A 57671-nucleotide genomic window follows, 5' to 3' on the forward strand; every position below is an offset into this window, starting at 1 on the left:
CGCACCCCCGCCGACGGCACGGTCGCGGTCGCCGCCGCACGGTCCCCGGGCGGGGTCGTCCTGTCGGTCACGGACGGCTGCGGCGGCATCCCCGAGGAGGACCTCCCGCGCGTCTTCGACACCGGCTGGCGCGGCACCAACGCCCGCACACCCCCGGGGGGAGCCGGCCTGGGCCTGGCCATCGTCCGCGGCATCGTCGAGGCCCACCAGGGCCGGGCCGCCGTACGCAACATCCCGGGCGGCTGCCGCTTCGAGGTGACCCTGCCGGCACGGGAGGCGTGAGCCCCACCAGCCCCCATCAGCCCCATTAGCCCCCGTCAGGAGGGAGCCCCGCCCGCCGCCTCCCCGCCCCGTGAGGCGCTCCCGACCGCGGCCGTACCGCCGTGGCACCCTGGCCCCATGTGCGGTCGCTACGTCTCCACCCGCGGTCCGGAGGACCTGGTCCGGCACTTCCGGGTCACCGAGTGGCGCCCGGCGGAGGCGCTGGCGCCGAGCTGGAACGTCGCCCCGACCGATGAGGTGTGGGCAGTTCTCGAACGCGCCCCGCGCGAGGACCGCACCGCGGCCGCCGTGCGCAGGGAGCTGCGGCCGCTGCGCTGGGGACTGGTCCCGTCCTGGGCGAAGGACGTGAAGGCCGGCGCCCGGATGATCAACGCCCGGGTGGAGACCGTGCACGAGAAGCCGGCCTTCCGCCGCGCCTTCGTCCGGCACCGCTGCCTGCTGCCCGCCGACGGCTTCTACGAATGGCAGCAGATCAAGTCCGCCGACACCGGCAGGACCCGCAAGCAGCCGTACTACATCAGCCCCGAGGACGGCGCGCTGATGGCGCTGGCCGGCCTGTACGCGTACTGGCGCGACCCGCACGTGGCGCGCGACGACGACCCCGCCGCCTGGCTGACCACGTGCACCATCATCACCACCGAGGCCACCGACGAGGCCGGCCGCGTCCACCCCCGGATGCCGCTGGCCCTCACCCCGGAGCATTACGACGCCTGGCTCGACCCCCGCCATCAGGACCCCGGCGAGCTGCGGGTGCTGCTGAGCCCCCCGGCGGACGGCAGGCTCGGCGCGCGGCCCGTCTCCCCGGCCGTCAACAACGTCCGCAACAACGGCCCCGAACTACTGGCGGAGACGCCGCCGTGACGGGCCGGACCGCCCCGGCCCACCCGCACCGCGCCGTGCGCCGGTCGGGCACCCGTTCCCTCTGATGCCCCCGATGACCGCCCACCCGGGCGAACTGCACCCATGGCCCCGCCCGACCAGCCCTTACGGTGCTCAAGAGGGCCCAAGAGGGCTCGAGACGCCTCAAGGGTGCTCACCAGCGCTCGGCAGGCGGTGTCGAAGGCGGCGCAGTCCGGCGGTCCGGGTGTGACGGCCCGGACGGGACGGCCGGTCCGGAAGGGGAGGCGCGGTGGCTGGTGCGGGCGCTCCGGCGGGCGGGCCGCGCCGCGGGCGCCGGGCAGCGGGCCGGGTGCCCGGCAGCCGCCCGGCGCCCCCCGTACGCCTCCCGCCGCGCGCCCGCACCGCTCCCTTGGTCCCGAAGGCCGAGAGCACCGTGCCGTGGCTGCGGGTCGCCGCCGCCTACGCCTGGCGCCTCATCCTCCTCGGCATCGTCCTCTACGGCGTCTTCACCGTTCTCGGCCGCTTCCAGCTCATCGCCGTGGCCCTGTTCCTGGGCCTGGTCATCACCTCGATCCTGCGTCCCCTGACCGACCTGCTGAACCGCTTTCTGCCCCGAGCACTGTGCGTGGCCGTCGCCCTGGTCGGCAGCCTGCTGCTCCTGCTCGCCCTGCTGGCGTTCGTGGGCAACGCGGTGGCGGGGGAGTCGGCGAAGCTCGCGGGCGAGTTCGGGGGCGGCATCCACAGGATCGAGCAGTGGCTCCAGCGCCCGCCGTTCCGGCTCAGCCAGGGCAAACTGGCCGACCTGCAGAAGCAGGTCCTGGCCTACCTGTCCGCCCACCGCGCCGGGCTTCTCAGCAGCGCGCTCAGCGGCTTCGGCAGACTCGTCGAACTGGTCACCGGGGGCGCCCTCGCGGTCTTCTCCTCCGTCTTCTTCATCCACTCCGGCGAGAACCTCTGGCGGTGGGCGCGCGACCAGCTGCTGCCCAGTGAGGCCCGGCCGGCGTGGGACCGGGCCGGGCAGGCCGCCTGGCGGACGTTCGCCGGATACACGCGCGGCATCATCATCGTGGCGGCCACCAACGCCGTACTCGTCGGTGTCGTCCTGCTGGTGCTGCGCGTACCGCTCGCGCTGCCGCTGACGCTGCTGGAGTTCTTCGCCTCGTTCGTGCCGCTGATCGGCTCACCGGTCGCGCTCGGCGTGGCCACGGTGGTCGCCCTCGCGGGGCGCGGCCCGCTCACCGCGGTGGCCGTGCTCGTCCTCATCGTCGTCATCGGCCAGCTCGAAGGACATGTGCTGCACCCCGTGGTGATGAGCTGGGCGGTGCGCCTGCACCCGCTCGTCGTCGCCGTCTCCGTCATCGCGGGCGGCATCGTCGCGGGCGTGATCGGCGCCGTGGTCGCCGTCCCGTTCGTCTCCGTCTCCTGGGCGGTGCTGCGCGCACTACGGCGCGCCCCGCCCTGACGTCCCGCCTGTGGGCGGTTTCCGGCGCCGGCGCTTTTCGGCCGTGGCAGAAGGGGCACGCGTTCGTCGTACGCCCCCCGAGCGGAGGAACGGTGCCGTCATGGCCGAGTACGAACGTTCACGCACGATGCCTGCTCAGCCCGAGCAGGTCTTCGACCAGGCCGCCGACGTCGGCCGGTTCGAGGCCTGGCTGCCCGGCGAACTGCACGTGCACGTGGAGGAGCCCCCCGCCGTCACGGTGCACGAGGACCACGAGGACCGGGACACCGCCGCCCAGTTGCGCGCCGAACGCGACCAGATGCGGATCGAGTGGGGCACCCGCGAGCAGGGCGGCTACGCGGGCTGGCTCCAGGTCGCGGGCATCGGCAGCGGCGCCAGCGAGGTGACCGTCCACCTGTCGTTCTTCGACGACCGCCACGATCCGGGCGAGCGCGCCGCCTGCGACGCCCTCGACAGCAGCCTGCGCCGCCTGGAGGAGCAGGTACGGCTCCGCACCGAGCACACCGGCGGCTGACCGCCCGACCGGGCCGCGCCCCACGGCTGTCTTCCCGGCTGTCTTCCCGCGGGATTGACGTACCGTCGCCCACCGCCCACCGCCCACCGCCCACCGCCCACCGCCCACCGCCCACCGCCCACCGTCGGCGGCTCGCCCCGCGCGCGGGGATCACGCCCTGTAGCGGCTTCCAGTGGCAGCCGCTGGACGCCGGTTCGCGAGTCGGCATCCCGAGAGGCCGCGTGGACGGACGGCGGTGACGCGAAGACAGGCCGGGGCGCGTCGTCCGGTCCCGGCCGGGTACCCCACCGGCTGCCGGGGGTGCGGCCGCGCAGCGGGTGCGCGGAAGCCCGACCTGTCGTACGGCGTGTCGTGCGGACGGCCGCGGGCACTGGGAGACCATGGGCGGGCGTTGACACCCCCGCGAGGTCGGTCTGTGGACGGAGAGGCCAGGTGGAGCAGCAGGTCACGGGGCGGCGAGCGGGCCAGGAGCCCGATGCGGACGCCCGTAGTTCCGGCCCGACCCGTCACGGTCCGGCCGGTCATGACCGTGCGGTGAGCGATGCCCGCCGGCGGATCCCCCGCACCGACGTCGTCCTGCGCGACGCGCGCTTGGTGGACGCGGCGGCGCGGCTCGGACCGGGCCCGGTGAAGGACGCGGTCCGGCAGGCCCAGGAGCGGGCACGCCAGGGCGACATCGCTCCCGAGCAGGTGGCGGACACCGCCGTGGCGCTGCTGCCGCGGGCGGTCGGCGGGCTGCGTCCGGTGATCAACGCGACCGGGGTCCTGCTGCACACCAACCTCGGCCGCGCCTCCCTGTCCGCGGCGGCCCGGCAGGCGGTGCAGGACGCCGCCGGGCCCACGGACGTCGAACTCGATCTGGGCACCGGCGTCCGCGCCCGCCGGGGCCGTACGGCCCTGGACGCGCTGCGCGGCCGGGTGCCGTCCGCCGCCGCGGCCCACGTCGTCAACAACGGCGCCGCCGCGCTCGTCCTCACCGCCACCGCGCTCGCCGCGGGCAGGGAAATCGTCATCAGCCGCGGCGAGATGGTGGAGATCGGGGACGGCTTCCGGCTGCCGGACCTGCTGGTCTCCACCGGGGCCCGGCTCCGCGAGGTCGGCACCACGAACCGTACGACCGTCCAGGACTACGCCGACGCGATCGGCCCCGACACGGCGTTCGTCCTGAAGGTCCACCCCTCCAACTTCCGCATCACGGGGTTCACTCGGGCTGCCGGAGTCCGCGATCTGTCGGCGCTGGGCGTGCCGGTGGTGGCCGACATCGGCTCCGGACTGCTCGCCCCCCACCCGTTGCTGCCCGACGAGCCCGACGCCGAGACCCAGTTGGCGTCCGGCGCGGCCCTGGTCACGGCGAGCGGCGACAAACTGCTCGGCGGCCCCCAGTGCGGGCTGCTCCTCGGCGACGCGGAACTCCTGCGCACCCTCACCCGGCACCCCCTGGCCCGCGCCCTGCGGGTGGACAAGCTCACCCTGGCCGCGCTGGAGGCGACCCTGACGGGCCCCCGGACCCCGACGGCCGCATTCCTGACCGCCGACGCCGCAGGGCTCATGCGGCGGGCCGAACACCTCGCCACCGAACTGGCCGCCGCCGGGGTCGAGGACGTCCGGGCCGTCGCCGGGACCGCCACCGTCGGCGGCGGCGGGGCACCGGGCGTGACGCTGCCGAGCGCCGCGCTGTCCCTGCCGGAGCCGTACGCCGCCGTCCTGCGCACCGGGGAGGTACCTGTGGTGGGGCGCCTGGAGGCCGGGCGGTGCCTGCTGGACCTGCGCGCGGTGCCGCCGCGGGACGACGTACGCCTCGCCGAGGCGGTGCGGTCGGCGGCGGAGAGGTAGGGGCCATGCGAGTGCTGGCCACCGCGGGGCACGTCGACCACGGCAAGTCCGCCCTGGTACGGGCCCTGACCGGGATGGAACCCGACCGCTACGAGGAGGAGCGGCGCCGCGGACTCACCCTCGACCTCGGCTTCGTGTGGACGCCGCCGGACGCCGAGGGCGAACGCCTCGCCTTCGTCGACGTACCCGGCCACGAGCGGTTCGTGGCCACCATGCTGGCCGGAGTCGGCCCGGTGCCCGCCGTGCTGTTCGTGGTCGCCGCCGACCAGGGCTGGCAGCCTCAGTCCGAGGAACACCTCGCGATCCTCGACGCGCTCGGTGTACGGCACGCGGTGCTCGCCGTGACCCGCAGCGACCTGGCCGACCCCGAGCCGGTGCGCGCCGAGGCCGTCAAGCGGCTGGCCCGGACCTCGCTCGGGACCGTGCCGTCCGTCGCGGTGAGCGCGGTGACCGGCGCCGGACTGGACGAACTGCGCGCCGAACTGGCCCGGATGGCCCGCGCGCTGCCCGTGCCTTCCGCCGACGCGGACGTACGGCTGTGGCTGGACCGCGCCTTCACCGTGCGCGGCCACGGCACCGTCGTGACCGGCACGCTCGGCGCGGGCACCCTGCGCGTCGGCGACCGGCTGGTGAGCGGGGCCGGCGCGCACGCGCTGAGGGTGCGCGGGCTCCAGTGCCTGCAACAGGACCGGAGTGACGTCAGCGGGGTGGCGCGGGTCGCGGTCAACGTGCACGGCCCCCTCGCCGGGCGACTGCGGCGGGGGAAGGTGCTGCTGGCGCCGGACCGCTGGCTGTTCACCGACCGGATCGACGTCCGCGTCACCGGCGAGCCGGTCGGCGAGCTGCCCCGGAGCGTCGCCTTGCACATCGGCACGGCGGCCGTCGCGGTGACCGTCCGCCCCCTCGGCGAGGACACCGCCCGGCTGACCCTGCGCCCCGCACTGCCCCTGCGCGTCGGGGACCGGGCCGTCCTGCGCGAACCCGGCGGCGGGCGGCGACCCTGCGGTGTGACCGTGCTCGACGTGTGCCCGCCGGACCTGACCCGGCGGGGCGCCGGACGGGCCAGGGCCGCCGTACTGGATGCGATGACGGACCGCCCCGACGCAGCGGCGGAGCTGCGGCGACGCGGACTCGTCCGCCGCTCCCGGCTGCTGGCCATGGGCATCCCTCCGCCCACGGGGCCGGTCACCGGGGACTGGCTGGCGGACGGGGCCCACTGGGCCCGGCTGCGCGAGCGGCTGGCAGCCGAGGTCGCGGAGCACGCACGCCTGCACCCCATGGAGCCGGGGCTGCCGACCGAGGCGGCCCGGCACCTGCTGGACCTGCCCGACCGGTCGCTCGTGGACGCCCTCGCCGCGGCACCGGGCGAGCCCCGCCTGCTGCGACGCGAAGGCCGCCTGTACCGGCCCGACAGCGCCGGTCCCACCCTGCCGCCCCCGGTCCGGGCGGCCGTCGACTCGGTGCGGCGCGACCTGGAGACGGCACCGTTCCGTGCCCCTGAGGCCGATCGCCTCACCGCACTGGGACTCGACCGCAAGGCCGTGGCCGCGGCGGTCTCCGCCGGCGCGCTGCTGAGGGTCGGCGACGGGATCGTGCTGCTGCCGGGAGCCGACGCCGAGGCCGCCGCGGTGCTCCGCCGCCTGCCGCAGCCCTTCACGCTCAGCGAGGCCCGCAAGGCCCTCGACACCACCCGCAGAGTCGCCGTGCCCCTCCTGGAGTTCCTCGACGCCCAAGGACACACGGAACGAGTGGACAACCAGCACAGACGCTGCCGTCCGGGTATGGAGAACAAATAGATGTCTTTCGGTGTCGCTGGATGACGCTTGGACTCGTCCACTTGCACTCGGTTGGCCCCCGCCAAGCGGGCGGCCGGCCTGATGCCGTGATTGGTTCATGCGGTGCTCCGTTCGGGTGCATGGCGGTTACGCGCGGCGCGTCAGGGCGTTAGGCCGGTATGAGCAGGAGTCGCAGATTGCGGGAGCTGTCAGGGCCGGCAGCGTTCGATCAGCTGCGAGCGCAGTTGGCTCGGGCTGCTGCTGGGGTGGTGAAGGGGGAGAGGCCGCCGCGGCGGAAGTCGTTCGAGGAGGGGCCGCGTCCGGCATCAGCGGAGCCGGACGACGGCGAGGAGGAGCCGGGCAGCGGCAACTCACGTTAGGCGGGCGGGGCGGGCTCGTCGGGCGCCGACTCGGGGTGGCCCGTCTCGCCGGTCGGTTCGCCGCAGCCCTCGCAGTGGACGGGGTCCATGCCGGGCTGCGGCTCCCACGAGTGCGCGTCGTGCGGCTGGCGGAGGTGGGCGCGTCCTTGCGTTCCCGCTTCCGGTGCTCGCCAGCAGCGAAGGGTGGGGGAGTGCAAGCAGACGCGTTAGGCCCGCGATTGGCCGGGCATTTTGTTCGTGCAGGTAGAAGACGGAGGCGGACGGGAATCGAACCCGCCTGCCCGAGATCCTCGGACACCTCGGTTTTGAAGACCGGGAGGGCCACCAGGCACCCACACGCCTCCACCGGCCGCCACGCTACCGGAAGGCCGGCGGGGACGGCGCGGGCGCGGCGCGTGTCCGGGACCGCCGTACGGCGGTGACCGGCGCGCCGGCCCGAGCACCGGGACCAGGAGCCCCCAGACCACCGAGACCAGGAGACCCGGCGTGACCGCCACCCATGAAACCCCCGTACGGCTCACCCAGTTCGCTCACGGCGGCGGCTGCGCCTGCAAGATCCCGCCGGGCGAGCTGGAGGACGTGCTCGGCGGACTGCCGGTGGTGCTGCCGGCCGCTGGGGACACCCCGCTGCTGGTCGGCCTGGCCACCGGCGACGACGCGGCCGTCGTGACGCTGCCCGATCGGGGCGGCGCCGCGCAGGCGGTGGTGTCCACCGCCGACTTCTTCACCCCCGTCGTCGACGACCCCTGCGACTGGGGGCGCATCGCCGCGGCCAACGCCCTGTCGGACGTCTACGCGATGGGCGGCCGCCCCGTCCTGGCGGTCAACCTGCTGGCCTGGCCCCGTGACGTGCTGCCCTTCGAGCTGGCCCGCGAGGTGCTGCGCGGCGGGCTGGAGGTCGCCGCCGAGGCCGGCTGCCACGTCGGCGGCGGGCACAGCGTCGACGACCCCGAACCCAAGTACGGCATGGCCGTCACCGGCCTGGCCGACCCCGCCCGGCTGCTGCGCAACGACGCCGGCCGGCCCGGACTGCCCCTGACCCTGACCAAACCGCTCGGCCTGGGCGTGCTGAACAACCGTCACAAGGCCACCGGCCAGCGGTTCCAGCAGGCCGTGGCCACCATGGTGGCCCTCAACCGGGACGCCTGCGCCGCCGCGCTGGCCGCCGGGGCCTCCTGCGCCACCGACGTGACGGGCTTCGGCCTCCTGGGCCACCTGCACAAACTCGCCCGCGCCTCGGACGTGACCGCGGTGATCGACACGGCGGCCGTGCCCTACCTGGACGGCGCCCGCGAGGCCGTACGCGACGGCTACGTCAGCGGCGGCACCCGGCGCAACCTGGCCTGGGTGGAGCCGTTCACCGACTTCGGCGGCACCGACGCCGACACCCGTCTGCTGCTGGCCGACGCCCAGACCTCCGGCGGCCTCCTCATCGCGGGGGAGATCCCCGGTTATCCGGTGATCGGCGAACTGGTCCCGCGCGGGGCCCACTCCATCGTGCTGAGGTGAGCCCCGCGCAGGCCACCCGTCAGGGCTCGGTTCCGGTGTGCTCGTCGATGCCGGCCCGCGCCTGGTAGGAGCGGACCAGTTCCACGGCGGCCGGACCCCTGGGGCGGCGGCCCGGGCGGATGTCGACGCCGAACGCCTTGGCCTCCTGGATGTGGACGTTGGGGTCGAGGGAGAGGTGGAGCAGTTCGTTGGCCGCGTCGCCGGTGCTGTAGCCGTTCGGGCCCCAGTGGTAGGGCAGGCCCACCTGATGCAGGGTGCGGCCGTGCACGGTCAGCGGCGGCACCCGGTCGGTGACCAGCACTCGTGCCTCGATGACGGCCCGGGCACTGACGATCGTCGCCCAGCCGGTGTGCACCAGACCGCGCTCGGCGGCCAGTTCCGGCGACACCTCGCAGAAGAACTCCGGTTGCAGCTCCGCCAGATACGGCAGCCAGCGCGACATGCCGCCCGCCGTGTGGTGCTCGGTGAGCCGATAGGTGGTGGCCACGAACGGGAACACCTCCGAACCCGGCTCGCCGGCACTGGGCCCGTAGCGGTTGTCCGGGCGCGACCGCGTCACGAACCGCACCGGATTGCGCTGCTGCCCGTACAGCAGGTTCGGGAACGGCGACTCCTGCGGCTCGTAGTGGGTGGGCAGCGGGCCGTCGGTGAGCCCGGCCGGCGCGTACAGCCACGCCTTGCCGTCGGACTGCATCACGAACGGGTCGCCGCCCGACAGCGCCCGACCGCCGGTGGCGTCCGGCGGCGCCTGGTAGGACGGGGCCTTGTCCTTGGCGAAGTCGGCGATGTCGTGGCCGGTCCACTGCCCCTCGTCCTCGTCCCACCACACCAGCGCCTTGCGCTCGCTCCACGGCCTGCCGTCGGGGTCGGCCGAGGCCCGGTTGTACAGGACCCGGCGGTTGGCGGGCCAGGCCCAGCCCCACTGGTTGGCGACCCAGTCCTGCTCCCGGCCCGGCTTGCGGCGGGCGGCCTGGTTGACGCCGTCGGCGTACACACCGCAGTAGATCCAGCAGCCGCACGTGGTGGATCCGTCCGGTGCGAGCTGCTCGTAGGAGGCCAGCGGGTCGCCCTTGGCGTCGCGGCCGTTGATCTCGGCGAGGACGCTCTCCGCGTCCGGCTCGGCCTGCGCGCCCCTGGTGGGGTAGTCCCAGGTCAGGTCGAGGACCGGCCGGTCCACGGGGTCGGTGGACTCCGCGAGCTTCTGCCGGACCAGTCGGCCGAGGTGGAAGGTGAACCACAGGTCGCTGCGGGCCTCGCCGGGCGGTTCGACGGCCTGGTGGTGCCACTGCAGCAGCCGCTGCGTGTTGGTGAAGCTGCCGCCCTTCTCGGTGTGCGCGGCGGCCGGCAGGAAGAACACCTCGGTGCCGATGTCCTCCGTGCGCAGCTCCCCGGTCTCGATCTCCGGGCCGTCCTTCCACCAGGTGGCCGACTCGATGAGCGAGAAGTCGCGCACGACCAGCCAGTCCAGGTTGGCCATGCCCAGGCGCTGCATCTTCGCGTTGGCGGAGCCCACCGCGGGGTTCTCGCCCAGCAGGAAGTAGCCCTTGCAGACGCCTTCCATCTGGGCCGTCACCGTCTCGTAGGTGGAGTGGGAGCCCGTCAGCCGCGGCAGGTAGTCGAAGCAGAAGTCGTTCTCGGGCGTCGCCGCGTCACCCCAGTACGCCTTGAGCAGGCTCACCAGGTACGCGCGCATGTTGCCCCAGTAGCCCTTGGTGGCCGCCTCGCCCCGGACGAAGGAGTCCAGATCGTCGTCGTGGTGCGCGTGCGGCATCGGGATGTAGCCGGGCAGCAGGTCGAACAGGGTGGGGATGTCCGTCGACCCCTGGATGGAGGCGTGCCCGCGCAGCGCCATGATGCCGCCGCCCGGCCGACCGATGTTGCCGAGCAGGGTCTGGAGCACGGCGGCGGCGCGGATGTACTGCACCCCCACGGTGTGCTGGGTCCAGCCCACCGCGTAGGCGAACGCGGTGGTCCGCTCGCGCCCGGAGTTCTCGGTCACGAGCTCGCACACCTCGCGGAACAGGTCCTGCGGCACCCCGCAGATCCGCTCGACCATCTCCGGGGTGTAGCGGGCGTAGTGCCGCTTGAGCACCTGGAACACGCACCGCGGGTGGGTCATCGTCTCGTCGCGTTCGGGCCGGCCCTCGCCGATGTCGGGGCCGCCCGCCCCGTGGGCCTCGCCGCGCGCCGACTCGCTCACCAGGCTGCGGCGGCCGGCGCGCCTCTCGTAGTCCTGGTCGCGCTGGCCGGAGGCCGCCTGCATCTCCATGCCCTCGTACTGCCAGCTGGTGTTGTCGTACCTGCGGCCGTCGGGGTCGAGGCCGGAGAACACGCCGTCGAGGTCCTCGGCGTCCTGGAAGTCCTCCCGCAGCACCACCGGCCCGTTGGTGTAGGCCACGACGTACTCGCGGAAGTACTTGTCGTTGCTCAGGACGTAGTTGATGATCCCGCCGAGGAAGGCGATGTCCGAGCCCGCGCGCAGCGGCACGTGCACGTCGGCCAGCGCGCTGGTCCGGGTGAACCGCGGGTCGACGTGGACCAGCTTGGCGCCACGGGCCTTGGCCTCCATCACCCACTGGAACCCGACCGGATGGCACTCGGCCATGTTCGAGCCCTGGATGACGATGCAGTCGGAGTTCTGGAGGTCCTGCTGGAAGGTGGTCGCGCCGCCGCGGCCGAACGAGGTTCCCAGACCGGGAACGGTGGAGGAGTGTCAAATACGCGCCTGGTTCTCGATCTGGATCGCGCCCAGCGCCGTGAAGAGCTTCTTGATCAGATAGTTCTCCTCGTTGTCCAGCGTCGCCCCGCCCAGGCTCGCGATGCCCATCGTGCGCCGGGTGCGGATGCCGTCGACCTCCCACTCCCAGCCGGCGCGGCGGGCCTCGATCACCCGGTCGGCGATCATGTCCATCGCCGTGTCGAGGTCGAGCCGCTCCCACCGGGTGCCGTACGGGCGCCGGTACAGCACGTGGTGCTCACGCGCGCCACCGGTGGTCAGCTGAAGACTGGCCGCGCCCTTGGGACACAGCCGGCCGCGGGAGATGGGGGAGTCCGGGTCGCCCTCGATCTGCGTGACCCGCTCGTCCTGGACGTAGACGTTCTGGCCGCAGCCCACCGCGCAGTACGGGCAGATCGACTTCACCACCCGGTCCGCGGAGGCGACCCGGGGGGTGAGCCGCGCGCTCGGCCCGCTCTTGGCGGCGGCCCCGCGGCCCAGGGGATCGGTGCCCTTGAGCTGGCGGTAGACCGGCCAGGAGTCGATCCATGTGCGTACACCCATGAGATGGAGCCCTTTCGGTACTGCTGCTCGGTGTCCTCCGGTCGTCCGCGCGGTCCTGTCCGCCGCACGTTCGCCGCGGGCGCCTCAGCCGGCGCGGCACGGTGTCGCGAGTGCTCCTGCGACACATCCTCGCGCAGCTCGGCGGGGACGGCATCCCCGATCCCACCGACGGCGGGGCATTGGCCTGGTCTCCTTCCGTCCAGTCATCCGGCACGTGGCCCGTCCAGTCATCCGGCTCGGGCCCGCAGTCGCTCCCTCTGCGGTACGACGGTGTACCGGGGGTCCTCCGCGGAGGCCACCCCGGCGTGGAACACGCCGAACCTGAGCGCGGCGGAGCCGGCCAGCAGGGCCACCCCGGCCGCCACGGCCGGACCCCGGCCGCGCAGCCGCCCCGCGACCGCCGCCAGCGCCGCGCCGCCCGCCGTGAGCGACTCCGCCGCCCGCAGCAGCCGGCTCGCCGTGCCCTGCTCGAACGGCTCGGCCGCCAGGCCCATCCGGCTCTTCATCAGCCGGAACCCGACCATCTCCAGCGCGGCGCCGAGCAGCGCCATGCGGCGGGCCGGTCCCGCCTGCGTGGCCGGCACACAGGCCAGCGCCAGCCCGGCGGCCGCACTGGCGCCGGAACCGGCGAACACGAAGGGCATCTCCCGGTAGCCCTCGTGCCACGAGGGCACCGCCGTGTCCGCGATCAGTACGGCGGTGTAGGTGGCGACCGCCGGGCCGAGGACGGCGGCGCCCGCGGTAGCGGCGGCGCCCACGGCGCGGTAGCGGCCCGCGACGTCGGTGGCCGCCGCGGCCACCGTCAGCGGCGCGTACCCGGCCAGCAGCCAGGAACCCATGCTCATGGGCGAGGTGGGCTTGAAGACGCGCAGCATGTTGACGAAACGGGCGGGCCGGCCGAGGTCGTGCACGAGCGCGACCAGCGACCCGGAGATCGCGCCCGCCGCGCCCAGCTTCGCCGTCCGGGCCAGCGCGGGCCGCCCCGTGGCCTGCGCCCCGGCCGCCAGCAGCGACGATGCCCCGGCGAGGCCGCCGAGGTAGAGGTAGCCGGCGATGTCGACGGACTTCCAGGTCGGCCTCTTCAGGACCGGCCGGCCGTAGTAGGAGGAGAACTGGGCCTCGGGCACCATCGACTGCTCGCCGCGTCCGCGGCGACGCCGGTGCCGTCCGCGCCCGGCTGCGGCGCCGATCGGGGCGTCCCGGCCGGGCCGCGCCCCCTCGACGCCGTCACGAGGGGCGTCCGGTCCGGTCATCGGGGCCTCCTGACGAAAGTGGCGACGGCCAGCGCGGTGAGCGACACGGCGGCGGCCGCCGCGTGCTTCCACATCGCGGGCAGATCCCGGGTGGTGACCACCGGGTCGGGCGGCAGGCCGTACACCTCGGGCTCGTCGAGCAGCAGGAAGAACGCGCCGTCACCGCCGACCCCGTCGTTCGGGCTCTCGCCGTACAGCCGGGCGTCGGTGACGCCGGCCGCGTGGAGCCGCGCCACCCGGGCGGCCGCCCGTTCGCGCAGTTCGTCCAGCGGGCCGAACTGGATGGAGTCGGTGGGGCACGACTTGGCGCAGGCCGGTTCCATGCCGACGCCGAGCCGGTCGTAGCACAGGGTGCACTTCCAGACCCGGCCGTCCTCCTTGCGCTGGTCGATGACCCCGTACGGGCAGGCGGGCACGCAGTAGCCGCAGCCGTTGCACACGTCCTGCTGGACCACGACGGTGCCGAACTCGGTGCGGAACAGCGCCCCGGTGGGACACACGTCGAGGCAGGCCGCGTGGGTGCAGTGCTTGCACACGTCGGAGGACATCAGCCAGCGCAGTTCGGTCCGCCCGTCGGGCGACACGGGGGAGATCGAGCCGGCAGGCTCGCCCGCGGGGGACGGCTCCGGCGGGAGGACCGCGGCCCCCGGACCCGGGGAGGGTGGGGAGCCGAGCTGCCGGGCGGCCTCGAACGCGTCGAAACCGTGGTCCACCCCCGGCTCCTGACCGCCCAGCGGCCTGCGCTGCTCGATGAAGGCCACGTGCCGCCAGGTGTCGGCGCCGAGCCCCTGGGTGTTGTCGTACGACATGCCGGTCAGCTCGAGGCCGTCCTCCGGCACCGAGTTCCACTCCTTGCACGCCACCTCGCAGGCCTTGCAGCCGATGCACACGGAGGTGTCGGTGAAGAAGCCCATCCGGGGCGGGGCGTCGGCGTATCCGGCTGCCTGGGCCACGTTCGGCTGCGGCCCGTACCACTGGTTCTCCCAGCGGGCGGTTCCGCCCGAACCGGTCGCCGCCGTACCGGCTTCGGTCATGTCCGGACCTCCTCGCTCGCCCTTCCGCCGCGTCCCGACCGCACCGTTCACAGCCGTTCTCAAGCCTGGCACGGGTGCCCGGAGGGCGCGCGCCCGAAACCGCGCTGTCGAGGGCACGGGACGTGCCGGAGGGTCCGGAAGCGGAACGCCCGCGTGTCAGCCGGTCAGGTGACGCTGGATCCAGTCGGCCGTGGCCCTGCGGAAGGCACGGCGGTTGTCCGCGCGCCGGAAGTCGTGACCCTCGTCGCGCAGGACGAGGAGTTCCGCCTCCACCCCGCGCTCCCGGGCCGCCCGCACGAACTGCTCGGACTCGCCCGGCGGCACGTTGGTGTCGTGCTCGCCGTGCACGGCCAGCACCGGCACGCGCAGCGCGTCGACGCGGCTCATCGGCGACAGCGCGTGCAGCAGCTCACGGTCGTGTTCCGGATGCCCGTACTTGTGCGCGGCCGACTGCGCCAGCCACGGCTCGGTGCCCGCGAAGAACGTCGTGAGGTCCGACATCCCGCACACCGGGACGCCGGTGCGGAACAGCTCCGGATGCCACACGAGGGACGCCATCGCCAGATAGCCGCCGTAGGAGTGGCCCATCACGGCCAGCCGGAGAGGGTCGGCCAGGCCCTCCAGGAGGACGTGCGCCGCGCAGTCGGCGACGTCGTCGATCGCGGCGAACCTGCCCCGGCCCAAGTCCGCGTCGACGAAGGAACGGCCGTAACCGGAGGAGCCGCGCACATCGGGGGCGAAGACGTCAAGGCCCCGGCCCAGCAGCTCGTGGTAGAGCGGGTCGAACACCGGGCGCTCCTGCTCCTCCGGGCCGCCGTGCAGATGCAGGACGCAGGGGGCGGGTTCCCTCGGCGAGCGGCCCGGCGCACGGTAGTACCAGCCGCCGAGGCCCAGTCCGTCCCGGGCGACGGGGCGCACCGACACCGGCCGTACCGGACGGTGGACTCCGGGGGCGACGACGTCCTCGTCGCGCGAAGACCACGGGGTGCGCAGCGCGGCGCCCTGGGGGAGCCACCACACACCGGGCCGGCGCAGCGATCCCGACAGCGCCACGACGGGCGCGTCCGGGTCCGCGGTGACGGCCACCCGGGTGACGACCTCGTGCGGGAGCCGCACGGCGCGGGACGGACCGAGGGCCGTCGCGGGCACCGGGACCAGCGGGGCCACCTCCAGCTCGCTGACCCCGCGCACGTTCCAGGACAGCACGGCGCCGCGGCCGTCGCGGTCCACGGCCAGCAACTCCAGCCCGCTTCCGTCGCGTTGGGCGGCCACCGTCAGCCTGAGCCGCCGCCCCCGCCGGTCGAGTGCGACCGCGTACAGAGCGGCGTGCTCACGGTCGTGGTCGCTGCGCAGCCACAGCGTACGGCCGTCCGGCGCGAACGTGCCGATCCACGGGTCGCCGTCGGCGACCGGCACGGCGCAGGTCACGCGCAGATCCCGGGTGCGCACCACCAGGGCCTCCCGGCGTGCCCGCGGTCCCCGGCGCACCAGCGCCAGCCGCCCGTCCCGGCTGATGTCGCACACGCGCAGGGTGGCGGCCTCCCGTTCGCTCGCCAGCAGTACGGGGGCGGCCGAGCCGTCGGGGTCGACCAGGTACGCCGACAGGGTCCTGGGCGTGGGTTCCGCCGAGGCCGTACCGGGGTCCGCGGCGGCGGGGACGCCGGTGACGTGGGTCGTCGGCGGCGTAGGGCGGGACGGTGTGCCCAGGAGGGTGGCGCGGCCGTCCCGCACGGTCCAGCCTTCCGGGTGGACCATCGCGGCGGTGTCGGAGGCGAGCGAGACCGGGGAGGCGGCGCCCGCGCCGGGACCGAGCACCCCGCTCAGTCCGGCGCGTCCGGCGCCGGCCTCCGCGCCGGCCGGGGGAAGGTACGCGGGGGCCTCGGCGACCGTCACGGCGAGCGCCGAACCGTCGTGCGTCCAGCAGCCGAGGTACGCCGAACTCCCCGGCTCGCCGCCCGCCAGGACCCGCCGTCCCGTGCCGTCGGGGCGTACGCACAGCACGCGCGTGTGCTCGCTGCCGCCCGGTGCGGTGGTGTACGCGATCCACCGTCCGTCGGGCGACCAGGCGACCTCGGTGACCGGATCAAGCTCGGTGTCCAGCAGATGTACGTCGTCGCCGTCGACCGGCCCCGCCCACAACTGGGGCACCCCACCCCGGTCGCAGATGAACGCGACATACCGCCCCCCGGGGTCGGCCGAGGGGTACCAGCATCCGTGCGAGACGAGCACCCTCGGCACGGCGTCGAGCGGCAGGGCGGTGTCCGGCACCAGTACGACCTCGGGAGCGGCCTGCGCCGCGCCGCTCCCCACCCGGCCGGGAACCGCGCGCTCAAGGCCCGTGCCGGACGGCCTTGCCGGCGACTGCTCGGCCACGCCGCCCTCCGACGGGTGCGGCCGGTCCGTGACGCCCCCCACCGGGTACGGCCGGCTCCCCGCCTGCCCTGCCGAGGGGGTACGGACGGGATCCGCGTCGTGCTCCGCCGCGTTTCCCTCCCCAGCGGTGCGAGGCCGGTCCATTCCGTGCTCCGCCGGTTTCGTACGCGGCTGGTTCGCCGCGCCCGCTGCCCGGACCGTCCGCCCTCCGTCCGCCGCGGCCACGGCCTGGCGGCTCCACGCGGGGTCGGCTGCCTCCCCCGCCCGATCGCTCCACGGGAAGCCCGCCTCGCTCGCGGCGTCCCGTTCTTCCCGCGAGGGTTCCAGGCCGGTTTCGCTCCGATTCCGGGCGGTCGGTGGAGGGCCGCCCGCCGCGTTCCCGGCTCGGTGTTCGTGCTCGGGGTCGGGCGTGTGGTCCGTCTGGCGGGGCTCGTCGCGGTCTGTGGTGATCCCGGCCCGGTCGGCCGGCGGGGGACCCGCCCCGCTTCCGGCCCGATCACCTCGCTCGGGGTCTGCCCCGCTTCCGGCCCGGTCGGCCGGCGGGGGACCCGCCTCGCTTCCGGTCGGGTCTTCCCGCTCGGGGTCTGCCCCGCTTCCGGCCCGATCACCCCGTTCGGGGCTCGCCCGGCCCTCAGCCGGGTCGGTTCCGGAGCGGTCCGGCCCGGTTCGTTCGGGGGGCGGACACTCCCGCGCGTCACTCGGCGGGGCAGCCCGCGTACCCCCCGCGTCCCCGGCCGGGAGCGGTGGTGAGGGTGGGCCGGTCAGCGGATTCCGTGGGTCTGCAGCCATATCTCCAGCAATGCAACCTGCCACAGCGCGTTCGCCCCGCGCTTGGTGCGATGGACGTCGGGCGCGGCGAGCAACTCGTCGACGTAACTCTGGCGGAACAGCCCGCGGGCCCGCGCCTCGGGGGCGTAGAGGGCCTCGCGGACGCGTAGCAGCACCGGTGCGGCCATGTGCTTGATCGCCGGGACGGGGAAGTAGCCCTTGGGCCGGTCGACGACCTCCCGCGGCAGGACCTTGCGGCCCGCCGCCTTCAGGATGCCCTTCCCGCCGTCCGCGAGCTTGAGTCCGGGCGGGCAGGCGGCGGCCAACTCGACCAGTTCGTGGTCGAGGAACGGCACGCGGGCCTCAAGCCCCCAGTCCATGGTCATGTTGTCGACCCGCTTGACCGGGTCGTCGACCATCATCACGTGGGTGTCCAGGCGCAGATCCGCGTCCAGCGCGGTCTCGGCGCCCGGCACGGCCATGTGCTCCCGCACGAAGTCGCCGCAGACGTCGTGGCCGGGCAGCACCGAGGGGTCCAGCATGCGCGCGAGATCGGTGTGCGGCCGGTCGAAGTACGTCTCGGCGTACGCGTCGGCCGCGCGGTGCCGGGGCACGCGCGCCATCGCCGGATACCAGTGGTAGCCGGCGAAGACCTCGTCGGCGCCCTGACCGCTCTGCACGACCTTGACCTCCTTGGCCACCTGCTCGGACAGCAGGTGGAAGGCGACCACGTCGTGGCTGGTCATGGGCTCGCTCATGGCCAGGACGGCACCCTCCAGGGCCCGCGAGACCCGGTCGGAGGGGACCATCAGCTGATGGTGGTCGGTGCCGAAGCCCCGTGCCACCAGGTCGGAGTAGTGGAACTCGTCGCCCTCCTCGCCTCCTTCGGACTCGAAGCCGACGCTGAACGTGGCCAGGTCGCACTGCCCCTCGTCGGCCAGCAGCGCCACGATGAGGCTGGAGTCCAGACCGCCCGACAGCAGCACGCCCACCGGTACGTCGGCGACCATCCTGCGCCGCACGGCCGTGCGCAGCGCCTCCAGGACCGCTTCCGTCCAGTCCTCCGCGGTCAGACCGGCGTACTCGGGGCGGCGCGTGTAGGCAGGCTGCCAGTAGCGGTGGTCGTGGTACGTGCCGTCCGGCTCGACGATCCGGACGGTGGCGGGCGGCAGCTTGCGCACGCCGCTCAGGACGGTGCGGGGCGCGGGCACGGTCGCGTGCCAGCTGAGGTACTGGTGCAGCGCGACGGGGTCGATGGAGGTGTCCACCCCGCCGGCCGCCAGCAGCGCGGGCAGCGAGGAGGCGAACCGGAGCCGTCCGGGCGACTCCGCGAAGTACAGCGGCTTGATGCCCAGCCGGTCGCGGGCCAGGACCACCCGCCCGCTGTCCTGCTCGACGATCACGAAGGCGAACATGCCGAGGAAGTGGTCGACGCAGGAGGTGCCCCACTCCAGGTACGCCTTGAGGACCACCTCGGTGTCGGACTCCGAGAAGAACTGATGGCCCCGCGAGGCCAGTTCGCGACGCAGCTCGCGGTAGTTGTAGACGCACCCGTTGAACACGCCGACGACCCGTGCCCGGGGGTCGGCCATCGGCTGCGCGCCGCTGTCCGTCAGGTCGATGATCTTCAGCCGCCGGTGCCCCAGGGCTACGGGCCCCTGTGACCACAGCCCGCGGCCGTCGGGCCCGCGGGGCGCGAGCCGGTCGGTCATGCGTTCCACCGCGGCCAGATCCGGCTGCCGGCCGTCGAACCGGATCTCGCCGCTGAGCCCGCACATCAGACGGTCCTCCCTTCCGCGGCCTCCATCTCGGCGGCCGCGGAGCGTCTGCTGCCGGGGACGGACGCGTGCGGGACCCGGACGGAGGCCGCGACGGCCGGGCGGTCGGCGGTGGCTGTGGGGACGGGGACGGGGGACATGGCGACCACTCTCCTGGGACGGTCGTCGGGCACCGCCGATGGCGGCGGCACGCGGGTCGGGCCGGGACGGGGACGGGGACGGGGACGGCCCCTTAGGTTCCGGCACCTCCGGCGATCGGGCTCGGACGGGGGGCGCGGACGGGGTGGGCCGGCGCGACCGGGCGCGGGCCTGCGGCGCCGCGCGTCTCGGCGACCAACAGGTCGATGCTGGCGAGCAGGTCCTCGTCCCCGGCCACCCGCCGCAGCCGGTGCGCGGCACTGCCGCCGGCCAGAGTCCGGGTGAGCAGTTCGTGCACGGCCTCCCAGTCGCCGGACGCCTCCAGCGCGGGGCGGAGCCGGGCCGCCATACCGCTCACCACCTCGGGGGCGGGGGCCGCGCGCCGGGTGACCGGGTCGACCAGCGCTCCCTCCAGGCCCGAGCGGGCGGCTCGCCAGGTGGCGGCCCGCAGCCACTCGTGGTGGCCGTCGCACCGGCCGCCGTCCCCGCGGGCCAGCCGGTCGCACGCGTCCCGGACCAGCGCCCGGAAGAGCCCCGCGACCAGCACGACCGTCTCCACGCGCGGACAGGCGTCGCAGATCCGCAGCTCCAGCGTGCGCTGGTGCGCGGAGGGCCGTACGTCGTGGTAGATCATGCCGGCGTCGCCGATGACACCCGAGCGGATCAGCTCCTCCAGCGCCGCGTCGTACGCGGCGGCGTCGGCGTAGCAGCCGGGTGGCCCGGCGGTGGGCCAGCGCTGCCACAGCATCGTCCGCCAACTCGCGTAGCCGGTGTCCGCGCCGAGCCAGAACGGCGAACTGGCCGACAGCGCGAGCAGTGGCGGCAGCCACGGCGCGACCAGGCACATGGCGCGTACGGCGGTGTCCCGGTCCGGTATGTCGACGTGCACCTGCGCGCTGCAGATGAGCTGTTCGTCGGCGACCCTGCGGTACTCGTCGGCCATGTGCCGGAAGCGGCGCCCGGCGGTGACGTTGCCGGAACTCACGCGGGCCAGTGGCACGGTGCCGGCGGCCACGGTGACGAGGCCGAGCGAGGAGGCCGCCGTGTCCAGCAGCCGCCGTGAACGGGCCAGGTCCGCGAGGAGGGCGTCGAGGGTGTCGTGCACCGCGCTGTTGGCCTCGACCACGGACTGCTGGAGCTCGGTGGTGAATCCGGACCTGCGTAGCCGGTCCAGTACGGCGCGGGCGCGTGGCACCAGCCGGCCGCTCTCGACGTCCAGCACGTGGAACTCTTCCTCTGCCCCGATGCGCAGCGTCACGTCACGTTCTCCCCTTGCCTGGGTGATCATCCGGCCGTCGCGTCCAGGTCCCACGGGGGACCACTGCGGCTCCGGGACCCCCGAGTGCCCAGGCCGGGACCTTCACAAGCCTCCCGACCGCCTCCGATGTCGCACGGCCCTCCGCCGACCGCGCGCCCCGCGCCCCCGTTCGAGGGGAGGGGGCCGGGCCCCGTGCGGAAAATCCGTGGCGGACCGGCGGGCGCGATGCTGGGATGACCCGATGCGAGACCAGACGTCGATGACCGTGGACCGGGGCGGGTACCAGGACGCGGTGACACCGTGGGAGGAAGCGGCCTGGCGGGACGCCGCCCTGGAGTGGGTGGACGGCCGGCTCGCCGAGCGGGGACTGCGCGCGGCGGGGGAGTTGAGAGTGCGGCTGCGGCCGTGGTCCGTCCTGGTCCGCGTGCCGGTCGAGGGGCGCGACGCCGTGTGGTTCAAGGCCAATCCGCCGGACAGCGCCTTCGAAGGACCGCTCACCGCGGCGCTGGCGCGCTGGGCACCGCGGTACGTGCTGGAGCCGCTCGCCGTGGACCCGGGCCGCGCTTGGACACTGCTGCCCGACGGCGGAGAGTTGCTGCGCACCGCCCTCGACGACGGGCGGGCCGGTCCGCGTGTCTGGGAGGACCTGCTGCGCCGGTACGCCGGCCTTCAGCACACCCTCGTCCCCCATGCAGGACGGATAGAACTGCTGGGCGTGCCCGGTGCCCGCACCCGCGCCCTGCCCGACCTCTTCGACCGGTTCCTCGCGGAGAGTTCCGCGCTGCGGCCGGACGACCGGCGCAGGCTCGACGGCCTCCGTCCGCGCCTTGTCGCGTGGTGCGAGGAACTGGCGGCCGTCGGCGTCCCGGACTCCCTCGACCACGCGGACCTGCACGAGGGCCAGCTCTTCCACCCGGAACCGGGCCGGTTCACCTTCTTCGACTGGGGCGACGCCGTGGTCTCCCACCCGTTCTGCAGCCTGCTCGTGCCCGCCCGCTCGGCCCGGAACCGGCACGGTCCGGAGGTACTGCCCCGGCTGCGGGACGCCTACCTGGAGCCGTGGACCGGCGCGGGCCGCACCCGAGCGGAACTCACCCGCGCGGTGACCCTGGCCTGGCGGCTCGCCGCGCTGGCCCGGGCCTGTTCCTGGGGCCGTGTCTTCCCGTCCGTGTCCGGCGGCGGCGCCGACACTCCGGGCAGCGCGGAGAGCGCGAGCTGGCTGCTGGAGCTCTTCAACGAGCCGCCGTTGTGAACCACGCCCGCGGGGCGGACGGATCAGTCCCAGAGGGGGTAGGTCTGCACCTGCGGGTAGCCCTCCGGCCGCCCCGCGAGGAATTCCAGGCTCAGCCGGGTGAAGTGCTGTACCTCCGGGCGCTTCTTCCAGGGTGCCGGGCTGTCCAGCCGCACGATCACCGGGTACTCGTGGAACCTTCCGGCCGCGCAGTAGGGCTTGCAGTCGTTGACGAGATTGTAGCCCCTGGCCGTCGCGGACCGGTCGTTCCACTGCGACCACCGCAACGCGGACAGGACGCTGTTTCCGTCGCCGCAGGCGAGGATGAACGCGCCGGGTCGCTGCCGCGGCTTCCACAGACAGTCGACCAGCACCGGCCGCCCGTCCGTCCGCTGTACGGCGTGCGCCGAGCGCGCGTTCCCGTCGGAGGCCGCCGGTGCGGCGGCGGCCGTACCCACACCTGCTGTGAGCAGCCCCGCGGCGCAGAGCGCGACCGCTGTCCTCATTGTGTGTCTGCCCATGTCCGCTCCCGGCCGACGACGTCCTGGTTTCCTAACGACGCTACGGCCGAGTCGGGCGACGTTCCACTCGTGCGGGGTGATGCCGTGTTCGTGTCGAGTGGCGGGTCGTTGTCGTCCGCGTCCTGCTGGCAGGTGGCGCACAGTTCGTGGTGACCGTCGGTGGTGACGACGGTTCCCCAGCCCAGGCACTGCTCGCAGTCGCGGGCCAGGCCCAGATCAGGGTGAGGAGGAGGGGCTGGGCTGGCGCTGTGGTGGGCTCCGTACGCCATACGGGGGCGGCTCCTCGAAGCGATGGTGGGGGGATGCACACCATTTTGTCCCATTTTTGAGATCTGTCCAGACTCTTTTCCCGTGCTTGGGTCCGCACAGGACGTAACAGGCGCTGGATTTGGGGTTGATCCCTGGGCCGGCCGTGGCGTGGTGGCTCTACGAGCGCACCGAGTCGATGGCGATGTTCAGATGGCGCGGTCCGCGCAGCACCGCGTTCTGCCGGTAGGGCGGCGGGTCCTCCACCAGGCGGGGGTTGTCCAGGCGGCGGGTCAGCTCGGCCAGCGCGAGCTGTGCCTCCCGCCGGGCCAGCGGCGCGCCGAAGCAGATGTGGATGCCGCTGCCGAAGCCGAGGTGCTCGATGTCCTCGCGGTCGGGGTCGAACCGGTCCGGATCCCGGAACCGCTCCGGGTCCCGGTTGCCCGCGGCGAGCATCAGCCAGATCCGCGCACCCCTGGGAATCGTGACCCCGCGCAACTCGATGTCGGCGACACAGGTGCGCTGCGGCACCAGATGCAGGGGCTCGTAACGCAGCAGCTCCTCCACGATCCTGACGGACAGTCCCGGATCCTTGCGCAGCCGATGCAGGTACTCCGGGTGGCGCAGCAGGGTCAGCATGCCGTTGGTGATGAGGTTGACCGTCGTCTCGTGGCCCGCGATCAGCAGCAGCACCGCCGTGCTGAGCACCTCCATCATTGACATGGTCCCGTCCGCGCCATGACTGGCCGCCAGGTCGGACAGTAGGTCGTCGCGGGGCTCCTTGGTGCGCTGCTCGACCAGACCGGCCAGGTACATGCCCAACTGCATCCGGGCCTCCCGCGCGGCGCGCTGGAAGTCGTCGTCGGTGCGCTGCCGGGTCTCCGGGTCCAGGGCGGCGACGATCGGGTCCACCCAGGCGCGAAAGCGCGGCTCGTCCTCGCGCGGCACTCCGAGCAGCCGGCAGATCACCGTCACCGGGAAGGGGTAGGCGAACTGGTCGACGACGTCGATCTGCCGGGCGTCGCCGAAGCCGTCGATCAGCTCGGTGATGATCCCGGTGAGTTCCCCGGTCATGGAGTCGATCCGGTCGGGCCGGTGCGGCGGGCCGAAGGAGCTGTTGGCGATCCGTCGCAGCCGGTCGTGCTCGGGCGGGTCGAGCCTGATGAAGCTCGGCGGCAGCCCCGTGGCCTCCGGGCCCGACAGCTCGTCCGCGCCGGCGGCGGTGAGGTTGGTGGCGTCCGAGCTGACCCTCGGGTCGTGGAGCAGCCCGAGGATGTCGTAGTACGAGCTCACGACGTAGGAGCCGTCCTCCTCCTCGTGCAGCACCGGTGTCTTGCGCAGTTCCTCGTAGAGCGGATACGGGTCGGCGCGGTTGGCGTAGTCGGTGATCCGATGCAGGAACGAGGCGTGCGTCATGTCGGGTCCTTGGGGCGCGGAGGTCCGGGGTGGGAGGCGGGCGCAGGTTCAGTGGCGGGCCGGCGTGAAGACCAGTCGTCGGTCGGCCGGGGAGTAACCGCTGAGGGTCACGGTCGGGCCGTGCGTCGGCAGCGAGGGGTCGGGGAAGTCGGCCGGCACCGGCTTGCGGCCCTCGGGCCGGCGGTCCACCGTCGTGAACTCCACCGGGAACGGCGCGCCCGTCTCGATCAGCCGCTGGTAGAACTCCAGCCACCGCGTGTTGTCGAAGCTCACGGCGGCGATCACGCGGCCCTGGCAGCCGTACACCCCGACGAACCGCCGCTCGGTGAGGGACCCCTGGGTGATCATGACCTCCTCGCCCATGGACGGTACGCCGACCGACTTGATGTTCACGCCGAACTGCGAGGACCAGAAGGCGGGCACCCACATGTGCGGGCGCCGGTCGGCGCTGGCGCTGATCATGTTGTGCGCGGCCACCTCGGCCTGGGCGACGGCGTTGCCCCAGTGCTCCAGGGACAGGAACTGGTAGCCGAACAACGGATGCGGGGAGCGGGCGACGTCGCCGGCGACGTAGATGTCGTCGGTGACGATGCCCCGGAAGTCGAAGGCCCGGCAGCCCGCGTCGCAGGCGATGCCACGCGGGCCGGCGCCCAGCCCCGAGCCCACCAGCCATTCGGTGTTGCGGGTCGCGCCCAGCGAGACCACCACCACGTCCGTCTCGACGACACTGCCGTCGGACAGGTGCGCGGCCCGCACCCGGCCCGTCGCGTCGCCCTCCAGACCGGTGACCATGACCCCGGTGCGCGGGTCCACCTCGTTCTCGCGGTGCAGCTCCGCGGCCACCGCGCCGATCACCCCGCCGAGCGCGCCCACCAGAGGAGCGCCGGCCCGCTCCGCGACCGTGACCGCGATGCCCTGGTCCCGGCACGCCGAGGCGATCTCCGAACCGGAAGCCGGCCCCGATGACCAGCACCCGGCACGGCGGGCCCTTCATCCGACGGTGCAGACGGACCGCGTCGTCCCGGGTGCGCAGCACGAACACCCCGTCCAGTTGGGCCTCGTCCTCCTTCGGCCAGGGCCGGGCGTGCACACCGGTCGCGATCAGCAGCCGGTCGTAGGGCACCTCCTCGCCGTCGGCCAGCCGCACCCGCTTGGCCGCCATGTCCAGGCCGGCCGCCGCGACCCCGAGCCGCCAGGTCGCGTCGATGTCCCGGCGCCGGGGCAGTTCGGTGTGGTCCGGGGACGCCATGCCGAGCAGCGCCGCCTTGGAGAGCGGGGGCCGGTCGTAGGGTTCGTAGGGCTCGTCACCGATCATGGTGAGCGGTCCGGTGAATCCTTCGGCGCGCAGCGTCTCGGCGGCTCTGAGGCCCGCCAGCGAGGCGCCCACGATCACGATCCGGCCTTCGCGTCGGAGCCACTCGTGGAACGTCTCAGTGGGCATCGGAGGCCTCCCGCCCCGCCCCGACGGGCTCCTCGTCCGCGTCGTCCAGCCCCTCTGCCGTGATCGCCTGCACCGGGCACGCAGCGACGGCGCGCGCGACCCTCTCCCTGTACTCCGTGCCGGGCCGCGGGTTGTAGACCAGCGACTCCTCGCCGTGCATGGTGAACACGCCCGGCGCGAGGAACGCGCACTGCGCGTATCCCTGGCACTTGTTGAGGTCGACGACAAGCCTCATGGCGCCCCGCCCTTCCGGCGGCCAGGTCCTCGGGAAACACCCGCTCGGCGGGCACCCTCGGACGGCGGTCATCCCACGTCAGGATCGAAGCGCCGGGGCTCTCCCCGCGCGTCAAGGCCCGCCGATGGAGTGACAGGGCGGCGCGGCGCGGGCCGACACCACGGGGCCGAGTCAAGCGGCCTGCGCGACACCGGGCCGCGCCCGGCGGTCGCCGGCATCAGGATGTACGCGAAGCGGCGGCCGAAGTCCCGGGCGTCGGGCCCGTCGGAGGCGCCGGGCGGGTGCGCGACCGCGAGTACCACGTCGGCGGCCGCCGCCGCCCCGAACATGGCGGCGAACGGCACGAGAGCCAGTGCCGCCGGCACCGCACCGCGCCGCGCGGAGCCGGTGGACCCCTGGAAGGTGACCGCTTCCGCGCCCTCGGGAATCCCCAGCCGGATCAGGACGATCGCCGCCGCGCGAACAGCACCCCGGCCGGCCCGGCCGCGCGAGGCGTCCGCAGCGGCCGCTCGGCACTTCGGTCACTTGAGGTAGCCGAGGATGGTCATCATCCCGGACTCGGAGTGGTACTGGTTGTGGCAGTGGAGCATCCACAGGCCCGGGTTGTCGGCGTAGAAGTCCACCACCAGCCTGTCGTGCGGCAACACGATCGCGGTGTCCTTGCGGGCTCCGCGGCCCTTCGGGCCGGTGATGGCGAAGGTGTGGCCGTGCAGGTGCAGCGGGTGCCACATGCCGGTGTGGTTGAGGAAGGTGATCCGGACCCGCTCGCCCCGGCGGATCGGATGGCGCTGCTCGACCGAGTACGGCCTGCGGTCGAAGCTCCAGTTGTACCACTTCATGTTGCCGGTCAGTTTGATCTTGATCTCGCGGTCCGGCTCGTCGTCGGAGAACGCCACCGAGTCGGCGGGGGCCAGCTCGTAGGCGGACAGGAAGCGGCCGTCCAGCTCGTTGGGGTGGACGGAGGGCGCGGGTAGTTTCTTGGACTTTCCGGTGTTCAGTACGGCGAGGGCGCGCGCGTCCTTGCCCTCGGCCAGCGCGACCAGGGGGAACACCCCGTCCTTGGCGGTGATGACGACGTCGTAGCGCTCGGCCATGCCGATCACCAGCGCGTCCGTCGTACGGTGCTCGACCGGGTAGCCGTCCGTGTGCGTCACCGTCATCTCGTGACCGCCCAGGGCCACGCGGAAGGCGGTGTCGGCACCCGCGTTGATGAACCGGACTCGGATGCGGTCGCCGGGGCGGGCCCGGAAGACCGACGGAGCGTGCGGGGCACGGCCGTTGATCAGGTAGTAGGGGTAGTCGACGTTACCGCCCATGCCTTGCAGGATGCGGCTGCCCCCGCGCCGCAGGATGCGGTCGGGGCCGTGGGACGAGCCCTGCGGGGCCGAATGCCCGCCGTGGCCGCCGCCGTCCATGTCCATGCCATGCATGCCCTTGGGAATGGGGCCTTTGACCTTCTGCAGCTGCGCGAGCACGCCATCCGGAGTGGAGCCGGCCAGGCCGTCCAGCCAGTCGTCCAGGACCACCACCCACTCCTTGTCGTACGACAAGGGCTCCTTGGGGTCGTCGATGATCAGCGGTGCGTAGAGGCCGCGGTCGAGCTGCATGCCCTCGTGCGAATGCAGCAGGTACGTGCCGGGGTGGGACACGACGAAGCGGTAGTTGAACTCCGAACCGGGCTTGATGGTCCTCTGGGTCAGTCCCGGCACGCCGTCCATGTCGCAGCGCAGGCGCACACCGTGCGAGTGCACCGTCGTCCCCACGGGCAGGCGGTTGACGAGCGTGAGGTCGAGGATGTCACCCGCGGTGGCCCGGACCGCCTCGCCCGGGATCCTGTCGCTGTACGCCCAGGTCTTGACGGTCTTGCCGGACACGTCGAACGACGTCTCCCGGGTGGTGAAATTGTACTTGCGAACCCGCCCGGCCCCGCGCTTGCGCTCGGCGGCCAGGACCTCCGGGTCTGACGGGTTCACGTACCCCTTGGGTCCCTTGGGAACGAACGGGCGGAAGCCTTCGATGGTCCCGGGGCCCTGCGCGGACCCCGAGCTCTGCCCAGAGCCCCGAGCGGACCTCGAGTCGGAGTCGGCCCCGTGGCAGGCGGTCAGGAGCCCCGAAGCGGCAGCCGTGACCGAGGCGCTGAGCAAGGTGCGCCGCGTATATGTGTGCATGACTCGAATAACACACGTTTTGCGCCGATATGTGGGAGAACTGGCGCGGCGCGTCTGGTGATCTCGGCAACCATTGCCTTGGCGGCGCGGCGATATGGGGCATGGTCCGCGCGGCGACGTGCCGGGTCCGGGCATGTGCGCTATGCTGGATCTTGAGCGAGTCACCGGAACTCCCGGTGATTGGCTGTGCGTTGGTGGTCCAAGGAAAGACGCCCCGCTTCCTGCGGGGAGATGCAGGTGCAAGGCCTGCCCGGCGCTCGTGGACAAGCCCCACTCCCGTGATGGGAGTGGGGCTTTCGTCTTGCCCGCCGAACGGGCGTTCGCACCACACGCCGATCCACGAGGCGCTGATCGTCGCCGGCCGTGCGACGCGGGGAATCCGCGGGGCGCTTGAACATCCCCGGGCCGAACTCCGTATGGGGCGGGGGGATTCACATTCCTGGCCGGCCACGATGCGTAGGAGGAGTTCGGTGAGACGCAACACGCGCAGACGCCCCACGGGCCCGCGACGCGCCACGCTCGGCGCGATGGCGCTCATCCTGGGCGGAGGCGGGCTGATGGTCGCCAACGTGTACGCCTCCGCCACCGAGGACACGTCGACGGTGCGGTCCGCCGGGGAATCGGGCCGCGACCAGAGCCCGGCTGCGGGAGGTGCCACGATCGACTGCCCGGACGTCGGAGCCGGGCTGACCGCGGTGCCGCAGGAGGCGAAGGCGACCGTCGACGAGCAACTCGCGCTTCTGGACCAGCAGATCGCGAGTGCGTACCAGCAGATGCAGGGCGCGGTTCAGGACGGGCGGCTCGACGTCGGCGCCGTGGAGAACACGATTGTCAGTCCGCTCAAGGAGCAGCGGGCCGCGACGATCGGGACCATCGCCGACGCGATCGAACGGGCCGGGGAGCGGCCCGAGGGGCTCGACGGCCTCGCGGCCTGCACCCTGCGCACCTCCGGCACCCAGGACGGCGGCGGGGAGGCAGGTCAGGAGCAGAGCCGGCAGGGGGAGGGGCAGCAGGAACCGCAGCAGGGCGCCGACAGCGGAGGCCAGGCCGGCAACGGCCCCGTGGCCGCGGACTACGCGGACATCACCACCGTGCAGCCCGCCGCGCGAAAGCCCCGTGAGGAGGCGGACGCCGCACGCGGCAGCTTCGCCTCCAGTTGCGGAGTGAACGAGGGCGGCCTGTTCAACTCGGACAACGTGATCGTCGCCCCCGGCGTCACCAACGGCGCCCACCACATCCACGACTACATCGGCAACCAGGCCAACAGCGCCTTCGCCAGTGACCAGGACCTGGCGAACGGTGACACGAGCTGCGCCGACAAGGGCGACAAGTCCACCTACTACTGGCCCGTGCTGCGCCTTCAGGACGGGACCCGGGAGCGGGACGCCGACGCCCCCGGCGGCGGGACCGAGGGCAACACGGGCAGGATCGTGACGCCGAAGCAGGTGACGCTGTCCTTCGAGGGCAGTCCGCGCGGCCAGGTGACGGCGATGCCGCGCTTCCTGCGCATCATCACCGGAGACGCCAAGGCGTTCGTCAACGGCCCCGCCAACGCCAACGCCTCCTGGTCCTGCACCGGTTTCGAGGACCGGCAACTGAAGGACAAGTACCCGCTCTGCCCCGGGGGCAGCGACGTGGTGCGCACCTTCAGGTTCCAGAGCTGCTGGGACGGCCGGAACACCGACAGCGCCAACCACCGTACACACGTGGCGTTCGCCGACGCCGACGGCAACTGCCCGGACGGATTCCGGGCGATCCCGCAACTCGTGCAGCGCATCGTCTACGGCGTCGACGCCCCGAGCCTGGACGATGGTGGCGCGACCACCCCGCTGTTCGCCGTGGACTCCTTCCCCGAACAACTGCACAAGCCGGGCACGGACCACGGCGACTTCATCAACGTCTTCGACGGCGACCTGATGCGCCGGCTGGTCGACTGCGTCAACAGCGGTCGCCAGTGCGGCGCCGGCGCCGACCAGGGCCCGGAGCTCGGCGAGCAGCCGGAGAAACCGCAGGAGTCGCAGAAGCCGCAGGAGCCCGAGGCGAAGCCGACGCAGACCTCGGGCGCGCGGCCCGGAGGCGGCGCCGACAAGGGCGCCGACAAGGGAGCGAATACGGGCGCGGGCCGGACCGACAACGGCGGCAGGACCGGGACGGACGCGGGCGACGCGGGGGGTGAGAAGTCCGCGGAGCCCGCGGGCGGTGCGGTGGAACCGAAGGCCGACACCTCGGGCGCGGCCGAGCGGAGTGCCACGGGCGGCGCGTCCACGAGCGCCACCGGTGCCGCGAGCGGCGGCGAGGTGGGCACGCCCGCCTACACACCTGCTCCCGGCGGAAACGGCCAGGCGGCCGGCGCGCAGACCGAACCGCAGGTCGTCCGGGGCAGCCTGGCCGAGACCGGCGCCCGGTTGTGGCCCGCGGCCGCCGGGGCGGTGCTCGTGACCGCGGGCCTCATGCTGCTGCGGCGGATCAGGCGCGGCACCGTCTGACGGCGCCACAGGCCGCGAAGGGGCGGCGGTGGGACCGGTCTCGTGGTCCCACCGCCGCCCCTTGGCGTCACTCGGCGCGGGCGAGGCCTCTTCGGGCGTTGTTGTAGATGCGCATCAGATGCTTGGCCACGGCGCATGGAATGTCATGTATATGACATTGACGACAGGTCCTCATGTGCTGCTCGTAGTCAGAATGCGCTTGCTGCAGAGCAGCGTCTGGAGACGGCATGGGGATCCTTCACACGGGGGTCGGGCGGCACGGTGCGCCCGATGTGACTGGAGAGAAAAGCCCGGAGCCAAAGTTGATCATGTTACTGCGGGTAGGGGAAAGCGCCATCGGGCCACCTGGTAGACGGAGCGGACGGCTCCCCGCCTCACGCGCTCCCGGGGCTCTGCCGCCCGGAATAGGCCCACCAGCGGCCCTCGTGCCGGTTCACCGCGATCGGGCGGCCGAAGCACGCGGTCAGCCACGGCCCGGTCAGCACGTCCTCGACGGGTCCCTGGGACAGGAGCCGGCCCTCGCGCAGCAGCAGGGCGTGACTGACGGCGGGGGACAGCTCCTCGAGGTGGTGGGTGACCGTCACGGTGGCGAGCCGCGGCCGCCCCTGCGCGAGCCGGTGCATGGCCTCGACCAGATCCTCGCGGGACGGCAGGTCAAGGGCGTTGAACGGCTCGTCGAGGAGCAGCAGCGCCGGTTCGGCCATGAGGGCCCGGGCGATGAGGACGCGCGCCCGCTGCCCGCCCGAGCAGACCCCGTACGGCCGGTCGGCCAGGTCCTTGATCTCCAGCTCGGCCAGCAGTTCGTGGGCGCGCTGCCGCACCTCCTCGTCGTACATCCGCCACAGCGGCTGCACCGTGCCCGTGTGACCGGTCAGCACGACGGTGTGGGCGTCGAGTTCCCCGGGCACGCGCTGCGCCGTGGTGACGTGCCCGATACGCGCGCGCAGTTCCCGTACGTCGACGCGGCCCAGCAGCTCGCCGAGGACCTCGACGCTGCCGGTCGTGGGGTGCATCAGGGCGCCGAGCAGCCGCAGAAGCGTGGTCTTCCCGGCGCCGTTGGCGCCCAGCAGCGCCCAGTGCTGTCCCGCCCGCACCGTCCAGTCGACGCCGTCGAGGATCACCTGCCCGGTCGTGAAGCGGCGGACGCCCACCTCGCGGAGGGCGACGACGGTACCGGGCTCCCGCGTCGTCCGCTCTGCGGTGTCCTCGGCCATCCTGGGCTCCCCTCGGCGTCGAGGCCGTCGCTCGACCGGCACCACGAACGGTAGATGCATCCGGCACCTTGTCGCCGAGCTGTCCGGGTCGTGGACGCGGCGAGACCGCCGCCGGATCACCGCCCGGTGGGCCGCGCCGGGCGGTCGCCCCTGTGACGAAGCCGACACGAACGCCGCATGCGTGCCCGGCGGGAAGAGGGGTATGTGGACGCCGTGAACAGGGTGGTGAAGGCGGTTGGGATGGAATCCGTCCTCCTCGGTGACGAGGAGCCGACGCCGGACACCGGCGTGATACGCGTGGCGACGGCCCTCGACGGCGACGGCGCGTGCATCGCCGAGGCCCGCCATCTCGCGGCCGAGTTCCTGGGCCGGGCGCGGACCGGCCACGGGCTGACGGTCTCGGACCGGGCCCTGGACCTGACTCAGCTCGTGGTCAGCGAACTGGTCACCAACGCCCGCAAGTACGCCTCCGGCCCCATCCTGATGGACCTGCGGATCGCCGGTGACGCCGTGGACATCGCGGTCTGGGACAGCGATCCGGTGCTGCCCGTGGCCCGGGCCGCCGATCCGGGGCGGGTGGGCCAGCACGGTCTGGAGATCGTGATGGCCGTGGTGGAGCGGTTCGAGGTGCGGCGCGAGCCGGTGGGCAAGCGCGTCATCGCCCGCGTCAACCTGCTCGACGCCGCGCGCTCCTGAGGCGGCACCGGCCGGCGGCCACGCGGCGTCAGGCGTCGAGTTCCGCCTTGTCCCCCATGACCACGACCGGGTGCTGACGCGGGTCGAGGGAGCGCAGTAGATACCGCATCGCCGACTTGGGCAGGGTCACGCACGCCGACGTGCCGCTGCCGTGGTCCATGTGCAGCCAGATGCCGCCGCCCCTGGAGTGTCCTTCCGGCCGGGTGGGGTCGTTGGGCGGCGTTCCCTTGACGCGGTTGAAGTCGATGGCGATGACGTAGTCGAAGTCGTGCCAGGCGTTCTTCGTCCAGTACCGGGGAGCTTGGAACGCGGCGGACCGGGTGTACGGCAGTCCGGCCCCGGGGTCCTCGAGTACGCCGCCGGCGTCGCTCAGCGTGAACACCCCCACTGGTGTGCGCTGGTCGCCCTCGTGATGGTCCGTCGTCCAGCCCTTCCTGCCGTTGTGGGCCGGCCAGGAAGCCGTCCGCTCCCAGCGCGAGCCGCGCTCGGTGAAGAGCTCGACCGTCGAGTCGGGGGAGCCCTGACCCGCGCCGTAGACCACGACCACCTGGCGGGACCCGGCCGGCACCCGATGCCACATTCTGTCACCGATGCCCGGCACCCGCCTCGTGGACGCGTCGCGGCCGGGCGCGTGCTCCGCCTGCCCGCCGTGGCCGGCCGCGCGCCGGTGGTCCGGGTCGCCGCAGGCCGTCAGGGACATCGCCAGCGCCCCACCGGCCGCCACCACGGCCGCCGTCCGCAACGCTCCGCCTTTTCGCATGGGCCCCATGATGGCACCGCCCCCGTCGCATTTTTCACCTGAATGGCCGTCCGTGGCTGCGTGCGGATGGCCCACTCGGTATCTCCTTGAGTGAGAGAGGCGTCCATCGAGGGAGTGGAGCCGATCATGTATGAGATGTGTGCAGGAGTAGAGAAGCCCGGTGGGGCTCTGGTCTGGCACGTCATGGCCAAGCACAGGACCACCACCCTGTGCGGCCAGAAACTGGGTCAGCACGTCGACGGCGCGAGCGCACAGCGGGCTGGACACTGTTCCACCTGTATGGCGTTGTTCGGGAAGCTGATGACCGCACCACCCGCGGTCGGCTCTCCCGCCGCCACGGACCGCTAGGTCCTGAACACCCGGCTCCCGTCCTCCGCCGAGGACGGGAGCCGGGTGTCCGTTCTCCATCTCGTCGAGGCCCGCGCGGTGCGGCCGGTCAACGCTTCGACCAATTTTTGGCAACGTGCCCCCATATCGCATTCCGGCACCGGTCGATGGGTAACACTGAGCGGCGGAGGGGGGAGACGTGCGGCGGTGCTCTGCCGGCGCGCACATCCCGGAGTGTCACGCCGGCCTTGGGGAAGGCGGCGAGGGGACCAGCGGGGGGATGCATGACGCAGTCGCTTCCGGGGCAACGGCCTGCCCACGGGGGAGCGCAGCGGGGGCGCCGAGCGCTTCCGGTCGTGGTGGTCGGGGCGGGGCCGTACGGGCTTTCGGTCGCCGCGCACCTGCGCGGAACGGGGGTCCCGGTGCGGGTCTTCGGGGAGGTCATGGGCAGTTGGCGGCACGCCATGGCGACCGGGATGTTCCTGAAGTCGACGCCGGACGCCGTCGATCTGTCCGCACCGGAACCGGGCGGGCGGCTGGCGGACTTCCTCCAGGTGCACGGCGAGCCGGAGCTGACGGAACTGACGCCCATCCCGTGCGAGGTGTTCGTACGCTACGGACAGTGGTTCCAGAAGCAGTACGTCGGAGAGGTGGAGCCGGCCCGGGTGGCGGCCGTCGACCTGGCCGCGTCCGGTACGGGGTTCGCCGTACGGCTGGACGACGGACAGGAACTCGCCGCCGCCGCCGTGGTCGTGGCCACCGGCCTGAACGGACTGGCCCACATACCCGGCGAGTTGCGCGACCTCGTGCCCGAAGGCCCGGGGCCCGAGGCGCCAGTGTCGCACACCAGCCAGCACACCGACCTGTCCCGGTACGCCGGCCGCCGGGTCGCCGTGGTCGGCGGGGGCCAGTCCGCCCTGGAGAGCGCCGCGCTGCTCCACGAGTCCGGTGCGCGGGCGCAGGTGCTGGTCCGGGAGAGCGGCCTGCTGTGGGGGACGGTTCCGGAGCAGGCCAGGTCCTGGGCGCGGCGGATCGGCAGGCCCGCCTCGCCCCTGGGCACGGGCTGGATCCTGGCCGCGGTCTGCCGGGCCCCCGGCGCGGTACGGCATCTGCCGGCCGCGGCCCGACTGCTGCTGTTCCGGCGCGCGTTGCGGCCGTCGGGCGGCTGGTGGCTGCGGGACCGGGTCGAGGGCGTGGTGCCGGTGCGCACCTCGAGCCGGGTCGTACGGGCCGAGACCGCCGGGTCCGTCGTACGGCTGGACGTCGCCGGGCCGGGCGGTGTGACGGAGGCGCTCGACGTCGACCATGTGCTGGCCGCCACCGGCTACCGTCTGGACCTGGACGCCGTTCCGTTCCTGTCGCCGGCGGTGCGCCGTGCGCTCAGGCAGGTGCCGGGTTCGAGGGCACCACGGTTGAGCCCGGGGTTCGAATCGTCGGTGCCGGGCCTGTACTTCACCGGATCGCTCGCCGCCCCGATGTTCGGGCCGATGATGCGCTTCGTCGCCGGCACCGGGTACGCCGCGGCCCGGGTCGCCCGGGACAGGGTCCGCCAGGTGGCCGACGCCGGATGACCGTGCCCGCCGTCCGTTGACCGCGCCCGCCGTCCCCCGACTGCGTGCGCGGCCCGTCGCCTCGCCGCGAAGGGGATTCCGGCCGAGCCCGGCCGGAACCCCCTCGCCAGTGCGGGTCAGGCGGTGTGCAGGGTCAGTCCGTAGCGGTTGAGGATCTCGTTGACCGGCTGGAACCAGGTCTCCCCGCCGCCGGAGCAGTTGCCCCAGCCTCCGGAGGTGACGCCCTGGGCCTGGTCACCGCTGATGAACGAGCCGCCGGAGTCGCCCGGTTCGGCGCACACGCTGGTCTTCGTCAGCTGGTGCACGGCGCCCTGGCTGTAGTTGACCGTCTCGTTGTGCGCCAGCACGGTGCCGCAGTGCCAGTGCGTCGTCGAGCCGGAGCGGCAGACCGAGGCGCCTACGGGTGCCACGGCGGAGCCGCGCACCAACTGGTCCGGGACGGTGCCCCAGCCGAGGACCACCGGTACCGTCCACCAGCCGCTGCCGACACTGACCCAGGCGTAGTCGTTGTCGGGGAACGAGGACCCCTGGAAGGTGCCGATGTAGGAGCCGTCCCAGCCGCTCACCCCGGCGCCCGGCCGGCCGCAGTGTCCGGCGGTGACGAAGCCGCCGTACACCGAGAAGCCGATGGAGCAGCGGACGTTGCCGGTGTAGTAGGGGTCGCCGCCGACCGTGCCCGCCGCGAAGGTCTGCGGCGGTGCGGAGACCGTGCGGACGGTGACGGGGCCGGCCGCACGGGCCCGGGAGAGGAAGAGTTGGACATCGTTGTCGGAGTGCGCGGCGCGGACGACGTCCACGACCAGCGTGTTGGCCTTCGGGTCCACCCGCCAGCCGCTCACGCCCTGGGGTGCCGACGTGCCGTCGAGGCGGGCCTTGGCCGTGTCCAGCTGCCGTGCGCTGTGCTGGACGGTGCGGACCGTGGCGCCGGTGGTCCGGACGGCGCGCAGGGCCGAGTCGGAGGCGCCGGAGGTGACGGCCACGGTGAGCCGGCCGGTCTCGTCGTCGAACCACGAGCCGCCGTAGGCGGATCCCGCGGCCGCGCGGGCCTTCGGTTCCGCGGCCGCGGCGGTGCGCTCCGCCGCCAGCCGCGCCTCGGCCTGCCGCGCGGAGAGTCCCAGGTCCCGCTGCATCGCCTGGAGCAGGCCGGGGGAGGGGGCGGGTGCGGCGGTGGGTGCGGCGGCGGGGGTCGCCGCTCCGGCCGGCGAGGTGCCCGCCACGGCCCAGCTGCCGAGCAGTACGAGTGCGGCCACGGCCACGCGGTGGAGTCTGGTGCGTCTCACAGGGGTGCCCTTCGTCGTTCCAGCGAGGTGGGGGTGGAACAACCGCGACCTGAGAGCGCTCTCAACCGGGTCGGGGAGCAGCTTAGCGGGACTGTGTGATCAGGTCCATGCCAAGGTTGGGATTCGCGCCGGGCTTGTTCGCGGTCCGGTTTGCCTAATGGGCTTAGGCAGATATTCAATGGCTTCAGGTTCTTGGAGGCTCGGGTGGGAGGAGCGGTATGGCGCGTGCGGGGTTGACCACGGAACGCCTGGTCAGGGCGGGGGCGGAGCTGGCGGACGAGGTCGGCTTCGAGCACGTGACCGTCTCGGCCCTCGCCCGGCGGTTCGACGTCAAGGCCGCGAGCCTGTACTCGCACCTGAAGAACTCCCAGGACCTCAAGACGCGGATCGCCCTGCTGGCCCTGGAGGAACTCGCGGACCGGGCTGCCGACGCGCTGGCCGGGCGGGCCGGCAAGGACGCCCTCGCCGCCTTCGCGAACGTCTACCGCGACTACGCCCGGGAACATCCCGGCCGCTACGCGGCGGCGCGGCTCCGGCTGGACCCGGAGACCGCCGCCGTGAGCGCCGGGGGCAGGCACGCGCAGATGACCCGCGCGATCCTGCGCGGCTACGACCTGGCCGAGCCGGACGAGACCCACGCCGTCCGGCTCCTGGGCAGCGTCTTCCACGGCTACGTCAGCCTGGAACTGGCCGGCGGCTTCGCCCACAGCGCCCCGGCCCCGCAGGAAACCTGGACCTGGATCCTCGACCGCCTCGACACGATGCTGCGCACCTGGCCGCCGAAGTGACCGCCCCCGCCGCGACGCGCGCGGGCCACTTGAGCGTGGGCGCCACGCGCCCGGCAGCGAGCCGCACGCCTGTGGTGCTTCCGTGCCTGCGGCCCGCGCACGCCTGTGGTGCTTCCGTGCCTGCGGCCCGCGCACGCCTGTGGTGCTTCCGTGCCTGCGGCCCACGTACGCCTGCGGCGCTTCCGTGCCTGCGGCACGTGTCCGTCTGCGGGCCGCGTATGTCCGCGGGGCCTCCGCGTTGTGCGGGGTCACGGCTCGTGTGGGCCTGCGGCCCGCGCTGCCTGCCCGGTCCTGGGGTCGGGTCCTGTGCGGGTGGTGCGCGTTTGACGGCGGACCGTACGCGTCTGCGTGCCGTGCGTGACTGCGGGGCCTTCGCGTCGGTTGAGTCCGGTCGGGCGCGGGTGGTGCGAGTTCGGCTGCGGGCCGTGCACGTCTGTGGCTCCGCGTGCCTGCGCGCCTCTACGTCGTTTGTGCGGGGATGTGGCTCGCGTGGGGCTGCGGCCCGTGCTGCCTGCCCGGTCGTGCAGTCCGTGGACCGCGTGCGGTGAGTCGGCCTGCCCGCGCACGCCTGCCTCGCTTCCGTGCCTGCCGCACGTGTCCGTCTGCTGGCCGCGCATCTCCACGGGGCCTTCGCGTCGGTTGAGCCGGGTCGCTGGCAAATGGCGCGCGTGCGGCGGAGGGCCGTGCACGCTTGTGGCTCCTGCATGACTGCGGCGCCTCTGCGTCGGTCGTGCGGGCACGTGGCTCGTGTGGGGCTGCGCGCTGTACGGCCTGCCCGGTCGTGCGGTGCGGTGAGTCGGGCCTGCCCGTGCATGCCTTCGGCGCCTCCACGTCGGCCCGGCCGCCTGTCGGGTTATGGCGTCCGCAGGTCGCGTGCGGGTGGGTGCGCGTCCAGTAGCTACCGCGCGGGTGGGGCGCCAGCCCGCCCCCGTACGGCTGCGGCCCGCGCATGCCGATGCGCCTGCACGCGACCATGCGGGGCCGCGCCCCTGCCGACTGTCCGGTCATGGAGTCCACGCGGGCCCGTGCGGATGAACGTGCGCCTAGTGGTTGCTCCGCGCGCAGGTGCGGCGCGTCTAGTGCTGCGACCGGAAGGTGTGGCCCCCGTGCGCCAGTGCTCCGGCGTCGGCCTCTGCGTCGCCCCCTCGCCGATGGTCTGCTGCGAGTCGACGTCGACCGTGCGGCCGGTGCCGTTCACGGCGACCGTGCGCCCGGCCGGTCGTCGAGGGGGGTCTGCTACGTTCCGTTGCTGCTCGTGGAAGGTCCGCACCCGCGCGCCGAGGTCCACCGTCGCGTCGGCGACCGCCTCTCCGAATTCGTCCTCGCTGTCGTGGACAGCGCTTTCACCTGCCCCAGCGCCTGAGATCCGGGGGTTCCCCGCACGGTTCGCGCAGGGCTCCCGCTGAACGATCAATCGTAGAAGTCGTGACGATGAGGGAGGGTGGATGTTACAAATGCCGGATGGCAGACCGTTTTACCCGTCTTCGACGCATATCGCTGCGCTCGCTGCTGGGAAAGAGCCCGCGAAGCGTCGCCGGACAGGTGTTCGTTCTCCAGGTGGCGCTGGTGGCGCTGCTTGTGGCTTTCGCCGTCTTCTCCCTCGTCCTTCAGTCGCAGCGGGACGTCAACGACGAGGCCAAGCGCCGTTCCGTGGCGGTGGCGCAGACCTTCGCGCACTCCCCGGGCGTCGTGACCGCACTGCGGACGCCCGGCCCGTCGAAGGTGCTCCAGCCCCTCACGGAGGCGGCGCGCAGGTCCGCGGGGGTCGACTTCATCGTCGTCATGGACACGAACGGCATCCGCTACACCCACCCCCTGCCGGACCGCATCGGCCACCGCTTCGTCGGCGCCATCGAGCCGTCGCTGGCCGGCAAGGTCTACACCGAGAGCGTCCACGGGCCGCTCGGCGACGAGGTGCAGGCCACCGTTCCCGTCAGGGACGGCGACCGCGTGGTGGCACTGGTCTCCGCCGGGCTCCAGGTCAAGCACGTGACCAGCCAGGTGCACCGGCAGATCCCGATCATCCTGGGCGCCGGGGCGGCCGCACTGGGCCTGGCCACCGGCGTGACGGCACTGGTCGGCAGGCGGCTGCGGCGGCAGACGCACAGCCTCGCCCCGGACGAGATGACCCGCATGTACGACCACCACGACGCGGTGCTGCACTCCGTACGCGAAGGAGTGCTCATCGTGGGTGACGACGGGCGGCTGCTGCTGGCGAACGACGAGGCCAAGCGGCTGCTGGAGCTGCCGTCGGACGCCGAGGGCAGGCAGGTGACGCAGTTCCCGGCGCTGGAACCCGAAACGGTCGAACTGCTCACCTCCGGCCGCATGGCCACCGACGAGGTGCACCTCGCCGGATCCCGGCTGCTGGCGGTCAACCAGCGGCCCACGCACAGCGACGGAGGCGGGCGGCGAACGGTGGTGACGCTCCGCGACTCCACCGAACTCCAGGCCATCTCCGGCCGCGCCCAGGTCGCCCGGGAACGGCTCGAACTGCTCTACGACGCCGGCCTGGGCATCGGCACCACCCTCGACGTGTCCCGCACCGCCGACGAACTCGCCCAGGTCGCCGTCCCTCGCTTCGCCGACTACGTCTCCGTGGACCTGGCCGAGGGCGTACTGCGGGGCGAGGAGCCCGCCGGCACCGCGACGGGCCTGCGCCGTATCGCCGTACGCGGTGTCCAGGACGACGCGCCGCTCTACGAGAAGGGCCGGCTGATCGACTTCCTGCCGTCCACGCCCCAGGCCCGCAGCTACGGCACCGGCCACGTGGAACTGGTGACGGACCTGTCGTCGGCGTACGGCTGGCGGGCGCAGGATCCGGAGCGCACCGAGGCGATCGTCGACTACGGCATCCACTCGCTGATCTCGGCCCCCATCCAGGCCCGCGGTGTCGTGCTGGGCATGGCCAACTTCTGGCGCTGCAAGGAGCGCGGCCCGTTCGACGAGGAGGAGCTGTCCCTGGCCGAGGAACTGGTGGCCCGGGCCGCGGTAAGCATCGACAACGCCCGCCGCTACGCCCGCGAGCACGCGCTCGCGGTCACCCTCCAGCGCAGCCTGCTGCCGCGGGCCCTGCCCGAGCTGAGCGCCCTGGAGGTCGGCTACCGCTATCTGCCCGCCCAGTCGGGTGTGAGCGGTGACTGGTTCGACGTGATCCCGCTGCCCGGCGGGCGGGTCGCCCTGGTCGTCGGGGACGTGGTCGGGCACGGCCTGCACGCCGCCGCGACCATGGGACGGCTGAGGACCGCGGTGCACAACTTCTCCACGCTCGACCTGCCCCCCGACGAACTGCTGAGCCACCTGGACGACCTCGTCGGCCGCATCGACCAGGACGAGGCCTCGACCGATGCCGCCGCGGCCGTCGTCGGAGCCACCTGCCTGTACGCGATCTACGATCCCGTGACGCGTCGCTGCGCCATGGCGCGCGCCGGTCATCTCGCGCCCGCGCTGGTCAGCCCGGACGGCAGCGTCACCTTCCCGGATCTGCCGCACGGACCGCCCCTCGGCCTGGGCGGCATGCCGTTCCGGACGGCCGAGCTGGAGCTCACCGAAGGCACCCAGCTCGCCCTGTACACCGACGGCCTCATCGAGGACCGCCGGCGAGACCTGGACGTCGGTATGGAACTGCTGCGCCAGGCCCTCGCGGGCCACCCCGGCCGCTCGCCGGAGCAGAGCTGCCAGGCGGTGCTGGACGCGCTGCTGCCCGCGCGTCCCAAGGACGACGTCGCCCTGCTGATCGCCCGGACCCGGGCGCTGCCCTGCGACCGGGTCGCCGAGTGGGACGTGCCGCCCGACCCGGCTGCCGTCGCCCGGGTCCGCGTCGCGGCCGCCCGCACACTCGACGAGTGGGGCCTGTCCGAGCTCGGCTTCAGCATGGAACTCGTGCTGAGCGAACTCGTCACCAACGCCATCCGCTACGGCGGCGAGCCCATCCATGTCCGGCTGATCCGCGACCGCACGCTGATCTGCGAGGTCTCCGACGGCACCAGCACCTCGCCGCACCTGCGCTACGCCGCGACGACCGAGGAGGGCGGCCGCGGTCTGTTCCTGGTGTCGCAGATGACCGAGCACTGGGGCACCCGCTACTCCCCGCACGGGAAGGTGATCTGGGCGGAGTTCGCCCTGCCCGAGGGCGTCGAGAACTCGGGTACGACCGTGTCCGGGACGATCGCGCACCCCGCCGACGGCTGGCCCGCCGTCCCACGGACACCAGTGCTCCCCGGCCAGACGGTGGGTGACCGGGCCGGGTGACAGGTGATCCCCTCCCCGGCGCGCGGTGCGCGGAGCGCGGGGCACTGCGTAAGGCGCACGGGCGCGGTCGATCGGTCGGCCTCGAAGCGGCGACGGCGCGGGCCTGCCCGGTGGGCGGCCCCGCGCCGTCGCAAAGGGTGAACGGACGCGTCAGGCGGTGACCTCGGCGGCCTCCGGCTGTGGTGCGTGCCGCGGCAGGGTCAGCACGGCCAGGAAGCCGAGGACCGCGACCGCGGCGAAGAAGTAGAAGCCCCACGGGTGGCCGACGCCGGAGGCGACCAGGGCCCCGGTGATCGTCGGACCGACGATCGAGCCGATCCGGCCGATGCCGGAGGCCGAGCCGAGGGCGGTCCCGCGCACCGCGGCCGGGTAGAAGTGCGTGACGTAGGCGTAGACGAGCACCATGGCGGAGAAGACGAACACGCCGGTGAGGAAGACGACGACGTTGAGCAGGATGTCGCTGTTCATCTTGACGCTCAGGCAGCCGAGCATGACCACGGACACCGCGAACCAGCCGAGTATGGTCCCCTTGATGCCCCGCCGGTCGGCCACGAAGCCGCCGACGACCAGGCCGACGACACCGCCGACGTTGAGCACCAGGAGCTGGGTGACGGCCGTGGGGACGGGGTAGCCGGCGTCGTTCATCAGCTTGGGCAGCCAGGTGTTCAGACCGTAGACCAGCAGCAGCCCCATGAACGAGGCGACCCAGATGCCGATGCCCGCGCGCAGGTAGGCCGGCTTGAGCAGCTCGGTGAACGGGACCCGCTGCGCCCCGGTCGCCTGCTTGGCCCGCATGAAGGCCTCCGACTCCGGCAGCCGGAACCACTGGATGCCGGCGACCACGAGGCCGGCCACGCCGAGGACGTAGAACAGGATCTGCCAGTTGTCGGTCACCTGGAGGGCCAGCAGCGAGGTGATCACGGCACCGGTGTGGTAGCCGGTCATGGTCAGGGTGCTGGCCCGGGCCCGCCGGCTGGCCGGCATGTGCTCGGCCATCATCGTGAGGGACACCGGCATGCAGGCGCCGAGGCCCAGACCGGCGATGAGCCGGAGGACGGCGAACATGGTCACGGAGCCGGCCAGCGGCACCACGATGGTGAACACCGAGAACACCACCACCGACGCGATGAGCAGCAGGCGGCGCCCCAGCCGGTCGGCCAGCGGGCCGACGCAGACGGCGCCGATGGCGACGCCGACGAGCGACAGCGTCGCGATCATGGTGGCGTCGCCCGCGGTCATGCCGAGGTGGCGGGTCTTGAGCAGGGTCGGGATGATGGCGCCGAGGACGACGAGGTCGTAGCCCTCCAGCATGACGGTGATCCAGCACAGGACCACGGTCCAGGTGCTGCGCCCGGCGGTGCCGGACTGCACGGACGTCTGGGACGAGACGGCGGATGTCATCGGGACGTTCCCCCCTGGGGACGGCAGCGGACGGACGGGGTCAGAACGGGTAGTCGGCGATGTCGGGCCGGACGGTGACCCACTGGGTCTCGGTGAAGGCCTCGACGTTGGCGGCGGCGCCCCCGAACCGGGACCCGGTGCCGGAGGCCTTGACCCCGCCGAAGGGGGCGTTGGGCTCGTCGCTGACGGTCTGCTCGTTGATGTGGACCTTGCCGGAGTCGATCCGGTCGGCGAGCTTCATCGCCGTCCCCACGTCGCCGAGGATCCCCACGGACAGCCCGTACTCGCAGTCGTTGACGATCCGCGCGGCCTCCTCCAGCGTCGAGAAGCCGATGACGGGCGCGACGGGCCCGAAGATCTCCTCGCGCCAGGCAGGCATGTCGGTCGTCAGGCCGCTCAGCACGGTGGCCCGGTAGCCCGCGCCGACGATCTCGCCGCCCGCGGCGAGGGTCGCGCCCGCGGCGACGCTGTCGGTGACGATGCCGTGCACCCGCTCGAGCTGGCGCCGGTCGATGATCGGGCCGAGCGCGACGTCCTCGCGGGCCGGGTCGCCGACCGGCAGGGCCGCGGCCTTCGCGGCGAGCGCCGCGGTGTACTCCTCCAGCAGCGACTCGTGGACGATGTGGCGGCCGGTCGTCATGCAGATCTGGCCCTGGTGGAGATAGGAGCCGAACGCGCCGGCGGAGGCCGCCTTCGGCACGTCCGCCCCGGGCAGCACGACCAGCGCGTTGTTCCCGCCCAGCTCTAGGTGGGCCCGCTTGAGCAGGCGTCCGGCCTGCTCGCCGATCGCCCGCCCGACCGGGGTCGAGCCGGTGAAGGAGACCACCCGGACCTCGGGTGCCTCGACCAACGCCCGGCCGACCGAGCCGTCGCCCGGCAGCAGGTGCAGCACCCCGGCCGGCAGGCCCGCCTCCTCGAAGACGCGCGCGATGACGACACCACCGCTCACCGCGGTGCGCGGATCCGGCTTGAGCAGCACCGCGTTGCCCAGGGCGAGCGCCGGTGCCACCGAGCGCAGGCCCAGGATGAGCGGGAAGTTGAAGGGCGCGATGACACTGACGACACCGGCGGGGCGGCGGCGGGAGAGGGACCAGCGGGCGTCCTCGGAGGCGAGCACCTCGCCCTGCGGATGCGTCGGCAGGCCCGCGCACTCGAAGCACTCGCCCACGGCGAGCTGTGCCTCGAATGCCGCCTTGGCCCGTACGGACCCGGCCTCGCGCACCAGCCAGTCCTCGATCTCGGCGGCGTGCTCGGCCAGCAGCTCGCCCGCCCGGCGCAGTACGGCGGCCCGCCGCTGCGGGGAGGTCGCCGCCCAGTCGCGCTGCGCCTCGGCCGCGCGGGCGGACGCACGCCGTACGTCCTCGGCGGTGGCCAGGCCTGCCGTCGCGAGCTGTTCGCCGGTCGCGGGTTCGACGACCGGCTGTTCGCCGGAGGCGTCCCTCCAGCCGTCGCTGAAGAACTTCTTGCCCCAGACGTCGCTGTCCAGGAGTGCCATCGCGTTTCCTCTCTTCTTCTCAGGGGCGGATCAGGACGGGGTGGTGAGCGCGGTGTCCACCTGGAGCAGCCGCGGGTGGTCCGGGCGCTCGGCGAGGGCGGCCCGCAGCTCCTCGGCGTCGCCGACGTGCCGGGCCCGGACGCCGTATCCCTCGGCGATGCGGGTGAAGTCCAGGCCGGGGATGTCCAGGCCGGGGGCGTCCGGCACCCCCAGCAGGCCGCCGAACCAGCGCAGTGCTCCGTACGTGCCGTTGCGCAGCAGTACGACGGTCAGTGGGATGCGGTGCTGGGCGGCCGTCCACAGGGCGGTGATGCCGTAGTTGGCCGAGCCGTCCCCGATGACGCCGACCACCGGCCGGCCGGGCTGCCCCATGGCGACCCCGACCGCGCCGGGCAGCCCGAACCCGAGTCCGCCGGCCGCCGGGAAGTAGTAGGAGCCGGGCCGGCGCAGGTCCATCTGACGCCACCAGGAGGCGTTCGTGGACGTCGACTCGACCACGTAGGCGGTGTCCTCGGGCAGCTCGTCGCGCAGCGCGGCGAAGACCTGCTCGGGGTGCAGCCGGGAACCCTCGCCGGTGGGCGGCTCGGGCGCCGGCCGGAATGCGCCGGCGGGTGCCTCGCGGCCGTCGAGCAGCTTCAGGAGCAGGCCGATGACCGCTCCGGGGTCGGCGACCAGCGCCTCGCCCATCGGCGCCCGCGCGGCGGCGGAGGCGTCCTCGGTCACCTGGATCAGCCGGGTGCCCTCGGGCAGGTACCGGCCGGGGAGGTGCTCGTGGTAGCGGAACACCGGCGCGCCGAGCACCAGGACCAGGTCGTGGCCCTCGAACGCCTCGCTGACCGGCGCGATCCCGGCGGGCAGTACCCCGCGGAAGAGGGGGTGCCGGTTGGGGAAGGGCAGCCGGAACTGCGAGGGGGCCGCCCACACCGGGCCGCCCAGGCGCTCGGCCAGCCGGACGGCGTCGTCGAACAGGCCGGCAGAGTCTATGTCCCCGCCCAGCACCAGCGCGGGCCGCCGGGCGGAGGCGACCTGCTCGACCAGCCGGCGGCCCTGCTCCCCGTCGGGGACGGCAGCGCGGCCGACCCGACGGTCGAGGACCGCCAGGGCGTTGTCGCCGGCGTCGGCCGCCCAGTCGTCGTAGGGGACGGACAGGTACGTCGGACGCCGCTGGAGCTGCGCCTCGAAGACGGCCTGCGCGAGGGCGCGCGGCACGTCCTGGGCGCACGCCGGCTCGGCCGCCCAGCCGACGAGCGGCCGCATCAGCGCCGGGGCGTCCACGTTGGACAGGTTGGCCTCCGGACCGACGGCAGAGCGCACCTGCTGGCCGGCGACGATCACGAGCGGGGTGCGGGAGGCCACGGCGTTCGTCAGCGCGCCCATCGCGTTCCCGGAGCCGGATGCCGCGTGCAGATTGACCAGGACGGGCCGGCCGGTCGCCTGCGCGTACCCGTCGGCCATGCCGACGACGGCGCCCTCGTGCAGGCCCAGGACGTAGCGGAAGCCGGCGGGGAGTTCGGCGAGGAAGGGCAGCTCGTTGGAGCCGGGGTTGCCGAACACGGTGGTGAGGCCCTGGCGCTCCAGGAACTCGTGGGAGAGGCGGCGTACGGAAGGCACAGACGTTCCTTTCGGAGTGACGCACGCCACGCTAGGGAAGCGCCGACATGAGCACCAATAAATCTTTTACCTTCGCGATATAGAGTCCTTCGATATGAGGACCTTCGACCTCAACCTCGCCCGCGTCTTCGTGCTGCTGTACGAGACCGGCAGCGTCACGGTCACCGCCGACACGCTCCACGTCACCCAGCCCACCGTCAGCTACAGCCTGGGCAAGCTGCGCCGGCACTTCGGCGACGAGCTGTTCCGGCGCACCGGGCGCGGACTGACGCCGACCGCCGGCGCCCGCCGGCTGTACGAGCCGTTGCAGCGGGCCCTGGCCGACATCGACAGCACGGTCCGCCAGGCCGACGTCTTCGATCCGGGGGCCATGTCCGGGCGGTTCACTGTGGCCCTGTCCGACCTGGGCGAGGTGACCCTGCTGCCGCGTCTGCTGGCCGCGGCCCGCGAGCGGGCGACCGGGGTGTCCTTCACCGTGCGACCGCTGGACGTCGACGAGGCGGAGCACCCCGGTGCTGACCTCCCACCGGACCGTGCGGATCCCGCTCTTCCACGAGCGCTACGTCGGCATGGTCGCCGCCGACCACCCCCGCGTGCGGGGCGAGTCGGTCACCCTGGCCGAGCTCGCGGCCGAATCCCACGCCACCGTCTTCGGCCCCAGCGGGCACGTCGTCCCGCGTGCCGTGCTCGCCGCGCACGGGCTGCTGGACCGGGTGGTGGTGGACGCCACCCGCTTCTCGATGCTGCCGTACCTGCTGGAGCAGACCGACCTGATCGCCATCGTCCCCGAGTACGTCGGCGAGGTCTTCGCCTCCTCCCACCAACTGCGCATGGTCCGGCTCCCGTTCGACACCGAGCCGATCGAGGTGGCGTTGTACGCCCGGCACGAGTCCTCGCGCAGCCCCTCCCAGCGGTGGCTGGTGCAGTTCATGTCCGAGGTCCTGGGGGAGCGGGTGAGCCCGGCCCAACTGCCCCCATCCGCCGCCCCGTAGGCCGCGCCGCGCGCCGTGCCCGCCATCAGCGTGAGACGCGTAGGCCAACCGGGTGCAATGCGCCGGGTGTTACTCCGTCTCAGCGACGGCTGCCTCCGCTTCGGAGGCGGCAGGCGGAAGGATGGAGGGCGGGCCCTGCGGGACACCGCGTGGACCTTCACGTATCCATCTCCTGAGAGAAAGCGTGTCACGGGCCGCATGACAGACGTCCAGCACACCACGCGGGAAACCGCCGCTCCCCGTCGTCACCTGCGGCCCGGTGCCGTGGTGGTGAAGTGGGCGACGACGACCGATCACAAGACGATCGGTTCGCTGTATCTGATCACTTCCTTCATGTTCTTCCTGATCGGCGGCATCATGGCGCTGCTGATGCGCGCCGAGCTGGCCCGGCCGGGCCTGCAACTGCTGACGAACGAACAGTTCAACCAGATGTTCACGATGCACGGCACGATCATGCTGCTGATGTTCGCGACGCCGCTGTTCGCCGGGTTCACGAACTGGATCATGCCGCTGCAGATCGGCGCCCCGGACGTGGCCTTCCCTCGGCTGAACATGTTCGCCTACTGGCTGTACCTGTTCGGCTCGCTGATCGCGGTCGCAGGCTTCCTCACCCCGCAGGGCGCCGCCGACTTCGGCTGGTTCGCCTACGCCCCGCTGAACGACGTCATCCACACGCCGGGCCTGGGCGGGGACCTGTGGATCCTCGGCCTGGGCATGTCCGGCTTCGGCACCATCCTCGGCTCGGTCAACTTCATCACCACGATCATCTGCATGCGCGCCCCGGGCATGACCATGTTCCGCATGCCGATCTTCACCTGGAACGTGCTGCTCACCAGCGTCCTGGTGCTGCTGGCCTTCCCGGTCCTGGCGGCCGCGCTGCTCAGCCTGGAGGTGGACCGCAAGTGGGGTGCCCACGTCTTCGAGGCGGCCAACGGCGGTTCGCTGCTGTGGCAGCACCTGTTCTGGTTCTTCGGGCATCCCGAGGTGTACATCATCGCGTTGCCGTTCTTCGGCATCGTCAGTGAGATCATCCCGGTCTTCTCCCGCAAGCCGATCTTCGGCTACATGGGCCTGGTCGGCGCGACGATCTCGATCGCGGGCCTGTCGGTGACGGTGTGGGCACACCACATGTTCGTCACCGGTGGTGTGCTGCTGCCGTTCTTCGCCTTCATGACCTTCCTGATCGCGGTCCCGACCGGTGTGAAGTTCTTCAACTGGATCGGCACCATGTGGAACGGCTCGCTGTCGTTCGAGACGCCGATGCTGTGGTCGACCGGCTTCCTGATCACCTTCCTCTTCGGTGGTCTGACCGGTGTCATCCTGGCCTCGCCGCCACTGGACTTCGAGGTCTCCGACAGCTACTTCGTGGTGGCGCACTTCCACTATGTCGTCTTCGGCACGGTGGTCTTCGCGATGTTCGCCGGCTTCCACTTCTGGTGGCCCAAGTGGACCGGCAAGATGCTCGACGAGCGCTTGGGGAAGATGACCTTCTGGACGTTGTTCGTCGGCTTCCACACCACGTTCCTGGTGCAGCACTGGCTGGGCGCGGAGGGCATGCCGCGCCGGTACGCCGACTATCTCGCCGCCGATGGCTTCACGACACTCAACGAGGTCTCCAGCATCGGGTCGTTCCTGCTGGGGCTGTCGATGCTGCCGTTCTTCTACAACGTCTGGAAGACGGCCAAGTACGGCCAGAAGGTCGAGACCGACGACCCGTGGGGCTACGGCCGCTCCCTGGAGTGGGCGACCTCCTGCCCGCCGCCGCGGCACAACTTCGTCACCCTGCCCGTGATCCGCAGCGAGTCCCCGGCCTTCGACCTGCACCACCCGGAGGTCTCGGTCACGGACAAGCGCGAGAACCTGGGCCTGCCCGGATGACCGACGCGGCGAAACGCCCGGACGGGCCCGCCGGACTGGTCGAGCAGGTCGAGGGCTATCTGCTGTGGCAGGCCCGTGTCGCCGAGGCCGAGGAGCGGGCCCGTTCCTTCACCGAGCCCATGCAGTGGCTGACCACGGCGCAGCGCGAGGAGATCGAGGAGCACTACGTCTCCGACTGCCTGCTGCGGGCCCGGGCGGACCTCCAGCGGGTCGCCGAGCGGTGCCGGGCGCTGCGCGGCGAGTACGAGGAGCGCTACCGCCAGTTGCGGGCACGGTGCTTCGCGTTCGTCCTCACCGCCCTCGCGGTGCTCGCCGGGGCCGCGGTCCTGGCCCTGGCCCTCGTGCGGCCCTGAGACCACGGATCCGTCCCGCCGGGCCTGCGCCCAACGGACTCGGGCCGCCCTCCTCGCGGGGGCGGCCCGAAGTCGTTGAGCCAGCCCACCGGGCCGGCGGTCGTGATCACGGGAGCGTCACTGCGGCGGCTGGTCCTGGCCCGTGTCCGGCCGGCCGAGCTGCTCCTTGAGCTTGTCCTGACCGGTGTCGACCTGGCTCCGGTACTTTCCCTGGGTCCGCTCGTCGACGTAGTCACCGGCTTTGTCGATGCCCTTGCCGGCCTGCTCCTCGTGACCTTTCAGCAGTCCCTTGAGCTTGTCCAGCATGCTCATCGCATACTCCTTAACGCCGTGGTTCCTCTCAGGATGGCCGACGGCGACAGGGACCGCATCCGCAACCGGAAGGGGGATCACCTGCGGAAACGCCGGTTCCGGGTCAGCGTGCGCACACGTTCTCGGCCGGTGGTACGCCGTCGAGCAGTCGGCGGCCGTCCCGCTCGGTGATGTGCCAGGCCGTGCACACGGAGTCGCCCTGCGCGGAGCGCAGCAGCAGGAAGTCGTGGCCGTCGCGGTGCTCCACCCGGGCCTGCAGCCGGGGGGCGTGCTCTCCCAGCCGGTCCAGGTAGTCGGCGGCGTAGCCGTCGGAGACGGTGTCCTCGTCGAACAGGGTCTGGAAGCCGTCCGCGTCCCGGTCGGCGGCGGCCTTCTGGACTCTGTCGGCCAGCGCGGCCACGTTCGGCGCGCCGGGCGGGGCTTCCGTCGCGATCGAATAGCACACAAAGCCCAGCCAGGTGCCGAGACCAACGATCAGCGCGATCACCGCGAGACGCGACTTGCTCGAACGCTTCGGGCGACCTTCCGGCACTGCTCTTCCTCCCGCCATGCCCTGTGTAGGGGACCACTCTCCCATGGCGGACGACCGGGGTGAGCACGAGGCCGGGGCACGGACGGGTCCCTAGGCTCCGGACGTGTTCCGGGCGGCTCGGTACAGGGCCTGCGTGGTGGCGAGCAGTTCGCGCCGCTCCCGCGCGGAACCCACCATCGGCCGGGAGCCGCTGAGCGGCACCTGCGCGCTCTCCGGCAGGAACCTCACGGTCACCAGGCCGATCGCGCCGGCCAGCATGAGGTAGAAGGCGGGCATCATGTCGTTGCCGGTGGCGTCGACCAGGGCCGCGGTCACCAGCGGGGTGGTGCCGCCGAACGCGGCCACGGCGAAGTTGAAGCCGATGCCCATGGCCGCGTAGCGCACCGCGGTCGGGAAGAGCGCGGGCAGGGTGGCGGCGCTCGGCGCGGCGAAGCAGGCCAGCAGGGTGGACAGGATCAGTACGCCGCAGATCGGCGCCCAGGTCCCCTCCGCCTTGATCAGCAGGAACGAGGGGACGGCGAGGACGATCATCGCGGCGGCCGCGACCGCGTAGACCGGGCGGCGCCCGACGTGGTCGCTGAGTCGGCCGATGAAGGTGATCAGCAGCGCGATCCACACCATGCCCAGCAGCACCAACAGGTCGGCGGAGCTGCTGGAGCGGTGCAGGGTCTCGGTCTGGTAGGTGGGCAGGTAGCCGGTGACCATGTAGTTGGTGACGTTGTAGAGCAGCACCAGGCCCATGCAGATCAGCAGGGCGCCCCAGTGGTTCTTGACGATGGCCCGCAGCTCGCTGCCCGCCGACTTCTGGGCCAGGCTCCGCTCGTGCTCGTCCAGCTGTTGCTGGAAGGCGGGCGACTCCTCCAGCCGGAGCCGCATGTACAGGCCGATCACGCCGAGGGGACCGGCGATCAGGAACGGGACCCGCCAGCCCCAGGAGATCATCTGGGCGTCGGTGAGGAGCAGGTTCAGCGCGGTGACCAGGGCGGAGCCCAGCGCGTAGCCGACGAAGGTGCCGAAGTCGAGCCAGCTGGAGAGGAAACCGCGGCGGCGGTCGGGGGAGTACTCGGCGACGAAGGTGGTGGCGCCGCCGTACTCGCCGCCGGTGGAGAAGCCCTGGACCATGCGGGCGAGCAGCAGGAGGACCGGGGCGGCGATGCCGATGGTTCCGTAGCCGGGGATCAGGCCGATGGCGAACGTGCCCACCGCCATCATGATCATCGTGGTGGCGAGCACCTTCTGCCGGCCGATCCGGTCCCCGAGCGGACCGAACACCAGGCCGCCCAGCGGTCGCACCACGAACGCCGCGGCGAAGGTCGCGAAGGAGGAGATCACCTGGGCGCCCGGCGAGGCACCGGGGAAGAAGACCTTCCCGATGGTGGCGGCGAGGTAGCTGTAGACGCCGAAGTCGAACCACTCCATGCAGTTGCCCAGGGCGGAGGCGCCGACCGCACGCCTGAGCAGTGGCGGCTCGACGATCTGCACGTCCTCCTCGCGCAGCGCGCGCTTGGCGCGCCGCAGCCGGCGGGTCAGCTCCTGGCGGACCTGCCGCGGCAGCCGCGCGGCGGCCTCCCGCGGCCCGGACGGGCCGGAGGAACCGGCCTGCCCGCCGGGTGTCACGTTCACCACCGCGTCACCTTGCCCCTTTTGTGCGTATGTACGAGGTATTGGCATTCTGCGGAGAATTGGCTCCGGGTGCGTGTGGAGCGGCTGCCCCGAACGGCGTTCTTCACGCTTGCGGCCATCGGCCCGTGATCCGGGACCGGCGCGAGCCCGAGTCGCGCCCCGCGCACGGGGGAAGATGACATCGCGAGCGGACAGCGGACGCACGAGCGACGCGGAGGAGCGTGGGTGCCATGCAGCACGAGCGAGCGGGCAAGCCGGCCGGACCCGAGGACCTGATCGACGTCGCCCGGCTGGTGACGGCGTACTACACACTGCACCCCGACCCGGCCGAGGCGGGACAGCGCGTGGCCTTCGGAACCTCAGGGCACCGCGGATCGTCACTGGCGACCGCGTTCAACGAGGACCACATCGCCGCGACCAGCCAGGCCATCTGCGAGTACCGCGCACGGCAGGGCACCGACGGCCCCCTCTTCCTGGGCGCGGACACCCACGCCCTCTCCGAGCCCGCGCGGATCACCGCGCTGGAGGTCTTCGCCGCCAACGACGTCACCGTCCTCATCGACACGGCGGACGGCTACACCCCCACCCCGGCCGTCTCCCACGCGATCCTGGCGCACAACCGCTCCCGCACCACGGGCCCCGCCGACGGTGTCGTCGTGACCCCGTCGCACAACCCGCCCGGCGACGGCGGTTTCAAGTACAACCCGCCCAGCGGCGGCCCGGCGGGCTCGGAGGCGACCTCCTGGATCCAGGACCGGGCCAACGAGATCATCGCGGGCGGCCTCAAGGACGTACGGCGCGTCCCGTACACGCGCGCGCTGGCGGCGCCCGGCACCGGCCGTCATGACTTCCTCGGCGCCTACGTCACCGATCTGCCGAGCGTGCTCGACCTCGACGCGATCCGGGACGCCGGCGTGCGGATCGGCGCCGACCCGCTGGGCGGAGCCTCCGTCGCCTACTGGGGCCGGATCGCCGAGCAGCACCGCCTCGACCTGACCGTGGTCAATCCGCTCACCGACCCCACCTGGCGCTTCATGACGCTGGACTGGGACGGCAAGATCCGTATGGACTGCTCCTCGCCGTACGCGATGGCCTCGCTCATCGGGCAGCGCGACCGCTTCCGGATCGCCACGGGCAACGACGCCGACGCCGACCGGCACGGCATCGTCACCCCGGACGCCGGGCTGATGAACCCCAACCACTACCTCGCCGTGGCCATCTCCTATCTCTACGCCCACCGCACCCGGTGGCCCGGAGAGGCGGGCGTGGGCAAGACACTGGTCTCCTCCGGCATGATCGACCGGGTCGCCGCCGACCTCGGCCGCCGGCTGGTCGAAGTGCCCGTGGGCTTCAAGTGGTTCGTGGACGGGCTGATCGACTCCTCGCTCGGCTTCGGCGGCGAGGAGTCCGCCGGAGCGTCGTTCCTGCGCCGGGACGGCTCGGTGTGGACCACCGACAAGGACGGCATCGTCCTGGCCCTGCTCGCCTCCGAGATCACCGCCGTCACCGACCGGACGCCGTCCCAGCACTACGCGGAACTCACCGCCCGCTTCGGCGAACCCGCCTACGCCCGCGTCGACGCGCCGGCCTCCCGCGAGGAGAAGGCCCGCCTGGCCAAGCTGTCCCCGGCCCAGGTCACCGCCGACACCCTCGCCGGGGAGCCGGTCACCGCCGTCCTCACCGAAGCGCCCGGCAACGGCGCGCCCATCGGCGGCATCAAGGTGACCACCGAGAACGCCTGGTTCGCGGCCCGCCCCTCGGGCACCGAGGACGTCTACAAGATCTACGCCGAGTCGTTCCGCGGCCCCGACCACCTCTCCCAGGTCCAGGAGGAGGCCGAACGCGTCGTCCACGCGGCACTCGGCGGGTGACGACGGCACCACGACAGCGGCGGGAGCGCGGGAGACAATCGGGATGAGTGGCCCGGCTCACATGGCATGACGAGGGCATGCCCGACACCATGGTCCTTTCACCGGCAGGCCGAAGGGATAGAGCATGTTCCGCAAGGTGCTGGTCGCCAACCGCGGCGAGATCGCGATCCGCGCGTTCCGCGCCGGCTACGAACTGGGCGCGCGAACCGTGGCCGTCTTCCCGTACGAGGACCGCAATTCGCTGCACCGGCTGAAAGCCGACGAGGCCTACCAGATCGGCCAGCCGGGGCACCCGGTCCGCGCCTACCTCTCCGTCGAGGAGATCGTCCGCGCGGCACGCCGGGCGGGCGCGGACGCCGTCTACCCCGGCTACGGGTTCCTGTCCGAGAACCCCGAACTCGCCCGCGCCTGCCAGGAGTCGGGCATCACCTTCGTCGGACCGGACGCCGGTACGCTGGAACTGACGGGGAACAAGGCCCGCGCGGTGGCGGCCGCCCGCGCCGCCGGAGTGCCGGTGCTCGGTTCCTCCGCGCCCTCCACCGACGTCGACGAACTGGTCCGCGCCGCCGAGGACATCGGCTTCCCCCTCTTCGTCAAGGCGGTCGCGGGCGGGGGAGGGCGCGGCATGCGCCGGGTGGAGGACCCCGCCGCGCTGCGCGAGTCCATCGAGGCGGCGTCCCGGGAGGCGGCGTCCGCGTTCGGCGACTCCACCGTCTTCCTGGAGAAGGCCGTCGTCGACCCCCGCCACATCGAGGTGCAGATCCTCGCCGACGGCCAGGGCGACGTCATCCACCTGTTCGAGCGCGACTGCTCGCTCCAGCGCCGCCACCAGAAGGTCATCGAACTCGCCCCCGCGCCGAACCTCGACCCCGCGCTGCGCGAGCGCATCTGCGCCGACGCGGTCCGCTTCGCCCGGGAGATCGGATACCGCAACGCGGGCACCGTGGAGTTCCTGCTCGACCGCGACGGCAACCACGTCTTCATCGAGATGAACCCGCGCATCCAGGTCGAGCACACGGTGACCGAGGAGGTCACCGACGTCGACCTGGTCCAGGCCCAGCTCCGTATCGCCGCCGGCGAGACCCTGGCCGACCTCGGACTCTCCCAGGACACCATCACCCTGCGCGGCGCCGCCCTGCAGTGCCGGATCACCACCGAGGACCCGGCCAACGGCTTCCGCCCGGACACCGGCCGCATCAGCGCCTACCGCTCCCCGGGCGGCTCCGGCATCCGCCTCGATGGCGGAACCACCCACGCGGGTACCGAGATCAGCGCGCACTTCGACTCGATGCTCGTCAAACTCACCTGCCGCGGACGGGACTTCAAGGCTGCGATCGGCCGGGCCCGGCGCGCCGTGGCCGAGTTCCGCATCCGCGGGGTCGCCACGAACATCCCGTTCCTCCAGGCCGTACTGGACGATCCCGACTTCCAGGCCGGGCGGGTCACGACGTCGTTCATCGAACAGCGCCCGCACCTGCTGACCGCGCGCTCCTCCGCCGACCGCGGCACCAAGCTGCTCACCTACCTCGCCGACGTCACCGTGAACAAGCCCCACGGCGAACGGCCCGAGGTGATCGACCCCGTCACCAAGCTGCCGCCGCTGCCCGCGGGCGAGCCGCCCGCCGGCTCCCGGCAGAAGCTCGTCGAACTCGGCCCGGACGGCTTCGCCCGCCTCCTGCGCGAGTCGCCGACCATCGGCGTCACCGACACCACCTTCCGTGACGCGCACCAGTCGCTGCTCGCCACCCGGGTGCGCACCAAGGACCTCCTCGCCGCCGCCCCGGTCGTGGCGCGGACCCTGCCCCAGCTGCTGTCCCTGGAGTGCTGGGGCGGCGCCACCTACGACGTCGCCCTGCGCTTCCTCGCCGAGGACCCCTGGGAGCGCCTGGCCGCGCTGCGCGAGGCGGTGCCCAACATCTGCCTCCAGATGCTGCTGCGCGGCCGCAACACCGTGGGCTACACCCCGTACCCGACCGAAGTGACCGACGCCTTCGTCCAGGAGGCCGCCGCCACCGGCATCGACATCTTCCGCGTCTTCGACGCCCTGAACGACGTCGGCCAGATGCGGCCGGCCATCGACGCCGTACGCGAGACCGGGACGGCGGTCGCCGAGGTCGCCCTGTGCTACACGGGGGACCTGTCCGACCCCTCCGAGCGCCTGTACACCCTGGACTACTACCTGCGCCTGGCCGAGCAGATCGTGGCCGCCGGAGCGCACGTCCTGGCCGTGAAGGACATGGCCGGGCTGCTGCGGGCGCCCGCCGCGGCCAGGCTCGTCTCGGCGCTGCGCCGCGAGTTCGACCTGCCGGTCCACCTGCACACCCATGACACCGCCGGCGGTCAGCTCGCCACCTACCTCGCCGCCGTCCAGGCGGGCGCCGACGCCGTGGACGGCGCGGTCGCCTCCATGGCCGGCACCACCTCCCAGCCGTCGCTGTCGGCGATCGTCGCCGCCACCGACCACTCCGACCGGCCCACCGGCCTGGACCTGAAGGCGGTCGGCGACCTGGAGCCGTACTGGGAGAGCGTCCGTAAGATCTACGCCCCGTTCGAGGCGGGACTGGCCTCGCCGACCGGACGCGTCTACCACCACGAGATCCCCGGCGGTCAGCTGTCCAACCTGCGCACCCAGGCGGTCGCGCTCGGTCTCGGCGACCGCTTCGAGGACATCGAGGCGATGTACGCCGCCGCCGACCGCATCCTGGGCCGCCTGGTCAAGGTCACCCCCTCGTCCAAGGTGGTCGGCGACCTCGCCCTGCACCTGGTCGGCGCCGGTGTGGCGCCGGAGGACTTCGAGGCGGCACCGGACCGGTTCGACATCCCCGACTCCGTGATCGGCTTCCTGCGCGGTGAGCTGGGCACCCCGCCCGGCGGCTGGCCGGAGCCGTTCCGCACCAAGGCGCTCAACGGCCGCGCGGACGCCAGGCCCGTCACCGAACTCACCGCCGAGGACCACGCCGGCCTGGAGAAGTCCCGCCGCGCTACGCTCAACCGGCTGCTCTTCCCCGGTCCGACACGGGACTTCGAGGCCCACCGCCAGGCCTACGGCGACACCAGCGTGCTGGACAGCAAGGACTTCTTCTACGGCCTGCGCCCTGCCGACGAGTACGCCGTAGACCTCGAGCCCGGCGTACGGCTCCTCATCGAGCTCCAGGCCATCGGCGAGGCGGACGAACGCGGTATGCGCACGGTGATGTCCACGCTGAACGGCCAACTGCGCCCGATCCAGGTGCGCGACGCCGCGGCGGCCTCCGACATCCCCGTGACCGAGAAGGCCGACCGGGCCAACCCCGGCCATGTGGCGGCACCGTTCGCCGGTGTGGTGACCCTCGCGGTCGCCGAGGGCGACGAGGTGGCGGCCGGTGCGACCGTCGCCACCATCGAGGCGATGAAGATGGAGGCCGCCATCACGGCCCCCAGGGCGGGCCGGGTGACCAGGCTGGCCATCAACCGCATCCAGCAGGTGGAGGGCGGCGACCTGCTCGTCGAGGTCGGCTGATCCGACCCGCCGCGGCAGGCGTGGCACGGCGCACCACCGGCCCTACCGGTGGTGCGCCGTCCGGTTCCCGCGCCCCGAGCCCGAGCGGAAGGCCCACTGACCGGAGCCGGGTGGTGTCGGGCGTTGGCTGCTGGGTGCCGTGTGCCTGGATCGGCGCTGGGTGGCGGTCAGCGTGGGTGGTTGTGCACCGGGCGTTCGGACCGGCGCTGGGCGGCGTCGAGCGCTGGTGGCTGGGTGCCGTGTGCCTGGATCGGCGCTGGGGGGCTGAGTACCGGGTGTCCGGATCGGCACCTTGACGGCGTCGCGCGGGTGGCTGAGCCCCGCGTGCCCGGACCAAGCGCCCGGACCGTGTGCCCGGGTCCGCGTCGGTCGTTCGTCGTGCCGGGATCGTCTACGGGCCGAGCGTTACCGGTCGTTTGTGCCGGAGGGTGTCCGTGCGGGCGGCTGTGCGACGCGTCCGGACCGGCACCTTGTCGTCGGCGTCGTGCGGGTGGCCGAACTCCGCGTGCCCGGGCCCTGCGGCCGGGTCGGCGAGCGCGCGCTTGCCGTGCCGGGATCGTCTACGGGCCGACCGTTACCGGTCGTCTGCGTCGGAGGGTGTCCGTGTGGGCGTCCGTGCGGGGCGGCTGCGCGACGCGGGCGGACTGGGGGCGTGGCGTGCCGTGCGGGTGAGCGGTGGTGCCGGAACGGGCGAGCCACTCCTGGTAGGCCGGCGCCTGATGGGCCGCCTCCCAGTAGGCCTCCTCCAACTCGACGTAAACATAGTCGAGTTCGTCCTCGGTGCGGGCTGCCAGCAGGAGACGTACCCCTATCGGGTCACCCTCCAGGGGCCGGATGGCGAGTTCGGCGCGCGGGCGCGCGGTGGGCTGACTGACCGTCACCACCTCGCCGGTGGCGGCCAGTGAGTAGGCGGTGAGGTAGTCGCCGTGCAGCATGTCGGCGTCGAGCCCCGCCTCGCGCAGCACGCGGCACAGGGCGTCCCATTCACCGTCCACC

General features: G+C 72.9%; 39 protein-coding genes, 1 tRNA gene and 2 pseudogenes (2 of these 42 only partly in view). 19 read left to right on the forward strand and 23 right to left on the reverse strand.

Annotation, left to right across the window (positions count from 1 at the left end):
* The 6 genes from ABZ818_RS13975 to ABZ818_RS14000 form a co-directional block, all read left to right on the forward strand.
* A protein-coding gene (locus ABZ818_RS13975) for a HAMP domain-containing sensor histidine kinase (RefSeq protein WP_361413769.1) crosses the window boundary here: on the forward strand, positions 1-282 show its final stretch. The gene continues 831 nt to the left of window position 1, outside the view; the window shows 282 of its 1113 coding nt (coding positions 832-1113); the start codon falls outside the window, past its left edge; the stop codon is at positions 280-282.
* Between the two features lie 117 nt (positions 283-399).
* The gene (locus ABZ818_RS13980) at positions 400-1143 is read left to right on the forward strand and encodes an SOS response-associated peptidase (protein ID WP_361413772.1); all 744 of its coding nucleotides are present in this window, start codon (positions 400-402) and stop codon (positions 1141-1143) included.
* A gap of 268 nt (positions 1144-1411) precedes the next feature.
* Positions 1412-2584: an AI-2E family transporter gene (locus tag ABZ818_RS13985; RefSeq protein ID WP_361413775.1), complete on the forward strand. Its 1173-nt coding sequence runs from the start codon at positions 1412-1414 to the stop codon at positions 2582-2584.
* 100 nt (positions 2585-2684) lie between these two features.
* On the forward strand, positions 2685-3098 hold the full coding sequence (locus tag ABZ818_RS13990) for an SRPBCC family protein (protein ID WP_361413778.1): 414 nt from the start codon (positions 2685-2687) through the stop codon (positions 3096-3098).
* 534 nt (positions 3099-3632) lie between these two features.
* Entirely contained in the window at positions 3633-4931 is a 1299-nt protein-coding gene (selA, locus tag ABZ818_RS13995; RefSeq protein ID WP_361413780.1) for an L-seryl-tRNA(Sec) selenium transferase, read from the forward strand.
* A gap of 5 nt (positions 4932-4936) precedes the next feature.
* Entirely contained in the window at positions 4937-6727 is a 1791-nt protein-coding gene (locus ABZ818_RS14000) for a SelB C-terminal domain-containing protein (RefSeq protein ID WP_361413783.1), read from the forward strand.
* Positions 6728-7337: 610 nt separating this feature from the next.
* On the opposite strand, the gene ABZ818_RS14005 is transcribed toward ABZ818_RS14000, so the two are convergent.
* Positions 7338-7430 (reverse strand) — tRNA-Sec (locus ABZ818_RS14005).
* Positions 7431-7572: 142 nt separating this feature from the next.
* Between ABZ818_RS14005 and selD the strand changes: the two genes are divergently transcribed.
* Positions 7573-8595 carry a selenide, water dikinase SelD gene (gene selD, locus ABZ818_RS14010; RefSeq protein WP_361413786.1) on the forward strand — a complete coding sequence of 341 codons (1023 nt, stop codon included), beginning with the start codon at positions 7573-7575 and terminating at the stop codon, positions 8593-8595.
* A gap of 19 nt (positions 8596-8614) precedes the next feature.
* On the opposite strand, the gene fdh is transcribed toward selD, so the two are convergent.
* From fdh to ABZ818_RS14045, 7 genes are all read right to left on the reverse strand, one after another.
* A complete protein-coding gene (gene fdh, locus ABZ818_RS14015) occupies positions 8615-11875 on the reverse strand; it encodes a formate dehydrogenase (RefSeq protein WP_361413789.1) in 3261 nt (1086 codons plus the stop codon).
* 227 nt (positions 11876-12102) lie between these two features.
* Positions 12103-13128: an NrfD/PsrC family molybdoenzyme membrane anchor subunit gene (gene nrfD, locus ABZ818_RS14020; protein ID WP_361413792.1), complete on the reverse strand. Its 1026-nt coding sequence runs from the start codon at positions 13126-13128 to the stop codon at positions 12103-12105.
* On the reverse strand, positions 13125-14162 hold the full coding sequence (locus ABZ818_RS14025; RefSeq protein WP_361413795.1) for a 4Fe-4S dicluster domain-containing protein: 1038 nt from the start codon (positions 14160-14162) through the stop codon (positions 13125-13127). Before ABZ818_RS14025 ends, nrfD begins: the two co-directional genes overlap by 4 nt.
* Positions 14163-14318: 156 nt before the next feature.
* Complete coding sequence (locus ABZ818_RS14030; RefSeq protein ID WP_361414023.1) at positions 14319-16430, reverse strand: alpha/beta fold hydrolase; 2112 nt, start codon at positions 16428-16430, stop codon at positions 14319-14321.
* A gap of 866 nt (positions 16431-17296) precedes the next feature.
* On the reverse strand, positions 17297-19081 hold the full coding sequence (locus tag ABZ818_RS14035) for an N-acetylglutaminylglutamine amidotransferase (RefSeq protein WP_361413798.1): 1785 nt from the start codon (positions 19079-19081) through the stop codon (positions 17297-17299).
* Positions 19081-19221 (reverse strand): hypothetical protein, encoded by a 141-nt coding sequence (locus tag ABZ818_RS14040; RefSeq protein ID WP_361413801.1) that lies wholly within the window; start codon positions 19219-19221, stop codon positions 19081-19083. Before ABZ818_RS14040 ends, ABZ818_RS14035 begins: the two co-directional genes overlap by 1 nt.
* A gap of 92 nt (positions 19222-19313) precedes the next feature.
* A complete protein-coding gene (locus tag ABZ818_RS14045; protein WP_361413803.1) occupies positions 19314-20477 on the reverse strand; it encodes a YbdK family carboxylate-amine ligase in 1164 nt (387 codons plus the stop codon).
* A 241-nt stretch (positions 20478-20718) separates the two neighbouring features.
* Between ABZ818_RS14045 and ABZ818_RS14050 the strand changes: the two genes are divergently transcribed.
* The gene (locus ABZ818_RS14050) at positions 20719-21729 is read left to right on the forward strand and encodes an aminoglycoside phosphotransferase family protein (protein ID WP_361413806.1); all 1011 of its coding nucleotides are present in this window, start codon (positions 20719-20721) and stop codon (positions 21727-21729) included.
* 23 nt (positions 21730-21752) lie between these two features.
* Here the strand turns inward: ABZ818_RS14050 and ABZ818_RS14055 are convergent, their stop codons facing one another.
* The 5 genes and pseudogenes from ABZ818_RS14055 to ABZ818_RS14075 form a co-directional block, all read right to left on the reverse strand.
* Positions 21753-22229 (reverse strand): hypothetical protein, encoded by a 477-nt coding sequence (locus ABZ818_RS14055; protein WP_361413809.1) that lies wholly within the window; start codon positions 22227-22229, stop codon positions 21753-21755.
* A gap of 426 nt (positions 22230-22655) precedes the next feature.
* Positions 22656-23891, reverse strand: a complete 1236-nt coding sequence (locus ABZ818_RS14060; protein ID WP_361413812.1) for a cytochrome P450 — start codon at positions 23889-23891, stop codon at positions 22656-22658.
* Positions 23892-23939: 48 nt separating this feature from the next.
* Positions 23940-25332 (reverse strand): annotated as a pseudogene (locus ABZ818_RS14065) (FAD-dependent oxidoreductase).
* The gene (locus ABZ818_RS14070) at positions 25322-25567 is read right to left on the reverse strand and encodes a ferredoxin (RefSeq protein ID WP_361413815.1); all 246 of its coding nucleotides are present in this window, start codon (positions 25565-25567) and stop codon (positions 25322-25324) included. The pseudogene ABZ818_RS14065 and the gene ABZ818_RS14070 overlap by 11 nt, the downstream one beginning before the upstream one ends.
* A gap of 521 nt (positions 25568-26088) precedes the next feature.
* Entirely contained in the window at positions 26089-27735 is a 1647-nt protein-coding gene (locus ABZ818_RS14075) for a multicopper oxidase family protein (protein WP_361413818.1), read from the reverse strand.
* Between the two features lie 470 nt (positions 27736-28205).
* Here ABZ818_RS14075 and ABZ818_RS14080 point away from each other — a divergent pair, with 470 nt between their 5' ends.
* The gene (locus tag ABZ818_RS14080) at positions 28206-30221 is read left to right on the forward strand and encodes a DUF1996 domain-containing protein (protein WP_361413821.1); all 2016 of its coding nucleotides are present in this window, start codon (positions 28206-28208) and stop codon (positions 30219-30221) included.
* Between the two features lie 374 nt (positions 30222-30595).
* Here the strand turns inward: ABZ818_RS14080 and ABZ818_RS14085 are convergent, their stop codons facing one another.
* The gene (locus ABZ818_RS14085; RefSeq protein ID WP_361413824.1) at positions 30596-31435 is read right to left on the reverse strand and encodes an ATP-binding cassette domain-containing protein; all 840 of its coding nucleotides are present in this window, start codon (positions 31433-31435) and stop codon (positions 30596-30598) included.
* A 240-nt stretch (positions 31436-31675) separates the two neighbouring features.
* Here ABZ818_RS14085 and ABZ818_RS14090 point away from each other — a divergent pair, with 240 nt between their 5' ends.
* Complete coding sequence (locus tag ABZ818_RS14090; RefSeq protein ID WP_361413827.1) at positions 31676-32131, forward strand: ATP-binding protein; 456 nt, start codon at positions 31676-31678, stop codon at positions 32129-32131.
* Between the two features lie 28 nt (positions 32132-32159).
* Here the strand turns inward: ABZ818_RS14090 and ABZ818_RS14095 are convergent, their stop codons facing one another.
* Positions 32160-32891 carry a L,D-transpeptidase family protein gene (locus ABZ818_RS14095; RefSeq protein WP_361413829.1) on the reverse strand — a complete coding sequence of 244 codons (732 nt, stop codon included), beginning with the start codon at positions 32889-32891 and terminating at the stop codon, positions 32160-32162.
* Positions 32892-33026: 135 nt separating this feature from the next.
* Here ABZ818_RS14095 and ABZ818_RS14100 point away from each other — a divergent pair, with 135 nt between their 5' ends.
* A complete protein-coding gene (locus ABZ818_RS14100) occupies positions 33027-33239 on the forward strand; it encodes a hypothetical protein (RefSeq protein WP_361413832.1) in 213 nt (70 codons plus the stop codon).
* Between the two features lie 338 nt (positions 33240-33577).
* Complete coding sequence (locus tag ABZ818_RS14105; RefSeq protein WP_361414026.1) at positions 33578-34789, forward strand: FAD-dependent oxidoreductase; 1212 nt, start codon at positions 33578-33580, stop codon at positions 34787-34789.
* A gap of 116 nt (positions 34790-34905) precedes the next feature.
* Here the strand turns inward: ABZ818_RS14105 and ABZ818_RS14110 are convergent, their stop codons facing one another.
* A complete protein-coding gene (locus tag ABZ818_RS14110) occupies positions 34906-36069 on the reverse strand; it encodes a S1 family peptidase (protein ID WP_361413835.1) in 1164 nt (387 codons plus the stop codon).
* 218 nt (positions 36070-36287) lie between these two features.
* Between ABZ818_RS14110 and ABZ818_RS14115 the strand changes: the two genes are divergently transcribed.
* A complete protein-coding gene (locus ABZ818_RS14115) occupies positions 36288-36857 on the forward strand; it encodes a TetR/AcrR family transcriptional regulator (protein ID WP_361413838.1) in 570 nt (189 codons plus the stop codon).
* A 1461-nt stretch (positions 36858-38318) separates the two neighbouring features.
* Complete coding sequence (locus tag ABZ818_RS14120; RefSeq protein ID WP_361413841.1) at positions 38319-41108, forward strand: SpoIIE family protein phosphatase; 2790 nt, start codon at positions 38319-38321, stop codon at positions 41106-41108.
* Positions 41109-41258: 150 nt separating this feature from the next.
* Here the strand turns inward: ABZ818_RS14120 and ABZ818_RS14125 are convergent, their stop codons facing one another.
* The 3 genes from ABZ818_RS14125 to mdlC are packed head-to-tail and all read right to left on the reverse strand — an operon-like array spanning position 41259 to position 45615.
* Positions 41259-42509: an aromatic acid/H+ symport family MFS transporter gene (locus tag ABZ818_RS14125; RefSeq protein WP_361413844.1), complete on the reverse strand. Its 1251-nt coding sequence runs from the start codon at positions 42507-42509 to the stop codon at positions 41259-41261.
* A 40-nt stretch (positions 42510-42549) separates the two neighbouring features.
* Positions 42550-44004 carry a benzaldehyde dehydrogenase gene (locus ABZ818_RS14130; RefSeq protein ID WP_361413847.1) on the reverse strand — a complete coding sequence of 485 codons (1455 nt, stop codon included), beginning with the start codon at positions 44002-44004 and terminating at the stop codon, positions 42550-42552.
* A gap of 30 nt (positions 44005-44034) precedes the next feature.
* Entirely contained in the window at positions 44035-45615 is a 1581-nt protein-coding gene (mdlC, locus tag ABZ818_RS14135) for a benzoylformate decarboxylase (RefSeq protein ID WP_361413850.1), read from the reverse strand.
* Between the two features lie 94 nt (positions 45616-45709).
* On the opposite strand from mdlC, the pseudogene ABZ818_RS14140 reads away from it, so the two are divergent.
* The 3 genes and pseudogenes from ABZ818_RS14140 to ABZ818_RS14150 all read left to right on the forward strand — a co-directional run bounded on the left by ABZ818_RS14140 (position 45710) and on the right by ABZ818_RS14150 (position 48838).
* Positions 45710-46607, forward strand: a pseudogene (locus tag ABZ818_RS14140) (LysR family transcriptional regulator).
* A 198-nt stretch (positions 46608-46805) separates the two neighbouring features.
* The gene (gene ctaD / locus ABZ818_RS14145; protein ID WP_361413853.1) at positions 46806-48485 is read left to right on the forward strand and encodes a cytochrome c oxidase subunit I; all 1680 of its coding nucleotides are present in this window, start codon (positions 46806-46808) and stop codon (positions 48483-48485) included.
* The gene (locus ABZ818_RS14150) at positions 48482-48838 is read left to right on the forward strand and encodes a cytochrome C oxidase subunit I (RefSeq protein ID WP_361413855.1); all 357 of its coding nucleotides are present in this window, start codon (positions 48482-48484) and stop codon (positions 48836-48838) included. The genes ctaD and ABZ818_RS14150 overlap by 4 nt, the downstream gene beginning before the upstream one ends.
* Before the next feature lie 117 nt (positions 48839-48955).
* Here ABZ818_RS14150 and ABZ818_RS14155 read toward each other — a convergent pair whose 3' ends face one another.
* The 3 genes from ABZ818_RS14155 to ABZ818_RS14165 all read right to left on the reverse strand — a co-directional run bounded on the left by ABZ818_RS14155 (position 48956) and on the right by ABZ818_RS14165 (position 51308).
* Positions 48956-49150 carry an antitoxin gene (locus tag ABZ818_RS14155; protein ID WP_361413858.1) on the reverse strand — a complete coding sequence of 65 codons (195 nt, stop codon included), beginning with the start codon at positions 49148-49150 and terminating at the stop codon, positions 48956-48958.
* Positions 49151-49253: 103 nt separating this feature from the next.
* The gene (locus ABZ818_RS14160) at positions 49254-49682 is read right to left on the reverse strand and encodes a hypothetical protein (RefSeq protein ID WP_361413861.1); all 429 of its coding nucleotides are present in this window, start codon (positions 49680-49682) and stop codon (positions 49254-49256) included.
* A gap of 90 nt (positions 49683-49772) precedes the next feature.
* Positions 49773-51308: an MFS transporter gene (locus ABZ818_RS14165; protein ID WP_361413864.1), complete on the reverse strand. Its 1536-nt coding sequence runs from the start codon at positions 51306-51308 to the stop codon at positions 49773-49775.
* 227 nt (positions 51309-51535) lie between these two features.
* Here ABZ818_RS14165 and pgm point away from each other — a divergent pair, with 227 nt between their 5' ends.
* Entirely contained in the window at positions 51536-53176 is a 1641-nt protein-coding gene (pgm, locus tag ABZ818_RS14170; RefSeq protein WP_361413867.1) for a phosphoglucomutase (alpha-D-glucose-1,6-bisphosphate-dependent), read from the forward strand.
* A gap of 124 nt (positions 53177-53300) precedes the next feature.
* Positions 53301-56675 (forward strand): pyruvate carboxylase, encoded by a 3375-nt coding sequence (locus tag ABZ818_RS14175; protein WP_361413870.1) that lies wholly within the window; start codon positions 53301-53303, stop codon positions 56673-56675.
* 560 nt (positions 56676-57235) lie between these two features.
* Here the strand turns inward: ABZ818_RS14175 and ABZ818_RS14180 are convergent.
* On the reverse strand, positions 57236-57671 hold the end of the coding sequence (locus tag ABZ818_RS14180; RefSeq protein ID WP_361413873.1) for a LysR family transcriptional regulator. 611 nt of this gene lie beyond the right edge of the window; the window shows 436 of its 1047 coding nt (coding positions 612-1047); its start codon lies off the right edge, out of view — the gene reads right to left on this strand; it ends in the stop codon at positions 57236-57238.

Origin of the sequence: Streptomyces sp. NPDC047453 (genome assembly GCF_040643155.1) — a bacterium.
Classification (GTDB): Bacteria; Actinomycetota; Actinomycetes; order Streptomycetales; family Streptomycetaceae; genus Streptomyces.

Coding starts and splice junctions, on each gene's coding strand:
- ABZ818_RS14060 (WP_361413812.1), bottom strand. CDS start 23,891: ATGACGCACGCCTCGTTCCTGCATCGGATCACCGACTACGCCAACCGC.
- ABZ818_RS14070 (WP_361413815.1), bottom strand. CDS start 25,567: ATGAGGCTTGTCGTCGACCTCAACAAGTGCCAGGGATACGCGCAGTGC.
- ABZ818_RS14090 (WP_361413827.1), top strand. CDS start 31,676: ATGGAATCCGTCCTCCTCGGTGACGAGGAGCCGACGCCGGACACCGGC.
- ABZ818_RS13980 (WP_361413772.1), top strand. CDS start 400: ATGTGCGGTCGCTACGTCTCCACCCGCGGTCCGGAGGACCTGGTCCGG.
- nrfD (WP_361413792.1), bottom strand. CDS start 13,128: ATGACCGGACCGGACGCCCCTCGTGACGGCGTCGAGGGGGCGCGGCCC.
- ABZ818_RS14035 (WP_361413798.1), bottom strand. CDS start 19,081: ATGTGCGGGCTCAGCGGCGAGATCCGGTTCGACGGCCGGCAGCCGGAT.
- ABZ818_RS14075 (WP_361413818.1), bottom strand. CDS start 27,735: ATGCACACATATACGCGGCGCACCTTGCTCAGCGCCTCGGTCACGGCT.
- ABZ818_RS14040 (WP_361413801.1), bottom strand. CDS start 19,221: ATGTCCCCCGTCCCCGTCCCCACAGCCACCGCCGACCGCCCGGCCGTC.
- ABZ818_RS14155 (WP_361413858.1), bottom strand. CDS start 49,150: ATGAGCATGCTGGACAAGCTCAAGGGACTGCTGAAAGGTCACGAGGAG.
- ABZ818_RS14175 (WP_361413870.1), top strand. CDS start 53,301: ATGTTCCGCAAGGTGCTGGTCGCCAACCGCGGCGAGATCGCGATCCGC.
- ABZ818_RS14150 (WP_361413855.1), top strand. CDS start 48,482: ATGACCGACGCGGCGAAACGCCCGGACGGGCCCGCCGGACTGGTCGAG.
- ABZ818_RS14095 (WP_361413829.1), bottom strand. CDS start 32,891: ATGCGAAAAGGCGGAGCGTTGCGGACGGCGGCCGTGGTGGCGGCCGGT.
- ABZ818_RS14100 (WP_361413832.1), top strand. CDS start 33,027: ATGTGTGCAGGAGTAGAGAAGCCCGGTGGGGCTCTGGTCTGGCACGTC.
- ABZ818_RS14050 (WP_361413806.1), top strand. CDS start 20,719: ATGCGAGACCAGACGTCGATGACCGTGGACCGGGGCGGGTACCAGGAC.
- ABZ818_RS14085 (WP_361413824.1), bottom strand. CDS start 31,435: ATGGCCGAGGACACCGCAGAGCGGACGACGCGGGAGCCCGGTACCGTC.
- pgm (WP_361413867.1), top strand. CDS start 51,536: ATGCAGCACGAGCGAGCGGGCAAGCCGGCCGGACCCGAGGACCTGATC.
- ABZ818_RS14125 (WP_361413844.1), bottom strand. CDS start 42,509: ATGACATCCGCCGTCTCGTCCCAGACGTCCGTGCAGTCCGGCACCGCC.
- ABZ818_RS14130 (WP_361413847.1), bottom strand. CDS start 44,004: ATGGCACTCCTGGACAGCGACGTCTGGGGCAAGAAGTTCTTCAGCGAC.
- ABZ818_RS14000 (WP_361413783.1), top strand. CDS start 4,937: ATGCGAGTGCTGGCCACCGCGGGGCACGTCGACCACGGCAAGTCCGCC.
- ABZ818_RS14120 (WP_361413841.1), top strand. CDS start 38,319: ATGGCAGACCGTTTTACCCGTCTTCGACGCATATCGCTGCGCTCGCTG.
- ABZ818_RS14025 (WP_361413795.1), bottom strand. CDS start 14,162: ATGACCGAAGCCGGTACGGCGGCGACCGGTTCGGGCGGAACCGCCCGC.
- ABZ818_RS14115 (WP_361413838.1), top strand. CDS start 36,288: ATGGCGCGTGCGGGGTTGACCACGGAACGCCTGGTCAGGGCGGGGGCG.
- ctaD (WP_361413853.1), top strand. CDS start 46,806: ATGACAGACGTCCAGCACACCACGCGGGAAACCGCCGCTCCCCGTCGT.
- ABZ818_RS14055 (WP_361413809.1), bottom strand. CDS start 22,229: ATGGGCAGACACACAATGAGGACAGCGGTCGCGCTCTGCGCCGCGGGG.
- ABZ818_RS13990 (WP_361413778.1), top strand. CDS start 2,685: ATGGCCGAGTACGAACGTTCACGCACGATGCCTGCTCAGCCCGAGCAG.